At 45.7% G+C, this 57118-nt stretch carries 59 protein-coding genes and 2 pseudogenes (2 of these 61 running past the window's edge); 26 read left to right on the top strand and 35 right to left on the bottom strand.

Translation table 11 applies throughout. The features are described 5' to 3' along the window. The 16 genes from PEB0122_RS06505 to PEB0122_RS06580 form a co-directional block, all read right to left on the bottom strand. A protein-coding gene (locus PEB0122_RS06505) for a flagellin N-terminal helical domain-containing protein (protein WP_075916171.1) crosses the window boundary here: on the bottom strand, positions 1–183 show its start. Its footprint begins 909 nt before the window's first position; the window shows 183 of its 1092 coding nt (coding positions 1–183); its start codon is at positions 181–183; its stop codon lies beyond the left edge, outside the window. A gap of 205 nt (positions 184–388) precedes the next feature. Beyond that, complete coding sequence (gene fliP / locus PEB0122_RS06510; protein ID WP_083650247.1) at positions 389–1156, bottom strand: flagellar type III secretion system pore protein FliP; 768 nt, start codon at positions 1154–1156, stop codon at positions 389–391. After that, positions 1153–1647, bottom strand: a complete 495-nt coding sequence (locus PEB0122_RS06515; protein WP_075870286.1) for a flagellar basal body-associated FliL family protein — start codon at positions 1645–1647, stop codon at positions 1153–1155. Before PEB0122_RS06515 ends, fliP begins: the two co-directional genes overlap by 4 nt. 177 nt (positions 1648–1824) lie before the next feature. Beyond that, complete coding sequence (gene flgH, locus PEB0122_RS06520; RefSeq protein WP_075870455.1) at positions 1825–2547, bottom strand: flagellar basal body L-ring protein FlgH; 723 nt, start codon at positions 2545–2547, stop codon at positions 1825–1827. 14 nt (positions 2548–2561) lie between these two features. After that, positions 2562–3167, bottom strand: a complete 606-nt coding sequence (locus PEB0122_RS11965; RefSeq protein WP_075870287.1) for a MotE family protein — start codon at positions 3165–3167, stop codon at positions 2562–2564. Beyond that, entirely contained in the window at positions 3164–4408 is a 1245-nt protein-coding gene (locus PEB0122_RS06530; RefSeq protein WP_083639818.1) for a flagellar basal body P-ring protein FlgI, read from the bottom strand. Before PEB0122_RS06530 ends, PEB0122_RS11965 begins: the two co-directional genes overlap by 4 nt. Continuing rightward, positions 4405–4866, bottom strand: coding sequence for a flagellar basal body P-ring formation chaperone FlgA (gene flgA, locus PEB0122_RS06535; protein WP_075870288.1), 462 nt, complete (start codon positions 4864–4866; stop codon positions 4405–4407). Before flgA ends, PEB0122_RS06530 begins: the two co-directional genes overlap by 4 nt. A 6-nt stretch (positions 4867–4872) precedes the next feature. Beyond that, positions 4873–5670: a flagellar basal-body rod protein FlgG gene (flgG, locus tag PEB0122_RS06540; RefSeq protein WP_075870457.1), complete on the bottom strand. Its 798-nt coding sequence runs from the start codon at positions 5668–5670 to the stop codon at positions 4873–4875. Between the two features lie 60 nt (positions 5671–5730). Continuing rightward, a complete protein-coding gene (gene fliE, locus PEB0122_RS06545; RefSeq protein WP_075916173.1) occupies positions 5731–6081 on the bottom strand; it encodes a flagellar hook-basal body complex protein FliE in 351 nt (116 codons plus the stop codon). 2 nt (positions 6082–6083) lie between these two features. Further along, the gene (locus PEB0122_RS06550; protein WP_075870290.1) at positions 6084–6272 is read right to left on the bottom strand and encodes a hypothetical protein; all 189 of its coding nucleotides are present in this window, start codon (positions 6270–6272) and stop codon (positions 6084–6086) included. 4 nt (positions 6273–6276) lie between these two features. Further along, positions 6277–6696, bottom strand: coding sequence for a flagellar basal body rod protein FlgC (gene flgC / locus PEB0122_RS06555; RefSeq protein ID WP_178391797.1), 420 nt, complete (start codon positions 6694–6696; stop codon positions 6277–6279). Further along, positions 6696–7082, bottom strand: coding sequence for a flagellar basal body rod protein FlgB (gene flgB, locus PEB0122_RS06560; protein ID WP_075870291.1), 387 nt, complete (start codon positions 7080–7082; stop codon positions 6696–6698). The genes flgC and flgB overlap by 1 nt, the downstream gene beginning before the upstream one ends. A gap of 392 nt (positions 7083–7474) precedes the next feature. Next, positions 7475–8389 carry a hypothetical protein gene (locus tag PEB0122_RS11580; RefSeq protein WP_143238803.1) on the bottom strand — a complete coding sequence of 305 codons (915 nt, stop codon included), beginning with the start codon at positions 8387–8389 and terminating at the stop codon, positions 7475–7477. Positions 8390–8413: 24 nt separating this feature from the next. Continuing rightward, positions 8414–9793 carry a FliI/YscN family ATPase gene (locus tag PEB0122_RS06570; RefSeq protein WP_075913408.1) on the bottom strand — a complete coding sequence of 460 codons (1380 nt, stop codon included), beginning with the start codon at positions 9791–9793 and terminating at the stop codon, positions 8414–8416. 59 nt (positions 9794–9852) lie between these two features. Then, the gene (gene flgF, locus PEB0122_RS06575) at positions 9853–10593 is read right to left on the bottom strand and encodes a flagellar basal-body rod protein FlgF (protein ID WP_178391793.1); all 741 of its coding nucleotides are present in this window, start codon (positions 10591–10593) and stop codon (positions 9853–9855) included. An 83-nt stretch (positions 10594–10676) separates the two neighbouring features. Then, the gene (locus tag PEB0122_RS06580) at positions 10677–11477 is read right to left on the bottom strand and encodes a DUF1217 domain-containing protein (RefSeq protein ID WP_075916175.1); all 801 of its coding nucleotides are present in this window, start codon (positions 11475–11477) and stop codon (positions 10677–10679) included. Between the two features lie 286 nt (positions 11478–11763). On the opposite strand from PEB0122_RS06580, the gene motA reads away from it, so the two are divergent. From motA to PEB0122_RS06615, 7 genes and pseudogenes are all read left to right on the top strand, one after another. Then, on the top strand, positions 11764–12639 hold the full coding sequence (motA, locus tag PEB0122_RS06585; RefSeq protein WP_075870295.1) for a flagellar motor stator protein MotA: 876 nt from the start codon (positions 11764–11766) through the stop codon (positions 12637–12639). Positions 12640–12642: 3 nt separating this feature from the next. Next, entirely contained in the window at positions 12643–13665 is a 1023-nt protein-coding gene (locus tag PEB0122_RS06590) for a FliM/FliN family flagellar motor switch protein (RefSeq protein WP_083650250.1), read from the top strand. Then, positions 13643–14113 (top strand): BAB2_0123 family type IV secretion system effector, encoded by a 471-nt coding sequence (locus PEB0122_RS06595; protein WP_225867809.1) that lies wholly within the window; start codon positions 13643–13645, stop codon positions 14111–14113. The genes PEB0122_RS06590 and PEB0122_RS06595 overlap by 23 nt, the downstream gene beginning before the upstream one ends. Before the next feature lie 326 nt (positions 14114–14439). Next, positions 14440–14679: pseudogene (gene fliN, locus PEB0122_RS06600) on the top strand (flagellar motor switch protein FliN); the annotation flags it as partial. A gap of 28 nt (positions 14680–14707) precedes the next feature. Further along, positions 14708–15862, top strand: a complete 1155-nt coding sequence (locus tag PEB0122_RS06605; RefSeq protein WP_075916177.1) for a flagellar motor switch protein FliG — start codon at positions 14708–14710, stop codon at positions 15860–15862. Positions 15863–15868: 6 nt separating this feature from the next. Next, positions 15869–16939 (top strand): flagellar biosynthesis protein FlhB, encoded by a 1071-nt coding sequence (flhB, locus tag PEB0122_RS06610; RefSeq protein ID WP_075916179.1) that lies wholly within the window; start codon positions 15869–15871, stop codon positions 16937–16939. 64 nt (positions 16940–17003) lie between these two features. After that, complete coding sequence (locus tag PEB0122_RS06615) at positions 17004–17426, top strand: hypothetical protein (RefSeq protein WP_075913416.1); 423 nt, start codon at positions 17004–17006, stop codon at positions 17424–17426. A 729-nt stretch (positions 17427–18155) separates the two neighbouring features. On the opposite strand, the gene PEB0122_RS06620 is transcribed toward PEB0122_RS06615, so the two are convergent. The 7 genes from PEB0122_RS06620 to fdhD all read right to left on the bottom strand — a co-directional run bounded on the left by PEB0122_RS06620 (position 18156) and on the right by fdhD (position 24518). After that, positions 18156–18620, bottom strand: a complete 465-nt coding sequence (locus PEB0122_RS06620; protein WP_075870300.1) for a hypothetical protein — start codon at positions 18618–18620, stop codon at positions 18156–18158. Further along, on the bottom strand, positions 18617–19066 hold the full coding sequence (locus PEB0122_RS06625) for a flagellar protein FlgN (RefSeq protein WP_075870301.1): 450 nt from the start codon (positions 19064–19066) through the stop codon (positions 18617–18619). The genes PEB0122_RS06620 and PEB0122_RS06625 overlap by 4 nt, the downstream gene beginning before the upstream one ends. A 48-nt stretch (positions 19067–19114) precedes the next feature. Then, entirely contained in the window at positions 19115–19717 is a 603-nt protein-coding gene (locus tag PEB0122_RS06630) for a rod-binding protein (RefSeq protein ID WP_075916181.1), read from the bottom strand. A gap of 122 nt (positions 19718–19839) precedes the next feature. Continuing rightward, the gene (locus tag PEB0122_RS06635) at positions 19840–20238 is read right to left on the bottom strand and encodes a hypothetical protein (protein ID WP_075870303.1); all 399 of its coding nucleotides are present in this window, start codon (positions 20236–20238) and stop codon (positions 19840–19842) included. After that, entirely contained in the window at positions 20235–21002 is a 768-nt protein-coding gene (gene fliR / locus PEB0122_RS06640; protein WP_075870304.1) for a flagellar biosynthetic protein FliR, read from the bottom strand. Before fliR ends, PEB0122_RS06635 begins: the two co-directional genes overlap by 4 nt. A 12-nt stretch (positions 21003–21014) precedes the next feature. Further along, positions 21015–23108: a flagellar biosynthesis protein FlhA gene (flhA, locus tag PEB0122_RS06645; RefSeq protein ID WP_075870305.1), complete on the bottom strand. Its 2094-nt coding sequence runs from the start codon at positions 23106–23108 to the stop codon at positions 21015–21017. A 558-nt stretch (positions 23109–23666) separates the two neighbouring features. Next, complete coding sequence (gene fdhD / locus PEB0122_RS06650) at positions 23667–24518, bottom strand: formate dehydrogenase accessory sulfurtransferase FdhD (RefSeq protein ID WP_075870306.1); 852 nt, start codon at positions 24516–24518, stop codon at positions 23667–23669. 209 nt (positions 24519–24727) lie between these two features. Between fdhD and PEB0122_RS06655 the strand changes: the two genes are divergently transcribed. Beyond that, positions 24728–25057, top strand: coding sequence for a protein tyrosine phosphatase family protein (locus PEB0122_RS06655; RefSeq protein WP_075916183.1), 330 nt, complete (start codon positions 24728–24730; stop codon positions 25055–25057). A 120-nt stretch (positions 25058–25177) separates the two neighbouring features. Here the strand turns inward: PEB0122_RS06655 and PEB0122_RS06660 are convergent, their stop codons facing one another. Then, positions 25178–25516 carry a hypothetical protein gene (locus PEB0122_RS06660; protein ID WP_075870308.1) on the bottom strand — a complete coding sequence of 113 codons (339 nt, stop codon included), beginning with the start codon at positions 25514–25516 and terminating at the stop codon, positions 25178–25180. A 194-nt stretch (positions 25517–25710) separates the two neighbouring features. Next, positions 25711–26271: an NADPH-dependent FMN reductase gene (locus tag PEB0122_RS06665; protein ID WP_075916336.1), complete on the bottom strand. Its 561-nt coding sequence runs from the start codon at positions 26269–26271 to the stop codon at positions 25711–25713. A 229-nt stretch (positions 26272–26500) separates the two neighbouring features. On the opposite strand from PEB0122_RS06665, the gene PEB0122_RS11640 reads away from it, so the two are divergent. Beyond that, positions 26501–26710 carry a hypothetical protein gene (locus tag PEB0122_RS11640; RefSeq protein WP_075916185.1) on the top strand — a complete coding sequence of 70 codons (210 nt, stop codon included), beginning with the start codon at positions 26501–26503 and terminating at the stop codon, positions 26708–26710. A gap of 124 nt (positions 26711–26834) precedes the next feature. Here the strand turns inward: PEB0122_RS11640 and PEB0122_RS06675 are convergent, their stop codons facing one another. The 3 genes from PEB0122_RS06675 to PEB0122_RS06685 form a co-directional block, all read right to left on the bottom strand. Further along, positions 26835–27743: a MipA/OmpV family protein gene (locus tag PEB0122_RS06675; protein ID WP_075870310.1), complete on the bottom strand. Its 909-nt coding sequence runs from the start codon at positions 27741–27743 to the stop codon at positions 26835–26837. Positions 27744–27891: 148 nt separating this feature from the next. Continuing rightward, the gene (locus PEB0122_RS06680) at positions 27892–28884 is read right to left on the bottom strand and encodes a bifunctional riboflavin kinase/FAD synthetase (protein ID WP_075916187.1); all 993 of its coding nucleotides are present in this window, start codon (positions 28882–28884) and stop codon (positions 27892–27894) included. Next, the gene (locus tag PEB0122_RS06685; RefSeq protein WP_075916189.1) at positions 28881–29726 is read right to left on the bottom strand and encodes a TIGR01459 family HAD-type hydrolase; all 846 of its coding nucleotides are present in this window, start codon (positions 29724–29726) and stop codon (positions 28881–28883) included. Before PEB0122_RS06685 ends, PEB0122_RS06680 begins: the two co-directional genes overlap by 4 nt. A gap of 204 nt (positions 29727–29930) precedes the next feature. On the opposite strand from PEB0122_RS06685, the gene PEB0122_RS06690 reads away from it, so the two are divergent. From PEB0122_RS06690 to fumC, 9 genes are all read left to right on the top strand, one after another. Continuing rightward, positions 29931–32714, top strand: coding sequence for a [protein-PII] uridylyltransferase (locus tag PEB0122_RS06690; protein WP_075916191.1), 2784 nt, complete (start codon positions 29931–29933; stop codon positions 32712–32714). Then, positions 32711–34273: a murein biosynthesis integral membrane protein MurJ gene (gene murJ / locus PEB0122_RS06695; protein WP_075916193.1), complete on the top strand. Its 1563-nt coding sequence runs from the start codon at positions 32711–32713 to the stop codon at positions 34271–34273. Before PEB0122_RS06690 ends, murJ begins: the two co-directional genes overlap by 4 nt. A gap of 74 nt (positions 34274–34347) precedes the next feature. Further along, on the top strand, positions 34348–35415 hold the full coding sequence (trpS, locus tag PEB0122_RS06700) for a tryptophan--tRNA ligase (RefSeq protein ID WP_075870315.1): 1068 nt from the start codon (positions 34348–34350) through the stop codon (positions 35413–35415). A 136-nt stretch (positions 35416–35551) separates the two neighbouring features. After that, positions 35552–36628: a sensor histidine kinase gene (locus tag PEB0122_RS06705; protein ID WP_225867810.1), complete on the top strand. Its 1077-nt coding sequence runs from the start codon at positions 35552–35554 to the stop codon at positions 36626–36628. A gap of 6 nt (positions 36629–36634) precedes the next feature. Continuing rightward, positions 36635–37126 carry a universal stress protein gene (locus PEB0122_RS06710; RefSeq protein ID WP_075870316.1) on the top strand — a complete coding sequence of 164 codons (492 nt, stop codon included), beginning with the start codon at positions 36635–36637 and terminating at the stop codon, positions 37124–37126. Between the two features lie 171 nt (positions 37127–37297). Next, positions 37298–37873: a NifU family protein gene (locus PEB0122_RS06715; RefSeq protein WP_075870317.1), complete on the top strand. Its 576-nt coding sequence runs from the start codon at positions 37298–37300 to the stop codon at positions 37871–37873. Between the two features lie 563 nt (positions 37874–38436). Next, entirely contained in the window at positions 38437–38733 is a 297-nt protein-coding gene (groES, locus tag PEB0122_RS06720) for a co-chaperone GroES (protein ID WP_075870318.1), read from the top strand. A gap of 59 nt (positions 38734–38792) precedes the next feature. After that, entirely contained in the window at positions 38793–40427 is a 1635-nt protein-coding gene (gene groL, locus PEB0122_RS06725) for a chaperonin GroEL (RefSeq protein WP_075916195.1), read from the top strand. A 466-nt stretch (positions 40428–40893) separates the two neighbouring features. Next, the gene (gene fumC / locus PEB0122_RS06730) at positions 40894–42282 is read left to right on the top strand and encodes a class II fumarate hydratase (protein WP_075870320.1); all 1389 of its coding nucleotides are present in this window, start codon (positions 40894–40896) and stop codon (positions 42280–42282) included. Between the two features lie 207 nt (positions 42283–42489). Here the strand turns inward: fumC and PEB0122_RS06735 are convergent, their stop codons facing one another. Continuing rightward, entirely contained in the window at positions 42490–44121 is a 1632-nt protein-coding gene (locus PEB0122_RS06735) for an alpha-D-glucose phosphate-specific phosphoglucomutase (protein ID WP_075870464.1), read from the bottom strand. Between the two features lie 194 nt (positions 44122–44315). On the opposite strand from PEB0122_RS06735, the gene PEB0122_RS06740 reads away from it, so the two are divergent. The 3 genes from PEB0122_RS06740 to PEB0122_RS11725 are packed head-to-tail and all read left to right on the top strand — an operon-like array spanning position 44316 to position 45269. Beyond that, a complete protein-coding gene (locus PEB0122_RS06740) occupies positions 44316–44846 on the top strand; it encodes a peroxiredoxin (RefSeq protein ID WP_075870321.1) in 531 nt (176 codons plus the stop codon). Positions 44847–44904: 58 nt separating this feature from the next. Continuing rightward, positions 44905–45102, top strand: coding sequence for a hypothetical protein (locus tag PEB0122_RS06745; protein WP_075870322.1), 198 nt, complete (start codon positions 44905–44907; stop codon positions 45100–45102). 5 nt (positions 45103–45107) lie between these two features. Continuing rightward, positions 45108–45269 carry a hypothetical protein gene (locus PEB0122_RS11725; RefSeq protein ID WP_158025421.1) on the top strand — a complete coding sequence of 54 codons (162 nt, stop codon included), beginning with the start codon at positions 45108–45110 and terminating at the stop codon, positions 45267–45269. A gap of 81 nt (positions 45270–45350) precedes the next feature. Here the strand turns inward: PEB0122_RS11725 and hisG are convergent, their stop codons facing one another. The 3 genes from hisG to hisS are packed head-to-tail and all read right to left on the bottom strand — an operon-like array spanning position 45351 to position 48696. Then, positions 45351–46046, bottom strand: a complete 696-nt coding sequence (gene hisG / locus PEB0122_RS06750; protein WP_075916197.1) for an ATP phosphoribosyltransferase — start codon at positions 46044–46046, stop codon at positions 45351–45353. Between the two features lie 2 nt (positions 46047–46048). Continuing rightward, positions 46049–47185: an ATP phosphoribosyltransferase regulatory subunit gene (locus PEB0122_RS06755; protein WP_075916338.1), complete on the bottom strand. Its 1137-nt coding sequence runs from the start codon at positions 47183–47185 to the stop codon at positions 46049–46051. 17 nt (positions 47186–47202) lie between these two features. Further along, positions 47203–48696, bottom strand: a complete 1494-nt coding sequence (hisS, locus tag PEB0122_RS06760) for a histidine--tRNA ligase (protein WP_075916199.1) — start codon at positions 48694–48696, stop codon at positions 47203–47205. Positions 48697–49068: 372 nt separating this feature from the next. Here hisS and PEB0122_RS06765 point away from each other — a divergent pair, with 372 nt between their 5' ends. Further along, positions 49069–49812, top strand: a complete 744-nt coding sequence (locus PEB0122_RS06765; RefSeq protein ID WP_143238804.1) for a hypothetical protein — start codon at positions 49069–49071, stop codon at positions 49810–49812. 53 nt (positions 49813–49865) lie between these two features. Here the strand turns inward: PEB0122_RS06765 and PEB0122_RS06770 are convergent, their stop codons facing one another. Both PEB0122_RS06770 and xseA read right to left on the bottom strand, forming a co-directional pair. Further along, positions 49866–50438: a DNA-3-methyladenine glycosylase I gene (locus tag PEB0122_RS06770; RefSeq protein ID WP_075916203.1), complete on the bottom strand. Its 573-nt coding sequence runs from the start codon at positions 50436–50438 to the stop codon at positions 49866–49868. 86 nt (positions 50439–50524) lie between these two features. Beyond that, positions 50525–52030 (bottom strand): annotated as a pseudogene (gene xseA, locus PEB0122_RS06775) (exodeoxyribonuclease VII large subunit); the annotation flags it as partial. Between the two features lie 154 nt (positions 52031–52184). On the opposite strand from xseA, the gene PEB0122_RS11945 reads away from it, so the two are divergent. From PEB0122_RS11945 to PEB0122_RS06785, 3 genes are all read left to right on the top strand, one after another. Beyond that, positions 52185–52307, top strand: a complete 123-nt coding sequence (locus PEB0122_RS11945) for a hypothetical protein (RefSeq protein ID WP_263969914.1) — start codon at positions 52185–52187, stop codon at positions 52305–52307. Between the two features lie 381 nt (positions 52308–52688). Further along, a complete protein-coding gene (locus PEB0122_RS06780) occupies positions 52689–52955 on the top strand; it encodes a DUF6460 domain-containing protein (RefSeq protein WP_075870328.1) in 267 nt (88 codons plus the stop codon). 307 nt (positions 52956–53262) lie between these two features. Then, on the top strand, positions 53263–53718 hold the full coding sequence (locus tag PEB0122_RS06785) for a CAP domain-containing protein (protein ID WP_158025422.1): 456 nt from the start codon (positions 53263–53265) through the stop codon (positions 53716–53718). Between the two features lie 224 nt (positions 53719–53942). On the opposite strand, the gene PEB0122_RS06790 is transcribed toward PEB0122_RS06785, so the two are convergent. Next, entirely contained in the window at positions 53943–54728 is a 786-nt protein-coding gene (locus PEB0122_RS06790; RefSeq protein ID WP_075870329.1) for a glycosyltransferase family 25 protein, read from the bottom strand. 55 nt (positions 54729–54783) lie between these two features. Here PEB0122_RS06790 and PEB0122_RS06795 point away from each other — a divergent pair, with 55 nt between their 5' ends. Then, positions 54784–57118 carry the 5' portion of a ligase-associated DNA damage response DEXH box helicase gene (locus PEB0122_RS06795; protein ID WP_075870330.1) on the top strand. 170 nt of this gene lie beyond the right edge of the window, so only the first 2335 of its 2505 coding nucleotides appear in the window; it begins with the start codon at positions 54784–54786; its stop codon lies beyond the right edge, outside the window.

A 57118-nucleotide genomic window follows, 5' to 3' on the forward strand; every position in this document is an offset into this window, starting at 1 on the left:
CAATGTGTTGCGATCCGAACGCATGGCCGAAGAAATTGACCAATAAGCGGTGTTGTCGGAAGCTTCGTTAATGCGCAAGCCCGTTGAAACACGGCGCTGCGTTGTGTCCATACTATCACCAATTGAACGCAGTGTTTGCAAAGCATTCATCGCGGATTGGTTGGTAAGTAGACTTGTACCCATAATAATTGTCCCTTCGGATTAAAGTTTAACAGGGACATGCTGGCCAACCAGCGGGTGACAGAGCGGCTTCATGCCTATCAGTTTTGTCGGTGTTCTTTTAAAACACCTCACTAACCTGTCACGCCTTATATTTAGTCGGCTTAACAATAAAAATAAAGGCCTTTTTGAATTTTTTTTTGAAAATCTTCCAAACAAGCAATTTCGTTCAGCTAAACGAGCGGATAAGGCTGCCCACAAGCAAATTCCATCCGTCAATCAAAACGAAAAACAGAATTTTAAAGGGAAGTGATATAACAGTCGGCGGCAACATCATCATGCCCATAGACATTGTCAAAGTTGCAACGACAAGGTCGATAACCAGAAATGGCAAAACAATGAGAAAACCGATTTCAAAACCGCGCCGCAATTCGGAAATCATAAAAGCCGGTACAAGAACACGGTAATCAACCTGTTCTCCCGACCCCACATGAAACGAAGGGTCTGCAAGGTCGACAAAAAGATCAAGATCCTTTTCCCGCACCTGACTGAGCATGAATTCACGAAACGGCTGCCCGATGCGCGCTGCCGCCTGTTGCTCGGTAATTTCATTATTCATAAGCGGTTGAACGCCACCGGTCCAAGCCTGATTGAAGGTTGGAGCCATAACATAAAAAGTCATGAACAAAGCAAGCGATATCATGACAAGATTGGAGGGAGCCGTTTGCAAACCGAGGCCGGAACGCAAGAGCGAAAACGCTATGGCAAAGCGGGTAAAGCTTGTTACCATTATGAGCAATCCCGGTGCAACGGAAAGAACTGTCAACAAACCGAAGAGTTGAACAATGCGCCCGCTTATCGACCCGCCCGCCTGAGGCAACAGGTTTGACAACGAATTTCCGGAAGTTGCCTGTGCAGCGGCATTGGTTTCCTGCGCAAAGGCACTGCCAACGCCAAAAAGTAAAATAACCAGACAAAACAGGAAGAGCCGTTTCATTGCTCGATCACCAGGCTGGAAATCAACACATTGGTTACTTTACCCTTTGAACGGGTACGGGCCCTATCAACCAAATCCTCGCGAAGATTCATGAGTCCGGATGCACCCTTGATCTGGGCAATCGTACTGTTTCGCAAAAACGCCAGAAAATCGTTGGATATTTCAGCTGCAACAGAAGGTGCAAGCACCTCTCCCGGTTGGGATACAAGCGAACATTCCACACGAATCCATGCATTGTTGGGCGCTGCCATATTGGTGAGAATTGGCGTCAAAACCGTAACGCTGCTATTGGAAGCAATTGTATCGGCTGTCTTTTGGGCCTGATTTTTTGGTTCAACCGGAGGGGGTGCAATTTCCTTGCCAATCTGCGTTCCCAAAAACCAGCCGCCACCAGCGGCAACCAAGGTCAAAATAACACCGGCAAGAAGCAGTGCCTTGATGCCACTGTCTTTTTTTGCTTTTCCATCACCTTTTTCAGGCTCGCCAGCCATAAAAACCTCTTAGGTTAACATTAAAGGCATTTGCGCCCAATCATAGTTTATTATTCTATCGAAAAATAGATGAATAAACCTTAAAGTGCCAAGCTTTCAAGCCTTTATCCAAGACTTAAAAATAAAGGGAGCCGGTTGAAGGCGAAGCTCCCTTTATCATCACATTGTCCAATTCCATCAGAACGGTGATATCTGGTTCATAATCTGCTGGCCGTAAGGTGGCTGCTGAATTTCGCTCATGCGACCACGGCCGCCGTAAGAAATACGGGCTTCAGCGATTTTATCGTATTCGATGGTATTGTTACCGGTAATATCACGTGGACGAACAACGCCTGCGACATTGAGAACACGCAATTCATAGTTGACGCGAACTTCCTGCGAGCCGTTAATGACCAGATTGCCGTTTGGCAAAACATCGGTAACGACTGCGGCAACCGACAATTTGATATCTTCTTTACGTTCAACCTTCGCATCGCCCTTCGAGTGTGCTGTTGAATCGCCATTCACACTACCACCATTTTTGCCGATCAATGGATAGGTTGCACCCAAGGTATATTTGCCATTGGCATCACGTTTCAAATCGCTCTTGTTATTCAAATTGGCACGGTCATTAATCAAAATCTGGACAGTGAGCACATCCCCCGGTTTCATTGCGCGAGGATCGCGGTAAAAGCTGTTTGATGAAGACCGATAGAGCGAATATTTGCTTTCTTTCGGTTTTGTCGGATAAATATCGGGGTTCATCGACGGTGCATAACCAAGATCTGCCCGAACCGGCGAAAAGTCAGGCACCGAGTTGAAGTCCTTTGTATTGTAAGAACAGCCAGAAAGCGCAACCGTTGCCAGAACGACACTGATAAGCGCGACTCTTGATTTACGGATGTCTAAAACGTTTTTCATTTGTTCAACTTTCTTCATTGGCCTGCTTTTACAGCCTTTGGTGCCGGCTTGTTTTCCGGCGGAAGTTTTTGTGCGCTGACCAGAACTTTGGTCAGATTTGCCGACTTTTCCGGTGGCAATTCATTCATAATGGCACTCGAGACACGCGGCGTCAGTTTCAACATAATGGCGGCAGCTGCAAAATCATCCACCAGTGCCAATTGGGCAGCTGCAGCATCCGGACGCATTTTGGAAATGATATTGACCAATGAATCCTGAGCTTTTGCCAGAAATTCGTTTCTCTTGTTCAGCCAATTCTCATATTCCTCGCGTTTCTCTTCCAGAACCTTGATGCGATCATCAATCTGCATGCGCAATTGTTGTAATTGCTGGCTCTGCAATTCAAAACGGGCATCGGCTGCCTGACTGTCGATATTGCCGCAGAACTTTTCGATTTCATCCTGTGAAGCATTGGCAGAAGGAAGTCCGCGTTGTGCAGAAGGTGCAGCAGGAGCTGGCGGAATTGTTGATGCTTTATTGGTGCCCGATGCCCCGCCCTTTTGAGCCAAAGCATTGTTCATTAGCCCTAAAAAAGGAACCAGCCCCAGAACTGCAAGAACTTTACGCCGCGATCCGATCATTGAACTACAAGCTCCGCATGAAGTGCACCGGAAGTTTTAATCGCCTGTAAGATGGCGATGATGCCGGTGGGCTTGACACCGATCTGGTTCAAACCTTTAACCAGATTATCGAGATTGGTACCGCCCAGAATGCCGATATTGGAGGTCTGTTCATTTGCATCGACGGCTGTTTGTGGCAAAACGACTGTGTCGCCTGTTTCACTGAACGGCTCGGGCTGTGAAGCGTAAGGCGTTTCAGTAACACGAACTGTCAAGCTGCCGTGAGAAATGGCAACGCGCGATACACGAACCTTCTCACCGATGACAACGGTGCCTGTACGTTCATCAACAACAACACGGGCAACTTCGTCTGTCGGGATAGGCAGTCCCTCGATTTCTGCAATAAAACGGGCGGCAGTAATACTTGCCGGTTTTTTCAAAACAACCGTTTTGGCATCGCGTTCTTTTGCAACACTTTGATGATAGCGTTTGTTGGCAAAAACATTGACCAGATCGGCAACGCGGATAGCTGTTGAAAAATCGGGATTATGCAATTCCAGAACTATATCGGCATCGCGGTTGAAATTGCCTTCAACCTTGCGTTCGACCAACGCACCATTCGGAATACGACCTGACGTCGGAACCCCTTGCGTTACAGTTTCTGCATTACCTTTTGCCGCAAAACCCGAAATGATCATGTTGCCTTGCGCAACAGCGTAAGTCTCGCCATCAGCACCAAGAAGCGGTGTCATAACCAGTGTACCACCTTGTAGCGACTTTGCGTCACCCAGTGACGAAACACTGACATCAATCCTTGAACCGGGAGTCGCAAAAGGCGGAATGTCGGCGGTAACAATAACCGCAGCAATATTGTTTGCACGCGAAGCACCAGCCGGCGGACTAATTCCCAGATTGTCGAGCATGGCGCGCAAGGACTGTTCGGTAAAAGGCGAATTACGCAAAGAGTCGCCGGTTCCATTAAGACCGATAACCAAGCCGTAACCGACAAGCTGGTTTTCACGAACACCCTGAATTTCCGCAATATCTTTCAATCTTGCAACAACGCCGGGGCGAGAAAGGTCCGAATAGCGCATCTTTGCCGGATCACCACCCGAACCGAGCCATGAAGCATCCGACGCCGCTTCAGAATTGAAATGGCGAACATTGCGGCCACCTTCATCGGCAAATGCGGGCATAATGCCCATCAGCAAAGCCGCAACAATTCCTAACGAACGACCAATCTTTAACGAACAACTAATCATTGTCCACCTACCCTGACACTGCCGTCAGACAAGATTGTACCGCTCACAATGCGCCCCGAATCGACATTGCGAACCTTGATATAATCGCCTGCACTGCCGGGCTCCATCGAAACACCTGAAGCGGTGATAACAAGATCACCGGCACTGAAGACAAGTTTTGTAGTTTGACCACGCTCAACCAGAACAGGATCCCCCAAAGATGATAACGAGATCGGGCGGCCTGCCGGCAATGTCCTTTTTGCAACTTTGTTCAAGGCCTGCTTGACATCGGTTACATATAAAGGAGCTGCATCAACCTTGATGTAAAACATCCTTTCGCTGAGACCGACATTGCTGACAGGCTGGCCTGCATAGACTGTCGTGGTCGGAACGAGAAAGCCTATCCTATCCGCATAGGCTTGCGTTATCGACGCAGTCGACAACAATAAACCGGCAAGAAGGAGAGAAAGCTTTTTCATTTTAGATTACCTTAAATTCTTCGAAACAACGGCCGACATTTCATCAGCGGCCTGTATAACTTTCGAATTCATTTCGTAAGCACGTTGAGCCGCTATCAATTCGGTAATTTCTTTGACCGGATCAACGTTGGAAGCTTCAAGATAGCCCTGCATGATCGACCCGTAGTTTTCTTCACCAGGATTACCTGCGATCGGTGCGCCCGAAGCCTGTGTTTCACGAAACAGGTTATCACCAACCGGCTCGAGACCTGCTTCATTGGTAAAATTGATCATGTTGAGACGACCAGCTTCAACCGGTGCAGCATCCGCATCCGGCTGATAGGTCACGCGACCATCGGCACTCACTGTAATAACGCCGTTTTTACCGATTTCATTCGGAACCGTAATAACCGGCTGGACGAGGTTACCATCAAGGGTAACAACCTGTCCGTTCTCATTCAGGTTGAACGCGCCGGAACGGGTGTAAAAGGTATTCCCGTTCGGATCCTGAATTTCAAAATAACCACGCCCTCTGATAGCCAGATCCAGTGAATTGTTTGTCTGGACGAACGAACCTTGCATGTTGTTTTTACGAACTGCAGCGGTACGAACACCAAGACCGACAATGGCACCTTCCGGAATGGTTGCTTCATTCATCATATTGGGAACGCCAACGGCACGATCTGTCGTGTACATAAGATCGCTGAATTCGGCGCGGGAACGTTTGTAACCAGTGGTGTTGATGTTTGCGATGTTGTTTGCAATCACATCAAGATTGGTCTGCTGGGCGTTCATACCGGTGGCCGCAATTGATAAAGATCTCATAACCATTGGACTTTTCCCTTTATTTTATTTTCCTGTTCACCTGTTACCCGAGCCATTCCGTCAGATTTGCATACGGCTGACTTCGAGATAAGCCTGAACAATCTTGTCTCTGATGGCGATTGCCGTATTCAATGAACGTTCGGCATCCATAACCGAATTGACAACTTCACGAACCGACACGTCTCCACCTTCCATTTTTTGCATTGAAAGGCTTTCGGCCTTTTCAAGATTATTTCCGACCGCTCCGCTAACTTCAGCGAGTACCTGATCGAAACTAGGACTTTTTACACCCTGAGCCTGACCTGAAGCTTGCGTGTCTGAAGAAGTTATCTGGCTGGTATTTGCGCCATATGATTGCCCCAACCTTTCAAGAGCGGCACGTGTTGTTGCTGATGTTAACGACTGTATCATTATCAAATCCCCGTCATTTTCAGTGCATTTGCAAGCAGATGTGCAGACCGGCAGATAACTTCGAGATTGGCTTTATAGTTACTCTTATCGCTAATCTTTATAATCTGGCCTTTGATATTGATTTCATTATTACTCAATTGTTCTTCGAGCTTGGAAAGATTTTTATCTTTATTTATCGATATGGTATTCAACTTATTAACCTCTCAGCAGGTCAATTGTCTGGGATACAAGATCCCGGGCCTGACGAATAACTTGTAGATTTGCTTCATAAGACCGGTTGGCTTCACGCATATCTGCCATTTCAACAATTGCATTCACATTCGGATATTTTACATAACCGTTTGCATCGGCCGCCGGATGTCCCGGCTCATATTTGACAATGTAAGGTGATTTATCGGTAGAAATCCGTGCAATTTCGACGCCTTGCGCATCTTCATAAGGATTGAGAGCTGCTTCAAAGCTGACAGTCTTGCGCTGATAAGGGTTTGCGGCGGCAGTATCGCCTGTCGAATTGGCATTGGCCATATTTTCCGCAATAATACGAAGGCGTGTAGATTGGGCTGCAAGGCCCGTTGTTGCGACACGTCCAGCGGCAACAAGTGGATCAGACATGATCACGATCCTCCTTTAACTGTAGCCATCATCATTCGATGAAAAGCTTTTACAATAACGGTATTGAGTGACATTTGCTGGCCGATTTCACCACCTTTACGCATCTCTTCTTCGAGATTGACGTTATTTCCCGAATGCGTGGTTTCAATCGTCTCTTCCGGCCGGATTGCATGAGATTCCATGCCATTATCCGTGACATCCATGTGTTTGCTGTTTGTCACGGCCATCGCCATGGTGTCATTGTTGAGAATGGCAGCAAAATCTTTAACTTCGCGCGCCTTGTATCCGGGCGTATTCACGTTCGCAACGTTACTTGCCACGGTTTTCTGGCGTGCTGCCAACCAGTCGGCTTGTTTATTTGCTAAATTGAAAAGATTTACCGGATCCATTGTCACATACTCTCTTGAACAGTTTGAACAATAGACGGTTAAACTTGCGCGAGACTTGCGTTCGCGATATTTTTATAGAAATAAAAAATATTACAATCAATTCAATATGTTATAGAACATCTAATAAAATTTTTAGAACTTCGAATCCTTGAAAATCAAACCCGACTTGTATCTTTTTTAACCGAATTGAGCTTTAAAGACATAGAGCTTACGTCAATTTCGCTAATCGTCATTCCAATAGACGTGCAATTTTCAGGCTGAATATAGTTTGTTTAAAAATTAATCTTTTCTGTTTATTCGAGATATCCTTTTCGAAAACAAAAGATGTTTATTATCTGTATTCATCAGTATTGATATTGTTACGACAGATTGAAGCGTCATGATTTCTTGGTTCAGTGATGAACAGGAACAATTCCTCTCGAGGTCTTCAATGCAACTTTCCCGTTCTCGCTATCTTTCGTAACCCTTATATAATAGCTTCCGTCGGGAAGTTTGCTGCCCGGCCTTGCAAACCAGTAGCCCTGATCATATTCGATCATTGCCATCCCGTCGATAACATCCTTTACCACATAATCTTTGGATTTTGGCGCCGTCGGTTTCAAACTTCCATCTGTCGCGTCCGGATTTGCAGCCTTGGGAAGCCCCTTCCCGTTCGACATAATTGCTTTTTGTGAATCGTAATCGCGTGGTGCATAAGGATCAACACGGTCAATGCCTTCGAACCGCTCGCGTTTATACCAACCTTCATGTGGCCTGAACGTGTTGACAGCAGCCGTTTGGCTGTCAGGTGTTGCAGCTCCACCTTGACCGCCAATCTGGAAAGCATAAACGACAAATGGCAAGCTTCCGCACCCAATGGCTACGGCAACGCCAAAAGCCCGCAACATTGAATCGACCGAATTGAAAATGCCGAAGAGTGTACCTGTCGACGAACTGGCAGCAGAATTTGCAATCGTCAATGACTGGAGCCCGGCAAGCCCCGCAGAAATGACCCCGATTACTCTTTTGAAAATACCGGAATGTTTTTTGGCATATGGGTCAACACGATCAATCGTTTCTGGCGTATCAATTTCATCAGGATTGCGCCAGAACAACCAATGCTGGTTCCGATTTTTACGGAGTTCATCAGAATTTATTCTATCGGTTTCGATATGTTCGAGATCCTGTAGAAGCTTTGATAATTCCCGTTCTGTGTCGTCACTGCGTTTTCTATTTGCACGACTTTTCATCCTGAAACCGCCAAAACTTTGATGATCGGCATTACCAAAGTTCGGAAAAGATGAACCAAAATTTGTGATATCAGTCATAAGTGGCATTCTCCTGCGCGTCGTTTAAGCCGCCTGATTTTTCAGGGCTTTGGCAAGATCATCATAAGGATCACGGGAAACCGGCGTATCCGGAGACTGGTTCATTGCCTCGTAAATTCGTGGCACCAGAACAACGGCCTGATCAAGCACCGGATCAGACCCCGGATGATAGGCGCCCATGGCACGTAAATCGCGTGTTTCTTCATAACGCGAAATCATTTCTTTCAAACTTCTTACGAGCTTTTTCTGTTCGGCAGTCCAGCTATGGGGGGCAAGACGCGAAATCGAACCGGGGATATCGATTGCCGGATAACGGCCTTGAGCGGCAATGACCCTGTCAAGCACAATGTGACCATCCAAAATACCACGAATGGCATCGGCAATCGGATCATTATGGTCATCTCCATCAACCAGAACTGCGTAAACGCCGGTAATTGACCCTTTTCCTTCGGGCCCTGGACCAGCGCGTTCCAACAAACGAGGCAAATCACTGAACACACTTGGCGGAAAACCGCGCGAAACCGGTGGCTCACCTGCTGCAATTGCCACCTCGCGGGCAGCCAGTGCATAACGGGTGATGGAATCGACCATCAATAAGACGTTATCGCCCAGAGAACAAAAATATTCGGCTATGGTTGTCGCCATTGCAGGCGCAAGGCGGCGCATCATCGGGCTTTCATCACCCGTTGCAACGACTGTGACAACTTTGGAAAGTTTTCCTTTCATCGTGTCATCAAGCATGTCGCGAACTTCACGGCCACGTTCACCCGTCAATGCCAGAACGACCGTATCAAAATCATCAGTCGCGGTCATCATGGCCAATAATGTCGATTTTCCGACGCCGGAACCGGCAAAAATACCGATACGTTGACCAAAACAAAGAGGCGTGAAAATATCGATAACCTTGACGCCTGTGCGTAATCCTTTGCCGACACGTGCTCTTTTCAAAGCCGGCACGGCATGGGTTTCAACCGGCATTTTGTTTTCACCTGTAACAATCGGGCCAAGATCGTCAATTGCTTCCCCCAAAGCATTGACGACCCGTCCTTTCCATGATTTGTCGGGCGAAGCCAACAGAGGACCATTCGGAAATACCGAGGCATTGAGTGCCGGAACAACAGTTTCATCAAACGGCTTGATCAACACATGATCTTCGTTGACACGAATAATTTCACCACGAGCCATATTATGCCCGCAATCGATCAAAACATTATCACCAAGAGCTACAGAATCGGAAAGACCACGGGCAGCAACAGCAACACGCGAGACATCACTGACCATTCCGCCTTTACTGACCAAAGGTGACTGTTGGCGTTTTTCCTGCTCGGCAAATGCAACAAGTAAAGAGAGTGCATTTTTACGGGAAATGCTCAAATCTTCGCTTTTTTGTCCGATATTTTCCATGACAGTGCTTTCTGTGAATCTGATAGCCCAAACTTATAAATTTGCCGACGAGCTAGCCGTTATTGACTTTTACCGCCCAGTGTCTGGATTGCCTGGGTGCTTCTTTCTTCTTGCTGGCGCATCATCGCTTCAACGCGCTCGAAAGCTCTTGAGACTTCGATCAGACGTGTCATTTCAACAACGCCATTCACATTGGAATTTTCGAGAAAACCTTGTACGACGCCGTTTGCAGCGTCCCCCTGCATGGGTATCGGGGCTTTGTCAGGCACAACCGAAGCATTCGGACCGTAGCTTAACTTGCTATCAGGCTGGAATTGATAGAGCCCGATGGCAGCGACCTGCAAGTTGTTCTGATAAATTGCACCGTCAGCGGCAATTCTTGGCGTTCCGTTTGCAGGATCTATCTGTATCGGTGCGCCGCCATTATCCAGAAATGGATAACCTTGCACCGAAACAAGGCCACCTTCGGGTGTCATAATCATGCGCCCGTCACGGGTATAAACCTGACCTGTAGGCGTTTGTAATGAAAAATAGGAATCGCCGTTCACCGCTACATCCAGCGGATTACCGGTTTGTGTTACCGGACCGCGATTGGTTGAAATATAGGTTTGGCCGGCACTGCTAAAATTTACATTCTGGTTATTGTCACGGGCGACAGGCGAAACGAGAGAAGCAAATTTCATCTCTTCCGAGCGATAACCTGTTGTGTTTACATTGGCCATATTGCGCGCAATGGTCTCCATGCGCTTTTCTAAACTGATTTGCCCCGAAACACCGACATAGATCGGATTTTGCATCAATCTTTGTCCTTTCCTGCCCGGACAGTTTTAAGCCGTCCGGCTTGTGAATGGGTGAACAAAAGATCAACGCAAAGGCGCTATGATCAATTGCCACCCGGTTTAAGCGACTGCATCGCAATCATCGAGGCATTCGAAAAGCCGAATGTGCTCCCCGTATTTGTGCTTTGCAGAAGAGTTAATGCAGGACTTACCTGCGGTTGGTTTTTGGCGTCATACATTGCCGAAAACCGTGCGATAAATTTTTCCAATTTGGTTGAATCGGCCAAATCATCAAAATCCATACGCTGTTCGAGAAGGCGTTTTTGCGCATCGACATCGGAACCGCGCACGCTGTCTGGAATACCGAGAGCTGTAAAGACAACCGATGAAAGCGCCTTATCGGCAATGATCTGATAAGCCCAATCATCCTTTGACAGGGTACCGCTTTGAGCCATGCCACCAACGGTACGCGTAAAATAAAGCGCAAGACGTGTACCTTCATTCTGGTCACCGACCTCTGTTTCCAAAGTTTGCTGCATGTATTTATTGACAGTAGCCGTTGTTGCACTGTCTTGCGAGGTAGCCTTATCGCCATATTTATCGAAGTTGAAAGCAGCCGCAAATTGTTGGTAGCGCTTGTCTGTAAGCGCGGTAGCATAATCGGCATCGGTCAAAACCTTGCGCATCATGCCCTTGGCATAGCTCATATCCTCAAGGCCATAAGCCTTCATCGCATAATTGAAAAGGCGCGTATTACCAAGAAAATCGTCAACTGTTTTTACGCTCAAAATATTCTGAGTATAATAATCTGTCTCGCGCTTGACACTGGGTTCAGTCATAACCCGGTTCAATGTCTTCGACATATTATCGATTGTATTTCTATAGCTGACATAAGTGCCAATCATAGGATTACCTTTCCTCAGTAAATCTTGTGTAACGGATGAAGCTTGCCCGAAGCTGAACTCACTGTTACAACAAAGCTGATCTGTTTTTATCGCAACTTTCAGACGTGAATGAATATATCATAATAGTCTTTATTATTATATATAATATCAAGAATGCCTGTTTTTTAGCGTTCTGGCAAGAATCATGCGTTAATGTCACTTACGAATGATAGATTTTCATATGGCAAGCTTCACACAAGGCCGCTATTCTATACATTCGTTGAATTAAGAGATAGGAGCGTTTGCGTTGGGTGTTATTCTAGGACTAGCAATTGCACTTGGCTGTATCCTCGGAAGCTTCATGGCAATGGGGGGGCATGTATCAGTTCTTATGCAGCCTTGGGAGTTTGTCATTATCTTGGGCGCTGCATTCGGAACATTCATCATTGCCAATCCGTTTTCCGTCATTAAAGATACGATAAGGGCAACATTGGAAGCAATGAAGGAAGCCGTTCCCAAGCAAAAGGACTATCTTTCGTTGCTCGGACTTTTATATGCTTTGATGCGGGAAATGCGTTCCAAATCACGTTCGGAAGTTGAAGGTCACTTCGACAATCCGAAAGAGTCTTCCATTTTCCAGCAATATCCGACGATATTGAAAGACGACTCCATCACCAATTTTATTTGCGATTATTGTCGGCTTATTCTTGTCGGCAATGCCCGTCCATTTGAAATCGAAGCTTTGATGGATGAAGAAATCCACACGATTTCACAAGACGCATTAAAGTCGGCTTCGGCTTTGCAAACCGTGGCTGATGCATTGCCTGCTTTAGGTATTGTTGCCGCTGTTCTTGGTGTCGTCAAGGCGATGGGGCACCTTAATGAATCGCCTGAAGTTTTAGGCCACTACATTGGTGCAGCTCTGGTTGGTACCTTTGGTGGTATTTTCTTTGCTTATGCAGTTTTCGCTCCGATTGCCTCGAAGATCAAACTTGTACGTGGCAAGAAAACCCGTATTTATACTGTGATCAAACAAACATTGCTGGCCTATATGAATGGCGCAATGCCACAAATTGCCCTTGAATACGGGCGCAAAACAATTTCTGCAAAAGATCGTCCGACAATTGATGTCGTTGAACAAGAAGCAATCTCCGGTCAACCGGCAACGAAAGAGGCTGCATAAAATATGTCGGAAGCAACCCCAGATAAAGCCAAGGCAACAACCGGAGCGGCAGGACAAACTTCTTCCGACGCAGCCAAACCGGAGGCAGCACCTGAATCGGCAGAAGAGAAGAAAAAAGATGTTCTTGCCGAGCATATTTTACGTGCGGCCGGCATATCGAGTGACGATCTTCAATCGTTCCAACATGTCTTCGGCGATGCCGCAACAAATTTATGCGCAAGGTTGGCGCAATATACGTCTGCTACTTTCACCATAGAAGTTAAATCGCTTGACACACTGAAAGCGGATGCACTCCCGAAAATTATTACAGGGGATACACTCGTTGTAAGGTTCGAAGCAGACCATTGGGGTGGTGACGTATTGTTTGTTCTGGACGCAAATCTCGTGAGCATTGCAACAGATGCCTTTTTCGGGGCAGCCGAACCGGCAATCCTCAACCGTAATGGACGGCCTTTCAGTCCGGTCGAAACAAAAACCGGCGAAACATTGGCCGAAGTGTTGTCTGCTTCAATGGACGATGTATTCGGAAACGGTGATGGCACGCTGTTTAATTTCAAAGAAACAACGAATGCTCAAGATTTCGATATTGAAGAATTCGAACAGTTACGGATGTTTTCGTGTGTATTGTCGGTAAAATCGGGCGAGGTTGAAACAACGCTCAATCTGCTTCTTCCGCGGAGTTGTCATCGTCCGATACAGGAAGCTGTTACACGCGTTTTGCGCGCTCCTTCAACACGCACAGATCCCCTATGGGCGAAACGGTTGCGTCAGGAAGTTAGCCGCGCGCATGTTGGTATCGAAGCCTATATCATTCAAGGTTCCATGACTTTGGAAAACTTGATGAATATTCAGATCGGGCAAGTGTTGCCACTGCCGGCCAATGCTGTAAAGCAGGTAAGGTTACGCAGCGGCGATAAGCCACTTTATAAATGCTCCTTGGGCAAGGTTGGGTCAAATTTTTCTGTACGGGTTACAGACCCGATTGACGAAGAAGAGGAAATGTATGATGAACTGGTTCATAGTTAATATTATAGGCGCTGCTTTGGCGATGACATCAGTTGGTGTATTTGTCGTTACCTCGCGCAAACTTGCCAGTACAATCCGCTTGGGGCGCCAACTTGCAGAGCAGGTTCACGCTGCAACATCAAGTCTTGATCGGGCCGTCAAAGCTCTCAGAGAAGAACATCAGGATTTTCGGGACGAGAACAGAAAACTCGATGCCCGCATCACTGAGTCATCACGAATCCGCCGTGAAGTCGACCGCTCTGTTGCGCATATGGAAACGATCCGCAACCAGTTGCAAGGAGATTTTAACCGACTACGCGGTATATTGACAGCCCAATCACATGGGCCAACAGCAAATTCCGCTCCGGCTCATTCTGCAAATCCGCAGACAATGCGTAACAACGGCTTGCCGGTTTTTGTTCAACGGGTAGTGCATAAAGCAGATCTCGGCAAGAGGGTACAATTTTAACTACGACCGGCGTCAAACTGCAATGAAACGGTGAGAATATGGCAGACGATACAAAACCGACAACGACTCCACCACCCATGGGCGCAAAGCCGACAATGCCGCCGCGTCCGGCAGGTGCGGCCGCACCGGGAGGTTTTAAACCGAACCCGTCAGCAGGTGGAGCAGCTCCGTTTGCAGGCGCTCGTCCCGGAGGGGCCGCAGGTGGCTTTGGTGCTTCAAGACCGAACCCCGCTGGTGCCGGTTTCGGTGCTGGTGGTGGTTTTGGTGCAAACGCGGCAGCAGGCGCTAAAAACAATACGCAACCCCAACAGAGTGAACCAGCAGGCAATGCCGATCTCATTATGAGCATTCCGGTCGAAGTACAGGTTGTTCTGGGCGGCACCACAATGCCGGTTGCAACTTTGATGAATCTCGGGCGTGGCGCTGTTATCACACTGGACAAGCAAATCGGTGATCCGGTTGACATTGTTGTAAACGGTCGTGTGATCGCTCGTGGCGAAGTCATTGTTATGGAAGACGACTCATCGCGTTTTGGCGTAAGTTTGACCGAAATTATCGGCAAATAAAATGTTTGAATATGTTTGAAAGACAGTTATGGCGTCATCAGAACAGGAAAAACCGTCAGAAAATGTAGAACCTGCTGCACCGGCAACGGCACAGAAAACTTCCTCTTCTGTGATTGACGGACTGACCGGACAACAGAAGGTTGCGGCGCTTCTTGTTGCAATGGGCAAACCTGCGGCGGCAAAAATCCTCAAACATTTTTCACCGGATGATCTCCGCCGCTTGAGTGGGCAAGCACACACTTTACCGAATATTAGCCTTGCCGATTTTGATGTTCTGGTGCACCAGTTCGAGGATGCCTTTGCCGAAGGTGTATCTTTTTCGCAAGCAGGCGAGCGTTTCGACAATCTTGTACACGAAACTCTGCCGGAAGATGAAGCCGCAGCAGTGCTTGACCCTAATGCCACGCCGGCTATTCCGGAGGAAAGCCTGTGGGAAATCATGGGCAAAATGTCGGCTGAAGAACTGCAAGACCATATCTCGCAAGAACATCCGCAAGTGATTGCCTATATCGTTTCAAAACTACCCTCCGACCTTTCGGCAAAACTGCTTCTTCTCCAAACTATGGCCGAACGCGGAGATATTATTTATCGGACATTACATTTGCGGGCCGTTTTGCCAGTTGTCGACGAACTGCTGGATAAGGCATTGCGACCGGTTTTGATGCAGAAAAACGAAACTGCCGAGCAATCCCATTACGGCGAAGTTGCAAACATTTTGAACCAGCTGGATAAGAGCGAGATTGACGAAATGCTTGCAAGCCTTGACGGGCTTGATCCGGAAGATCTTGCAAAAATCAAATCCAAACTGTTTGTTTTCGAAGATATTCCACGTTTGTCTGCAAGGGCACGCCTGTTGCTTTTCGACGATATACCTTCCGACGTTATTATCACTGCCTTGCGGAATGCTGACAAGGATACGACCGAGACTATTTTGAGCTCGTTGTCGCAACGCAGCCGGCGCATGGTGGAAGCGGAACTGAAATCTCCGAACGACATGATTACGCAAGCCGATATAACCAATGCGCGTCGTACAATCGCGCAGCAGGCAATCAAGCTTGCTGGTGAAGGAAAAATCAGTCTCGCAGCAGATGAAACTCAAAATGGAGCCGAAGGGAGCACACCTGATAGCGACAAAAAAGCACCTGAAGGCGACGCAAAAGAAGCTGAAAAACCTAAAGAATGACAATAAATGGCTGAAGACAAACCGGACAAGGAAAGCCAGACCGAAGAGCCGACCGAACACAAGATAAGCAAAGCTGAAGAGAAAGGTAACCTACCGTTCTCGCGGGAATTGCCAACCTTTGCCGGTCTTGTCGGCTACAGCATGATTGCCATTTTTATTGCCTTTCCCGCTATGTCGAAACTATCCAATTTTTTGATGCAGTGGATTGAACGACCTGAAAGTTGGCGATTGAATGGTGCGGAAGATGCCAAACATCTTCTTCTTCTCGTCGGTGGTCATGTGGGACTTGCATTGGTTCCCATTCTTGTCATCATCCCTGTTATCGGCATTGCAGCATCGATGGTTCAGAATGCACCGCGTATTATTGGTGAACGAATACGCCCGCAATTTTCTCGTATTTCTCCCGCTGCCGGTTTCAGCCGTATTTTCGGCAAAGCCGGATTTGTAGAATTCTTGAAATCGGTAGCGAAGCTTATCGGTGTCAGTTTTATTGTGTATCTATCGTTTTTCAAAGGAAACACTGTCTTCACCGATGCCTTGGGAACAGTCGCTTCGGCACTGCCCGAATATATACGTTCCGAGGTTGCCAAACTTCTCATTTCGTTTTCTGTCGCCGTTGTAGCCATAGCTGCTTTCGACTTTGCCTGGTCACGTTTCAGTTGGCGCCGGCAACTACGCATGAGTAAACAGGAGCTCAAAGACGAGCAAAAAGAAATCGAAGGTAACCCGATGGTTAAAGCGCGCATGCGTTCACTCGCCCGAGATCGCATTCGCCGCCAGATGATGAACAACGTGCCGAAAGCCACTGTTGTCGTTGCCAACCCTACCCACTTTTCCGTCGCATTACGCTATAAACCGCCGACGGATTATGCGCCTGTCGTCGTCGCCAAAGGGCAAGATATTCTCGCCTTGCGTATCAGAGAAATTGCGGTCGAGCATGATATTCCGGTTATCGAGAATATACCTCTTGCCCGGGCGCTCTATAAACAGGTAGAAGTCGATCAGGTTATACCTCAGGAATTCTATCAAGCTGTTGCGGAATTGATCAGATACATCAATAGCCAGAAGATACATTAATCAATGTTGTTTTGATGGATATACTTTCACCCTTAATCTTTTTACATAAGCGTTATGAAACAAAATGAAACAAGATGATATACATGAAATGCGCGAAATGATGATCGGAAAACAGATCGCGCGAATTGTACCGGAACTGAAACTCGTCGATCCAGCCGATTTCATCGTCTATCTCCACGATGAGCATTTTGCCAATATCAGCGATATCATTGATGCGGCCACCGAACTGCATTTCTATCCGCATACTGTACGGTTTGCCAATGGTGGCAGTTTCGAACTCGACTGGGATACGCCTCCAACAATCACACTGGATATGGAATTTTCGAACGATGGCGTTACTGCCAATTTCAAGCTTGTCATGTCGCCCGAAGGTTTTGGCGTAGAGCTTGAAAGTGTTGTGTTCGAAAACCCCGAGGATGATGAAGCTGATACGCGCCAATTGATAGACGCGTTGAATAATGCACGCCTCAAAAAAGCTGGACACTAATAGAGCTCAAACAGAATTCAGGTTCAAAACGTGTGGTTCATGAATTCGGGTTCAAGATAAAAACACGTCGTTTGTTGAACCCGGACGGCGCCGAATTATACTTTTCGGTGCTCTCGAAGTATATTACCTATCACGATCTGATAGATAGCTACACGGGCTGCAACCTCAGGCGAGACAAGCAAGGTTTGCGTTCACAATTTTATGGTACGGATTGATAACTTTGACCAGTTCGTGCTGTTTTTGATTATCGGTTGTCATTCCGGGCCTGATTTTTAAGTTCCATCCGGCCAAACGCAGGATATTGAAAGAGATTGGATGACTTTCGCAACAATTGCAACAATTCGTCTTACGGAATGTAATTCATCCCGGAAGGCCGGCTATATTCGAATTGGTAATGAAGAGTGAACCAACCAAAATATTCAATTAATATCCCGAGCAACTGTTCAGGTGCTTGCTGAAGTTGATTTTTATTCGACTTCAGCGATTAAAAACAGCCGCGAAACAAGCCCTTTGAGCTTAGAGTTTTACATGGAATATGTGAGTTGTTGATAGAAGAGCAGCTCGATTTTCCAAAGCTATCTCTGACACCTCGAAAAGACTGAAAAATATTTCGATAACAAATGTCGAACGTTAAAAAATTGGAATTGCTGTAAGAATAAATTGCAATCGGGATTAAAAAAATCGGGTGCAACACATGTTCACCCGATCGTATATTTTAAAAAGCAGATTTTATTTAACCTTGTTCATATCTCTGACCTGATCGGCCGGAATATAATTGAACTGCTCGACCATTATATCCTTGATCACAGGTTCCGGAAAACGCTGGTTGACACCGTCAATAATTTTCTGTTTCACATCATCGAATTTTATACGTTCAATTTGCTTGGTATCCGAATAAGAGCCGAACAACGCACTAAAAACCGCATCATTGACGAACAATCCCAACGGAACATTAACCTTTTGTTTGACGTTGGAATCGACGGTGTAGACAAGTTGCGAAATAATGTATCCGTCAACCTTGCCATCAGCCAGAATTGGAACACTCATAACATCAGTGCGGTCAAAATCGACAGTGGGTGCTGCCTGTTCCTCTGCTGCCGCAGGTTTGGGTGTCGAGCCTATTTTGATCGCCGCCATGAGCGACCCCAAAGCAATGATACAAACCCACAAACCTATGACGACAGTTTTAATCATTTATGCTGGCCGGTATTGACTGTGAATGGATCATATGTGCCATCAGTCTCTTGCTCGCGCGCTGCTTCCTGCATCATTTGCGACAGTTCGGTCACAGCTTCAAGATGCATCTTCAACAATTCACTATTGCGTTCGAGCTTCTTTTGCAAACCGCCGAGCAAGGCTTCAACCTTGCTTTCGACAACATCGTCAAAATAACGGCCAACGTCGGCCATTGACAGGTTCAGATCGCGCAAGCCACGGGCTTTGCGGGCGTTGATATCGTTAAAATCGGGATTCTCGTGCTTTTCAAGAGCACCGGTTTCATAGTCAACAACCTCTTCAAGTGAATTGACGACAGCCGCAAAACGCGCCAAAGCAACATCTCTTGCTGCCGGATCATTGATATGAGCCTTTGCCGAAGCCAAAGCTGTATTTTGTTCGCCTGATTGCTCAGCTAAAGACATTTGAATCTCCTTTGATTGAGCATATTACCACAATTTATAATAAAACGATCAAGTATTTTCGGTCATTTGTTTGCGCACGAAGTTGATATCGTGGCTATGGACAATATTGTCGACGGTTGCCTGAGTATTCTGATCGGACCGCGCAAGATTGCCAAATGCTGTACCTACTCCTTCTATGCCACCGTCGGGAACTTGCCCCTGTTTCATCTGTTCATCGCGTTCAAGCATTTTTGCAACGCCGATGCCCCCGCGATCAGCCACTTCTTTGGCCATGGATTCGGCCATCATGGATTTCCAATATTCCCCCGCTTGGCCTTTACCGAAGACCGAAGGAGTATCGGTGGTGAACATATTCTGGATGAAGGATTGCAACATAAAAGCTTCAAACTTTTTATAAGCTTCCGTGTGATCAGCGTTCGCGGATTTTTCTTTTATTTTTACCTGATTGGCATATTGTCCCGAAAGCGATGATGTTGATGCACTATCCCCGGTTTTCGCCATATCCGAAAAACCGTTGCCTGACATTTCCAGATTTGCTGCCCGCACAGCACTTTGTGCGTTGCGCAATTTCTCGACAGAAGCTCTATATTCTAGAGGATCAGCCGCTCTTGACACATCAAGTACCAAGTCTGAAGGTGGTTGAATGGCCATTATTCGTCCTCTTGTAAGCCTGTTCCGGTAAAAATCCGGACATTGGAATTCTCGAGGAAAGTCTTTTCACGCTAAAACGTTCAAGACAGTTTTACCTCGATTTTCACCATAAATGACAAAGCTTATCCCAAACTGGTGTCTTTGACGATTTTTGCTGCAACATATTCTTCAAGCATTTGTGCCATTTCTTTACGCTCTTCCGCATCCTCTGCAGCTTTACGTTTTTCGTCGATAACGTCACACCGACGGGTCGATTGCAGCAACGTTTTTCTCTGTTGGGCAATGATATTGTCAAGGATTGCCTCTTTACGAGCGTTTTTGTCGAGCCGCTTAGAAACCATCATCGGATCGAACAAACTGGAAGCCGAACCATGTTCCATTATTGAAAACAGGAATTGGTCTTCATCAGTTAATGCCGAGCGTTGAGTCTGCGTGCCTTCAAGTTCCGCTTCATCACGTGCTTTTACCAGTTTTTGCGCTTTTAAAAGCCTGGCATATCGCTGGCTTGATGTCGGCATCATGGCCCCCTATTCAACCACGAGGCATATTCAGCCCCGAAAAATGTCAAAATTTCCGGCAATAGATAATAGATAAGCAAAAGCCCGCCGAACATCACAAACGGCATGGAAATGAAATAGACCGGAATTGTCGGCGTCAGTTTATTGATAAGACCGACAGCAATATTCACCAATATTGAATAAATAATAAATGGAGAAGCAATGCGTAAAGTTGTCAAAAACGTTTGTGACAGGGCGTCCTGAAAATCGATCAAAGCCGATTGGGGCGCCGGAGTGAGAGAAACCGGTACAACTTGATAGGATGTCATAAGTCCGCGGATAACAATCATATGAAGATCGCCAGCAAAAAATAGCATCAAAGCACCAATGGTTATCATATTGGCAACTTGTGTTTCCGGCATGGATTCGATGACACTGGTTCCCGGTTGACCGGAATAACCAATCGACATGCCAATAATATTGGCCATGAATTGGAGCGCCCACATATAAGCTTGCGCAATAACACCAAATGTTGCGCCGACAAGTGATTCACTCACGATTCCGGACACCAGTGTTGCCAAAGTCGGGTTTTGAGCAATGGTGGTAAAATTGGACCCCGAAAGTGGCACCATAATCAACGAAAATGCTATTGCCAGAAAAAGTCTGAAATTCATAGGGATACGCGCGCTTGATATCCCCGGCATCAACATAAGACAGGCCCCTACACGCGCAAAGATCAGCATGGCGATGATCACCAGCTGATCTATAGGCAAAAGTGCAAAGGACATGTCCTATTCCTTCTAATCGGCAATTGTCCCCAAAGTCTTGACCTCGACACCACGGGCAATTTCCGCGTGAGAGAGAACCGGAAGTGTTGCAAACAACCGCTCAATAATCATACGAACATAAGGCCGTGCTTCCGGAGAGGTAATGAGAACAAATCTCTCGCCTTTTTCCATATGTTTGCGAATAGCAGTTGTAGCCTGCGCACCGAATTTTTCAAGTTCTCTCGGATCAATATCGAATTCGACAATCTCGCCCTTGGCGTCACGTTTCAATGCCTGATGGAAGACCAGATCCCAATGACTACCAAGCCGCAAGACATTCAATACACCATTATCGGACAAATCACCACATATCTGTTGAGACATACGCATACGAACATGTTCGACAATCAATTCTGCGCGGCGGACATGCGGTGCAATTTCGGCAATTGCTTCAAGAATCTGGTCGAGATTGCTGATTGAAACACGTTCTGCCAACAACAATTTCAAAACCGATTGCAAACCTGAATAGGAAAGATGTGCCGGGCAGATTTCTTCAAGAAGTTTACGATATTCAGGGCCTAAACGCTCAAGCAGTATACGCATATCCTTGTAAGATAACAATTGGGCCAGATTATTGCGCAGAACCTCGCTCAAATGGGTAAGTAGAACCGAAAGATTATCAACGGCCATATATCCTTCACGTGCAAGTTCGGAACGGAATGTTTCGGAAGTCGCAAAAGCACGCATTCCAAATGCCGGTTCACGCACTTCCTCACCGGGGAGTTTGGGAGCCGGTTTATCGCCGAGCATAACCAGAACATCACCAATACGCATTTCATAAGAGGCAACAACCGTACCATGCAATTTGATCTGATAGGATTTTGGCGGTGTTTTGTAATCGTCTGTGACTTCGATTTCCGGAATAACAAAGCCAAAATCGGTTGCGAATTTGCGGCGCATTTTGGCAACGCGGTTTGCTAGCTCTGCCTGATGGGGCAACAAACGCGTGGCCAATTGTTTACCCAATACAAGCTCGATAGCGGGTTTTTCAAGCGAAGCTTTGACAGATTGGCTCTGTTCTTTTTGGGCTATGGCATCTTCCTGAGCCTTCAAAGCCTGTTCTTCGGCTGCCTGACGCTGTAGGCGCCGGGGAATTGAAAAACCGATACCGGCAAGAAGAGCGGCAATTGTCAAAAACGGAAATGCAGGCAATCCCGGCATAAGCCCCAAGACAGCAAGCAAGATCGAAGCAACAAACAAAGCTTTCGGGTAACCACCCAACTGGCCGAACACCGCTTTTTCAGTTGAGCCGCGTGTACCGCCTTTTGAAACCAGAAGACCGGCAGCAAGAGAAACAATCAAAGCCGGTATCTGGGTTACCAGACCATCACCAACCGAAAGTTTTGTGAAAACATCGGCTGCCTGCGAGACATCCATGCCATGGCGGGTAACACCGATAACAATACCGCCAAAAATATTGACGGCTGTAATAATAAGACCGGCGACCGCGTCACCACGAACGAATTTGGAAGCACCATCCATAGAACCGAAAAAGGAACTTTCCTCTTCAAGCTCGCGCCGACGAACTTGGGCCTGTTTTTCATCAATCAAACCGGATGAAAGGTCGGCGTCAATCGCCATCTGTTTGCCGGGAATAGCATCCAAGGTAAAACGTGCGCCAACTTCCGCGATACGCGTTGCACCTTTGGTAATAACCAGAAAATTTACAATAACGAGAATGGCAAAGACAACAAGACCGATAACAAAGTCACCGCCCATCACGAATTGTGAAAAACCGTGAATGACATGACCGGCAGCGGTATAGCCTTCATCACCATGGGTGAGAATAACACGTGTCGTTGCAATATTGAGCGACAGACGCAGCATCGTTGCGATAAGCAGCACCGTCGGAAAGGCGGAAAAGTCGAGCGGACGTTGGATCCACAACGCCACCATCAAAATCAGAACCGAGAATGCTATCGAAAAAGATAGCCCCATATCCAGAACGAATGATGGAACAGGCAAAAACAAAACCGTCAGAATAATGACAATACCGGCAGCGAAACCGATATCACTTCCGGAAAATTTACTGCTTTTGCCAATCGAGTTTACGGCACTTTGCTGCACGTTATTCTCCTTAACGCGAAAAAGGCACGACAATGCGTTTACATTTGTCCTTACCTTCAAGTTCTTTACAAAAATAGAAAACGAAGCTTGCGCGAAGGTGATGAAAAAATCGTACCACCCCGTAAAGTTTTAAAAACATGCTCACGAAATTTTACAAAAAAGTAACCAACGTGGCCTAAAAGTGATAGAAAACAGGCAATCACCCTAGTCAAGCATTAAGAGCTTGCCCTGAAATTACGAAAAAAACCGTGAAATTACGGGATTTTCAAAAAATTTATGGAACTTTCTGCGATTGCCCGATTTATAACACATTGTTATATTACGTGTTGTAACATATTGTGATACGAGAGATATAGAGGTGAGATCATGGCTGATATGATGAAAATTGCAGTGTTCTATTCAATGATGATTGTTAGCACAAATGTTGCAATCGCCTTTGCTGTAATGGGATTGAACTGAGGTTTAAGGATTTCGGCGTGCATGAAGAATATGCGCGCTTATGTTTTTCGCATGCGGCCAGTTTGTGCCCATGCGCGATGAATTGCGACTTGAGATGGATCAGATAATCCATTCTTTGCCGCAATAAATTTCGAAGTCCTTCTCTCTGGTGCGACCAATTAATGTCATGTTGCACTTTTGACCTATTCGAATGGCTTCAGCAGTTGCTGCAGACACTGCTACCAGCGTAGAAACGCCTGAAACCGCAGCTTTTTGTACCATTTCAACAGACAAACGGCTGGTTACTACAATAAAACCGGAACTGACATCCTTGCGATTGTAAAATAGATAACCGCAAAGTTTGTCGAGCGCATTGTGCCTGCCGACGTCCTCTCGAATTGCAATTATCCCTTTATTTTTTTCATAAAAAGCGGCGGCATGAACTGCTCTTGTTGCATTGTTCAGAATCTGTTTGCCGCAAATTTCACGTGCTGCAGCAAAAATTTCATCCTGATCAAAATGAACGTCTGTCCGTTTTACTTCGCTGATATCGCGCATTGCCGCGTCAATTGATTCTATGCCGCAAAGACCACAACCGACAGGGCCCGCCATAGAACGACGACGCTTACGAAACGCCTCGCGCCGATCAACCCGCAAAGCAATCTGCACATCTATTCCCCGTGACAAAGGAACAATATCGATATTTTCAATCTCGTCAGGGTCGCTGATAAATTCTTCTGTTAGACTGAACCCGTAAGCAAAATCTATAAGATCATCAGGAGAAGCCATCAAAACAGCTTGCGTCGTACCATCGTAAGAAAGAGCAATTGGCACTTCTTCGGCAACAGTTTTCCGGATTTGTTGTCTCTTCCGGTCACCTTTTGAAACAACATCCGCATCAACAAGCACCGTATCACTGAATGTTGACTCCGCTTTTTTTTCGACAGGGCACGCCTTTTTTAAAATAGTCATTTAACGTCATTCATTCCGAATAAAATTGCTTACCGGCTATATAACACGATTTTCGTCAGTTTTATGGGCCATATTCACCTATTGCCAAAACCGGAGGCCCGCTACCAATTTTGATGTTTTATAAGTTAGGGACACGCTTGCCAAGGTTCCTGCATCAGAATATTTTTGTGAACAAATAATAACCGATATATTTTAGAGAGTGAATTCTGATGAACTTGACCGAGATTGATGATGACGTTTTCGTTTGCGGGCAGATCACGGAAGACTTTGTCGACGAACTTGCCAAAGCCGGTTTCAAGACAATCATTTGCAACCGCCCCGACAACGAACAGCAAAATCAGCCGACTTACACTTCTATCGAAAAAGTTGCCAAAGCTCACGGTCTGAAATGCTACTATATTCCTGTCACACCGCCGAATATTGAAGAAGAAAGCATTGCCTCTATGAGAGAGGCTTTAAAGGCATCTGAATATCCGCTTCTTGCTTATTGCAAATCCGGACACAGGGCTGAAACGCTTTATCACCTTGCAAAAAGTTGAGCCAACATTGTTTTTGCAACTCGTTTCGGGAATCTCCGTCAGCTTACAAAAATACCAATGAAACCATAATGGGCGGTAAAATGCCTTTGATGCCCATTTTGTCCTTGGGCATGCAAAGCATTATGCTTCTTTATTGTGATGCATGTCGCGATAAAGGCTAAGCCTATGGGCAACATCACAAATAGCACCAAAAACGGTCATCAGAATGCCTGCTGCCAGTAATAAAGTGGAAATGTTGACAAGATAATCGACGACCTCCACACGGGTTGCTGTTATTGCGAGCGAAACAGCCCCCACAGCCGTCAATATGGACGAGATGTCAAAGAATCTTGCCCAACCACTATCCGATAAAGACTTCCACAAAGAGAAGCCTAAAGAAAGATTGATTATAACAACCAATAGCGCTGCATTCATCAACTGGTAAGGCTGCCATTCAATTAAAGTATTTATATTATCCATTTTTCACTCCCCAATGTCTAAATAATATATGGGGATTCAAATAAGCAATATAAAGGCATTTCAAAATTTATCGTTCACATTTTATGAAACCGTGTATTATAATTTAATTACGATAAAATTATATTATAATAATTTTAAATATAAAAAATCCTGAAACAATTTATAATTTAAAAACTGTTTCAGGAATATTATTTTTATTTCAAAAGCTGTTCAATCCATTTACCAAATGAATTAATTATAGTTGATAAAAACTTTGAAGCATTCTCATTTGCAGGTTTTCCATCGTCCGTCACGACTTCCTGAATCTTGCCAATATATGCTTCAGGTTGCTGCATCGTCGGAACGTCGTTAAACACCAATGCCTGCCGAACCTGTTGATTGCCACCAAAGCCACCCAATGCACCTTGGGAAATGGAAACAACCGCGCCCGGCTTTCCGTTCCACAAGCCCTTGCCATATGGGCGCGAGCCGACATCAATCGCGTTTTTTAATACAGCCGGTATCGAACGATTATATTCGGGTGTGATAAAGAGAACAGCATCAACCTTTTTCAATGCATTTCTGAAATTCTGCCAGGCGAGAGGCGGCGTATCGGTTTCCAGATCTTCGTTATAAAGTGGCAAATCGCCAATTTCGATAAATTCGAGTGACAGATTCTTTGGTGCGAGACCGATAAACGCCTTGCCGAGCTTGCGGCTATAGGATTGCTTGCGTAAGCTGCCAATGAATATTCCGACTTTGAATTGTTTGGTCATTTTTTCCTCTGTCATTATTTAATAGCTTCATCATTTAGATAATTCTTTTTTGTCAGGATTCAAAATAGAGATCGTTCGACAAGCTGTCTCCATTTCATTGACAATCAAATTCATTGTTTGTTTACCAAGTTTGTAAAATGCAACCGGAAAAACGATTTTTAATTTCGTTGCCACGGTTATTTGGGGCAAAATAGCTATCCGTCCTCCGCCCCTTGAAAGGTAAAAAACGGTGCTCAAACATAGTTCGGATGCGTTGCAACTATCGACTTATACGAGAAGGTCGCATTTTGTTTACGGCGTATTCGAATATTTGCTGGTTATCGTGGTGACACTTGCGGCAATTTTTTTGCTGTCGACCATCTTCGTTGACGAATTTTCAGACCTTATGGGAAAAAGCCACAGTCAACCGATTGTCAATTCGACCTTAAGCAACCTGTAAAATGAGCAGCCATTAAAAAGAGCGATCGGTTGATGTCTATTGCCCGATATCATCAGTAAATTGGCTGGATTAACCGGACAATCAACGACGCTTTTACAAGCCTAATTGGCAAACGTTTGTATATTTATCTTAATTTCAAATCGAAACGGTAAGATGCTGAAATACCCATGGTAAACTGGTTTTTATCACCGCGTTGAAAAACCAGAGATGAATCTCCTGCGTCCCCGGTCAGCCGCTTATACTCACTGAACACACTGGTTGTGATTTTGTTTGTTGCTTTCCAGGTAATTGCACCACCAGCGCCAAATGAGCCCCAACCACTATCAGGGTGGAACTCTTTCAAACCCGATCGTAGCGATTCTTCTTCATCAACTCCATAATAGGTTTTGAAGTAGTCTTTCGTTGCATAAAAAGCGCGCGGTCCACCCGAAACCTGAACGGACGGCGTCAAATTTTTGTAAGCATCAATTGCAATATCGGATGTGACACCGTTATGGCTGCGCAGTCCTTTACGGACTTCCGCTCTCGCCCGCAGCCAATCAAGCGGGTAGACCTCGGCAAAGCCACCGACTTCACCGCCCCATTTTACTCTCTTTAGACCTTTAAGATCGCCTGAAGTATCGCTGTCGCGGTCTTGCAGCAGCTTGCCGACAACGCCAAGACGGAAAAAACGTTTTTCCAGAAGGGCAAAAGACATATTGTCATTACGTGAAGAAAAGCGGTCATCCCCGCCGGTTTTACCAATGGAAAAAATCGGATCGACGGCAATGTCATAGGTATCATCACCTTCGAATTTTGGTGCCTCATAGACCGAAGCACCAACAGTTACCGACCAGTTCCCACTATAAAAATGACGTTTTTCAGGTTGGGTGGATTGGTAATTTCTATCGTCGGAATAACGCTGTTCAGCCGAAACATTGGTAACTTTACCTGTCTGGTAGTCGTAAAGCTCTTCTGCATTGACCTTGAAACATGAAATCGTCATCAAGCCGGTCATGCTTGCCAAAACTAATTTCAATAAATAATTCGACACCTATACACTCCAGACGCTTTGCCAAAGCAGCTGATTTATAAAATTGCTAGACACCAACTCTTAGCAAACTGGCCAACAATAAATATTCAATCAAGTTTTTAAGAATGTATTAAAACTCTGCCTTCTCCTAAACCTTGTCGGCCTATCCTTACTCATTGGTAAACGTAAAGTTTCTATCGAGCACAGATAATGGTCGAACAGATTTTAGTGCTGCTTGTGCCTCGTTTTTATCTTTGTTCATCTGGTCAATCAATGGTTGAAGCCCGTCAAACTTTTTTTCTCCACGTAAATACGAGTAGAAACTGACAGATGCCGTTTCATCGTACAACTCACCGTTGAACGAAAATAGAAAAGTTTCAAGCAATGGCACACCATCGCCCTCCACTGTCGGTCTTTTTCCGAAGCTTGCAACCCCGTCATAAAGTGTTCCGTCAAAGCGCCTGAAACGTACGGCATAAATTCCGAAAGAAAGGCCGGTCTCTCCGGCAAGCGCCATATTAGCCGTCGGAAAACCCAATGTCCGTCCGAGCTTTGCGCCATGAATGACTTTTGAACAAACAGTATAGTGATATCCGAGAAGGTTTGCCGCTTCTTCCACATGTCCGATTTTTAAAAGTTCACGGATGCGGCTTGACGAAATAATTTTACCATTTTCGTCACAAAATGGTGGAACTTTAATGACGGCAAAGCCAAATCTTTTTCCGCAATCTTCCAAATATTCGGGCGTACCGGACCGTTTGCTGCCAAAATGGAAATCACTTCCGGTAACAACTGCCGAAGCGTGAAAATTCTCGCACAAAATATGTTTGACAAATTCTTCGGCAGTAAGGTGCGCAAATTTTGCATCAAAGCGTTGTTCAACAACGCCATCAAAGCCTAACAATTCCAGTATTCTGGCTTTTTCTGCTGCTGGTGTGAGCCGATCAACCGGAGTTTCCGGCTTGAAAAAGCTTTTAGGGTGCGGCTCGAATGTATAAACAATTGCCGGTCGGGCAGTTCGACGGGCAATATCCAATGCTTTTTCTAAAACTGCCTGATGCCCCCTATGAACGCCATCAAAATTACCAATTGCTACAACCGCATTTTTATAACTTTCCGGTAATGCAGCGAGATTTTCCAACCGCAAAAATTTATTGGTCATTTAAGCGTCCACATGGTGGCAATAGGATGGCTGCCATATTTGTTTAAAAATTCGATGAGCAATGAGTGGTTGATATTGCCATCTTTGGCGTATTCATTCTGATGGATACCACCAGAAATATAAAGCGTATCAAGACCGAATTGTTGTCCACCTTTTATATCTGTCAATATGCCGTCTCCAATTGCAAGAATACGATCCTTGGTTATCCGGCCTTTTCGTTCGGCGAGTTTTTCTATAGCCAAATCATAAATCGGCCGATGCGGCTTACCGGCGATCAATGTGCGCCCGCCCATTTGTTCATAAAGGCGTGCAAGAGCCCCCGCGCACCATAATATCTTATCGCCGTGATGAACCGTAATGTCGGGATTTGCACATATAAACGGCAGATTCTTCGACCTTAATTTTAGCAGAAGCTCATGATAATCATCAGGTTCTTCATGCTCGTCATCAAAAAGTCCTGTACAGACTATCGATGTCGCCTCGAATTCTTCAACAAGCTCGACATCAAGCCCGTCAAACAAGGCAAGATCACGCTCTGGCCCGATGTGAAAAACTTTCCTCGGTGCTTCCTTGATGAGGTGACGTGTCGCGTCACCAGAAGTAACAATGTCATCATAAACATCAGGGCCGATTTTTAGTGAAGCCAGTTGTTCAGCCACTCCGTCGTGGGGACGGGGCGAATTGGTGAGCAATATAACCGTTTTTCCCGATTGCCTGACTTTGATTAAAGCCGCAACAGCTTCTTTGAAAGCATGGATACCATTATGAATAACCCCCCATACATCGCAAAAAACAGCGTCGTAGCGGTCGATAATTGTTTGTAGCCTTTCGGGTTCTTCCATCGCCTTATCACACCTTGTCAGAGAATTTATGGTCTATTGGCATTTCAATCCTGTCATAAGATATTGCCAAGACACCTAGCGCAAGAAAAACAAGATGTCATCCTCTTTCTCGCTTACTGCCTATATAGGCTATTCCAAGAAATTCAAATATAGTCTAGATTCGTTTCCAGTTACAAAAATGTGTCATCAACAGATTGGTCAATAATGGGCGCTTCACAAAAAAATCTTGTTCTGATTGAAGAAAAAGATCTTCGCCAGAAGATGGAAGAACTCATCAAAAATGAAGAAGGCGCAGACATAGGTTTGAAAATTAAACCGAAAATTGTTTCTCTTCTGAAAAATATTATTGCTGACGGACAAAGAGAAGCTGAAATTATTCTTCAACAGAATGGCAAAGGTCGCCAATGCGCCCGCCGGTTAAGCCTGCTCATTGATACAGTTATCACAACACTTTATAACTTTGTTACCGAAAGAATTTATCCCCTCCCCAACCCTTCAAGCGGTGAACGCATCGCTCTTGTGGCGGTTGGTGGTTATGGACGGGGAACCTTGGCACCGCATTCCGATATCGACCTTCATTTTTTGTTGCCATGGAAACAGACGCCATGGGGCGAACAGGTTATGGAATATATCCTCTACATGCTTTGGGATGTTGGCCTTAAAGTTGGACATGCAACAAGAAACATTGATGATTCAATCCGCATGGCGAAAGAGGATATGACGGCTAGAACCGCCCTCCTTGAAGCGCGCTTTCTGATTGGCAATCGCGGACTTTTCGATGAATTGATGCGGCGTTATGAAGATCAGGTTGTCAAAGGCACTTCTCCTGCTTTTATTCGGGCAAAATTACTCGAGCGCGACCTTCGCCACAAAAAAGCGGGTGAAACACGTTATCTCGTCGAGCCCAATGTCAAGGAAAGCAAAGGCGGCCAACGCGATTTGCAAACCCTGTTGTGGATTGCCAAATATCATTACCGCATCACTTCGACTGATAAACTTGTGACACTCGGCGTATTATCGAAATCGGAACTTCGCGTTTTCAAAAAAGCTGATGACTTTTTATGGGCCGTGCGTTGCCATATGCATTTTCTAACAGGCAAAGCACAGGAACGTTTGTCTTTTGATATCCAGCGCGATATCGCCCATCGTCTGGGCTATACCGCCCACCCCGGTATGGAAGATGTCGAGCGCTTTATGAAGCACTATTTTCTCGTTGCCAAACAGGTCGGTGATCTCACCCGAATTGTTTCGGCTGCATTGGAAGAAGAATATGCAAAACCGGTTCCGGGTTTAAATCGGGTATTTTTGACATTTTCCCGTCGCAAGAAAAAAATTGCCGACTATCCCGGCTTTGTCGTCGATACACAACGCATCAATATAGACGATGATGATGTTTTCGTCCGCGATCCGGTAAATCTCATCCGGCTTTTTTATCTATCCGATATTCACGGGCTGGAATGCCATCCCCATGCTGTGCAGGAAGCATCCCGTTCTCTCAAGCTTATTACCCAAAAGGTTCGTGAAGATAAGGAAGCAAACCGGCTTTTTATTGCTATTCTGACTTCGCCCCGTAATCCGTCACTTATTTTGCGGAGAATGAATGAATCAGGAGTCTTGGGAAAATTCATCCCCGATTTCGGCAAGATCGTCGCAATGATGCAGTTCAATATGTATCATCATTACACTGTTGATGAACATTTGTTACGCTGCATCGCCTGCCTTAGCGAGATTGATCATGGCGAAGTTTATCAGGATCATCCGCTTGCATCCGCAATTGTGCCGACTTTCAAAAAAGAGCGGACGATTCTTTTTGTAGCTTTATTTTTACACGATATTGCAAAAGGCAGACCGGAAGACCACTCGATTGCAGGTGCCAAAATTGCCCGCAAGCTTTGCCCGCGTTTCGGGCTGTCGCGGGGCGATACAGAACTTGTCGCCTGGCTCATCAAAGAACATCTCACCATGAGCATGGTTGCCCAGTCACGCGATCTTAATGACCGCAAGACAATTGAAGACTTTGCCAATATTGTTCAGACAACCGACAGGCTCAAATTGCTGCTCGTGCTTACCATATGTGATATCAAAGCTGTTGGCCCCGGCGTCTGGAATGGCTGGAAGGGGCAATTGCTGCGTACACTTTATCATGAGACTGAAATCGTCCTGACCGGTGGTTTTTCGCAAGTTCCAAGGACCGATCGCATCAACGCTTCGAAAGAACGCCTTCATGATGCGCTTGAAAATTGGAGCGAAGATGAAAAACAACATTATATCGGCCTACAATACCCGAACTACTGGTTAACGGTTTCACCGGAAGACCAGATCAGGCAGGCCAATTTTATCCGTGATGCCGATAAGCGCAAAGCCCCGCTTGCGACGATGTCGGATCCACACCGGTTCGATGGTGTCACAGAACTTACAATTCTTGCGCCTGATCATCCGCGGGTTCTCTCTATCGTCACTGGTGCCTGCGCTGCAGCTGGCGGCAATATTGTTGACGCCCAGATTTTTACCACCACAGATGGCCGTGCCCTCGATATCATTCTCATCAGCCGCGAGTTCAAGCTTGATGACGATGAAACACGGAGGGCAAACCGCGTCGGTAAAATGATAGAGGATGCTTTGACTGGAACAATCCGTTTGCCGGAAGTGATTGCACAACGTGCAAAACCACGGCGCGCTGCCAAAGCCTTTGACGTCACACCAAGTGTGGAAATCAACAATACATTGTCGGACAAATTCAGTGTGATTGAAATCGAAGGCCTCGACAGACCGGGATTGCTTTTCGAAATTACAAAAACACTGTCCGATCTTTCGCTTGACATTGCTTCTGCACATATTACGACCTTCGGAGAAAAGGTTATCGACAATTTTTACGTCAATGATCTTTTCCGTCACAAAATTATCAACCCGCAAAAACAGGCCACTATACGCCGCAAATTATTGGCTCTCATCGCAGCAGAACAAATGGAAAATATAAAAAGACCATGAGCCTCATCAAACAATTCGCGACCGTTGCATCCGGCACATTGATGAGTCGCCTGTTCGGTTTTGTTAGAGAAATGCTTATGGCTGCCGCTGTTGGTACAGGGCCGGTGGCCGACGCATTCAATGCCGCATTTCGTTTTCCCAATACATTCCGTCGCCTTTTTGCCGAAGGTGCGTTCAATTCAGCCTTTGTGCCCTTATTTGCCAAACAGATTGAAGAAGACGGCTTCGATAGTGCACGGCGTTTTTCCGAAGAAGTTTTCGGCGTGCTGTTTTCGATATTATTGATCCTCACTATCATCATGGAGCTATCCATGCCGTTTCTGGTGCGCTATGTCATTGCACCGGGCTTCACTGATGATGCAACAAAATTCAATGCAACCGTCCGTTTTGCAACTATCATGTTTCCCTATCTTGCCTGCATGTCACTCGCAGCAATGATGGGCGGAATGCTCAATTCGCTTCACCGCTATTTTGCTGCGGCGATTGCACCGGTTTTTCTCAACATTATTCTTATCGGCGTTCTTTTTTACGCATGGGTCTATAAGCTCGACCCCTGGCATGTTGGCGTTGATCTTTCATGGGGCGTTATGGCCTCCGGTATTGTGCAACTCGTTATTGTGTGGATTGCTGTTGCCAATGCCGGTATGAAAATCGGTTTTCGCCTTCCCAGATTCACCGAAAATGTCCGCCAGCTCCTTTGGCTTGCATTACCTGCCGCCATTACCGGCGGCATCACACAAATTAATCTGCTCATCAACACCAATATTGCTTCTGCAGAATCCGGCGCCGTCTCGTCACTTGTTTATGCCGACCGGCTTTATCAACTTCCATTGGGTGTTGTCGGAATCGCCGTTGCCACAGTCCTTTTACCCGAACTTTCCCGTGCACTCAGAAGTGGCAATCTGAAAGAAGCCGATAACTTGCAAAACAGGTCCGTTGAGTTCACTCTTCTTCTGACGTTACCTGCGGCTGCCGCATTTCTTGTTATGGCAGAACCGATTGTGCGCCTCTTATTCGAGCGCGGGCATTTTTCTGCCCAGTCGACAACAATTGTCGCAGGAATTTTGGGCATCTACGGTTTGGGTCTTCCAGCTTTCGTGTTGATAAAAGCATTCATTCCGGGTTTCTTTGCCCGCGAAGACACAAAAACGCCGATGATTTTCGCCGGAATTTCGGTCGTCGTTAATATATCGCTTGCTTTGACGCTCTTTCCGGTCTTATCGGCACGTGGAATAGCCATAGCCGAAATATCGGCCGGCTGGGTCAATGCCATTTTACTGTTCATCACTCTTGTCAAAAGACGTCAATGGGGACGTGATAAAATTCTTCTAAAGCGTATTCCAAGAATATTGCTCGCAACATTGGTCATGACGGTCGCCCTTCATTATGCTGTCGGCTATCTCGAATACCCGCTATCGGCAAGAGCTCCATTGACTTATCGTGCAAGCAGCGTACTTGCTCTGGTATTCGGCGCGATCATCGTTTATTTCGGTTCTGCATTTCTTTTCGGTGCAACAAATATATCGTTGATTAAAAGAGGGTTGCTGCGCAAGCGGTAAAGGTTTTCAATTGCTTTCAACAGAAAGCTTTGACAAAAACAGTTATAATTTTTTTAAAGATCGGATTGTCTATTATGAGCACATTCAAACAACGTGTTTTTTCTGGAGTTCAAGCGACCGGAAATCTTCATCTGGGAAATTATCTCGGTGCGATCAAGCGTTGGGTTGAATTGCAAAAAGACTATGAATGTATCTATTGCGTGGTTGATATGCATGCACTCACTGTCAACCCCGCCCCACATGATCTGATGAGGTCGACACGCGAAGTGACAGCAGCATTTCTGGCAGCCGGAATTGACCCGAAACGTCACATTGTGTTCAACCAGTCACGCGTTCATCAACATGCCGAACTCGCTTGGATTTTCAATTGCGTTGCCCGTATCGGCTGGATGAACCGCATGACCCAGTTTAAAGACAAAGCGGGGAAAGATCGCGAAAATGCGTCTCTCGGCCTCTTTGCCTATCCAAGTTTGATGGCTGCCGACATTCTTGTCTACCGTGCAACAAAAGTTCCTGTTGGCGAAGACCAGAAACAGCACATCGAATTGACACGCGACATTGCGCAGAAATTCAATAATGACTATTCCGAACGTATTGCCGAACTTGGCGTAGGTGTCGAAATGCAAGTCGGTGACGAAACAGTCAACGGCTTCTTCCCGCTCACAGAGGGGTTGATTGGCGGCTCTGCCACACGTGTCATGTCACTGCGTGACGGAACGAAAAAAATGTCGAAATCCGACCCGTCCGATTTGTCGCGCATCAATTTGATTGACACAGCTGATGATATTTCCAAAAAAATCAAAAAGGCAAAAACCGATTCAGAGCCATTGCCTGAAACTGTTGACGGTTTGAATGACCGTCCCGAGGCCGATAATCTCGTAGGCATTTATGCAGCTCTTTCTGGAACCGATAAAAAAGCCGTTATAGCAGAATTTGCAGGTAAACAGTTTTCCGAATTCAAGCCGGCACTTGCCGATTTGGCTGTCAGCAAATTGTCTCCGGTCACAGAAGAATTACGTCGTCTCAATAACGAGCCTTCCTATATCGATCAGGTTTTAAGAGAAGGCGCAGAACGCGCAAGCGTTCTTGCCGAAGACACAATGAAGCACGTGCGCGACATAGTGGGCTTCCTTCAGGGATGACTTTCAAAACAATGATGATAAAGGTGCTTTAAATAAAAGCACCTTCTTCTTGAAGACTGCCGCCAAAAATTATTTGCACAATAGCCGAATTGCACTAAATTTAAAATCAGGTGTGAATTTTCGATTGGAATGTTGTGTGGCGTATACTTCAGAAACAGAAGTCAAAAAGGAAGATAAGACAACCAATACGAAACGCGGATTGAACGACAATCCGGAGAGCGAACGGTCACGCTTTATTGCGGAAATCGATTTTTTACGCGATCTTGTCCAACAGGCACCCGGTTTCGTCATCGTACTGCTCAATCGCGATCACCGTTTTTATCTTGTCAATAATGCCTTTATGGAACTTGTAGGCACACGGGAATTGATCGGACACACTGTTGCCGAAGCCATGCCGGAAATTCCCCGACAAGGTTTCATTGCTCTGCTTGATCAGGTTTGGGAAACCAAAGAGCCGTTCCGTGGAGCAAGTGTCCCGCTTTTGATTGAACGGCCGGGCAGCGAAGAACCGGTTTTGCATTATGTCGATTTTATCCACCAACCCATTAAAAATGCAGAAGGTGACGTTATCGGTATCTATGTTCAGGGTATCGACATCACCGAACGCATCAATTTCGAAAACCAGCTCCATATTCTCGCCGGAGAATCGGCTCACCGTGTAAAAAATATTCTCGCCATGGTCAATGCGGTGGTTTCCCAAACGCTCAAAAGCAGCACCGATCTAACAAGCGCCACCGAGAAGGTCGGTGCAAGGCTCAGAGCAATTGCAGAAGCACAGAGTACTTTAAAAGATGAGAGCGGGAAAAAGAGCGACCTTAAGGTACTTATTGAAAATACCATGGCAATTGCTACCGAAACTTATGGCAATATCAAAATCAATGGCCCCAAGGTCAATGTATCGGAAAAGGCAGCGTTGGCGCTTGCCTTAACACTTCACGAGCTCATGACAAATGCGATTAAATATGGCGCGCTTTCGGTTACCTCCGGCCGTGTTTCTGTTACCTGGTCTCGCACAAAGGAGGGTGTTATCAATCTGAAATGGAGCGAAAGTAACGGGCCTGAAATTTCTTCCCATCATAAAAAGGGGTTTGGATCGACGCTGATCGAACGGAGTTTGAGCTATAATCCGCATAATGATGTGAAAATTGATTATGCGCCTAAGGGACTGACATGCCATATTCAGCTCGCGCCCGACGATGCTGCCAGTAGGTGAACAGAAATGTTATCAAAACGATTAAGCCGCCAATACGGACATAAGCGAAAGTTTCTGGCAATTATCGACGAGACACCGGAATGCCGCCGTGCTGTTGCCTATGCATCAAGGCGGGCAAAAAACACCGGTGGAAGATTGATCCTGCTTTATGTGATCGACAGTTCGGAATTCCAACATTTCCTTGGCGTGGGCGATATCATGCGCGCCGAGTCCCATGAGCAGGCTCGCCAGACTTTATCAGCAATTTCTGATGAAGTTCGGGAAAATCTGGGAATAGAAACGGAAACCAAAATTTGCGAAGGGCAAAAGGCTGCTGAAATAGTAAAGCTTATCGAAAGCGATCAGGATATTGCGGTTCTTGTGCTCGCGGCCGGCTCGGGGGCTGAAGGTCCGGGGCCGCTTGTGCAATCTATTGCTGCAAAGGGAAGCGCTTTTCCAATTCCTGTTACAATTATTCCTGATGGCCTAAGTGTGGAAGATATTGATTCAGTTGCTTGACCAACTTTTCCCACCCTATTTAAAACAAAAGCATTTCGAAAAAAGAAACTCTTCACTGCAATGTCATTCCTGCTGGATGACTTGCCTCTTGAATTTTTGTTCCGTAAAGCAGCATATAAAAGGCAATCGAATAACGCACCTTGCATGCCTTGACCATGAAAAGGAAATTATATGTTCATCCAGACAGAAACCACGCCTAATCCCGCAACACTAAAATTCCTGCCCGGCCGGGTTGTATTGGAAGAAGGTGTTGCTGAATTCCGCGATAAAGAAGACGCATCCGAACGTTCTCCTCTCGCTTCCAAACTTTTCACCATTCCCGGTGTTACCGGCGTTTTCTTCGGCTATGATTTCATCACTGTCACTAAAGACAACTCGGAATGGCAGCATCTGAAACCTGCAATATTGGGAACTATTATGGAACATTTCATGTCCAATAGCCCGATAATGGCAGCGCATGTCAATGATGTTCCTGATGTACCGGTTGGAGAAGAGTTTTTCTCGGAAGAAGATAAAGATATCGTTGACACAATCAAGGAGCTTATCGAAACACGGGTTCGTCCCGCTGTGGCCAATGATGGTGGTGATATCACGTTCCGCGGTTTCGAGCACGGTGTTGTCTATTTGAACATGCGTGGCTCTTGCTCGGGTTGTCCGGCTTCAACAGCAACCCTCAAACATGGAATCGAAAATCTTTTGCGTCATTTCGTTCCGGAAGTTGCAGGCGTTGAGGAATACCCCACGTGACGAATCCCGAATAGAGCGAATCCGGACTGTAGAAACTTTAAAGTTTAACAATCCGAGTAGCTATGCTTGTGAATAATTCATTCTTTTTTAACCTTTTGCACAAGGACAGGATGAATCTTGTTACGATCTTTATTCTCCTCATTTGGGTGGCTATTCCGGCTTTTGGCATTAAAGTAAGTTTCCTTTTTAACTTTGCGATAAGACATCCAAACCTTAGGAAAATATCTCTAGCCTTATGTGTTTAACCCATTGAAGCTTATATATTTGTTTGAATTTTTGCTCCTTTGGACAAACTCGATCGGGCTGCATTTTATAAACGCTGTCCGATCTCTTTTCATCAATGTTCCACAAAATACGGCTTTTTATGAGCGGCATTCTTTACCTAAAGAATAACGTTTTCCCAAGCCAGTTCACTAAAAAATTAAAACCAGCTTCTTGACATTATAAGGGGCAATTTTTATCTGTTCTCATGAGTTAGCACTCCCACATCGAGAGTGCTAATCGAGGAAAAACCTCAACGAAATCGAGTTTAATTAAAGTTAAACATTTTAAGGGTTCAAGACATGGCAAAAACCAAATTCCGCCCATTACACGATCGCGTAGTCGTTCGTCGGGTTGAATCAGAAGAAAAAACCGCAGGTGGGATCATCATCCCAGATACAGCCAAAGAAAAGCCGCAGGAAGGCGAAGTTCTCGCTGTTGGTCCGGGTGCACGTGATGAAAGCGGCAAGCTCGTTGCTCTTGACGTAAAAGCAGGCGACCGCGTTCTCTTTGGCAAATGGTCAGGAACCGAAGTCAAGCTGGATGGTGAAGACGTCCTGATTATGAAAGAATCCGATATTATGGGTATTCTTGGCTGATAGCCATTTTCCCATAAATTTTAAAAACAATTCCGGGATAATTCCCAAGGAGATATTAAATGGCTGCAAAAGAAGTCAAATTTGGCCGCGATGCGCGTGAACGTATGTTGCGTGGCGTCGATATCCTCGCCAATGCCGTGAAAGTAACACTGGGTCCTAAAGGCCGTAATGTTGTCATCGACAAGTCTTTCGGTGCTCCACGAATTACCAAAGATGGTGTTTCGGTTGCCAAGGAAATCGAACTTGAAGACAAGTTTGAAAATATGGGCGCACAGATGTTGCGCGAAGTTGCTTCCAAGACCAATGATATTGCCGGTGATGGCACCACAACAGCAACTGTTTTGGGTCAGGCAATTGTTCAGGAAGGTGCAAAAGCTGTTGCTGCCGGAATGAACCCGATGGATTTGAAGCGCGGCATTGATGCTGCTGTTAATGAAGTTGTCGACAATCTTCTGAAAAAAGCAAAGAAGATTAAAACTTCTGCGGAAGTTGCACAGGTTGGTACTATTTCAGCAAATGGCGAAACCGAAATCGGTAAAATGATTTCCGAAGCGATGCAGAAAGTCGGCAATGAAGGCGTTATCACAGTCGAAGAAGCAAAGACTGCCGATACAGAGCTTGAAGTTGTTGAAGGTATGCAGTTCGACCGCGGTTACCTTTCTCCTTACTTTGTAACCAACACAGAAAAAATGGTTGCCGATCTGGATGACCCTTACATCCTGATCCACGAAAAGAAACTTTCTAACTTGCAGGCTCTGCTTCCGGTTCTTGAAGCTGTTGTCCAGGCGAGCAAGCCTTTGCTTATCATTGCAGAAGATGTTGAAGGTGAAGCTTTGGCAACTCTCGTTGTCAACAAATTGCGTGGCGGCTTGAAGATTGCTGCGGTCAAGGCTCCGGGCTTCGGTGACCGTCGTAAAGCAATGTTGGAAGATATTGCCATTTTGACATCCGGTCAGGTTATCTCCGATGACCTCGGCATCAAGCTCGAAAACGTCACACTCGACATGCTCGGCCGCGCAAAGAAAGTTACCGTTTCAAAAGAAAACACAACGATTGTTGACGGTGCTGGCAAGAAGCCTGAAATCAATGCACGTGTTAACCAGATCAAGGCCCAGATCGAAGAAACAACATCCGATTATGACCGTGAGAAACTTCAGGAACGTCTTGCCAAATTGGCAGGCGGTGTTGCTGTTATCCGCGTTGGCGGTGCAACAGAAGTTGAAGTTAAAGAGAAAAAAGACCGCGTTGACGATGCTTTGAATGCAACACGCGCCGCTGTTGAAGAAGGTATCGTTGCTGGTGGTGGTACTGCCCTGTTGCGCGCAGCCGCTGACCTTAAAGTAAAAGGTGCCAATTCGGATCAGGAAGCCGGTATCAATATCGTTCGTCGCGCTTTGCAGGCTCCGGCCCGTCAAATTGCAACCAACGCTGGCGATGAAGCTTCTATCGTTGTTGGTAAAATTCTTGAAAACAAGAGCGAAACATTCGGTTACAACACAGCCAATGGCCAATATGGCGATTTGATTGCTCTGGGCATTGTTGACCCTGTAAAGGTTGTCCGCTCTGCTCTTCAAAACGCTGCTTCCGTTGCCGGATTGTTGATCACAACCGAAGCCATGATTGCCGAGCTGCCGAAGAAAGAGGCTCCAATGCCTGCAATGCCGGGCGGCGGCATGGGCGGTATGGACTTCTAATAAAGAAGTTCACGACAACGTTAATGAACGGGCCTTCGGGCCCGTTTTTTTATACCAGGTTCGTCATCACATCCTCGGTTTACGCGTGGCATAAATTCGCCAAGCCGTCGGTTTATCGTCAATACAAACAGCATGGAGCCAATATTTAAAAAATAGATTATTTCCGTCACTAAAAAATGCGGTCGAGTTGGTGTTTTTGTTGTCTTTTAAAATTTTTAAGCCACTTTTAATTGGTAGCGTATTATTTCTTCAGCCAGTTTTGGGCTGTTTCATCAGAAATATGTAATAATATGCCGCTCATTTTTTCGCTTCAGTCTTATTGTTTTATTATCCGGTTTTGCGGGCGACTTTTTCTCACCAAAATATGTATAAAAACAGGTTCAAGATATAGTTTCGATCCCGTTTAAGGCCTTTTCTCATTGCTTTTCTTGGTCTATCGTCTCCTCAACCACAGAGGAGTTTTATCATGGTACAAACCCGTACAGAAACGGATACATTCGGTCCGATCGAGGTTCCCGCAGACCACTATTGGGGGGCACAAACAGAACGCTCTTTGCACAATTTCAAAATTGGCGGCGAAAAGCAGCCATTGCCGCTTATTCATGCCTTGGGACTTATCAAAAAAGCCGCAGCCATGGCCAATATGAAAGCCAAAAAGCTTTCGCCGGAGTTGGGAAAAGCAATTATTGCTGCTGCCGATGAAGTCATTGGCGGAAAACTTGACGACAATTTTCCACTCGTCGTCTGGCAGACCGGTTCGGGCACGCAAACCAATATGAATGTCAACGAAGTTATTGCAAACCGTGCTATCGAGATGCTCGGGGGAGAAATGGGATCAAAAAAGCCTGTTCACCCCAATGACCACGTTAATATGAGCCAATCATCCAACGACTCATTTCCGACAGCCATTCATATCTCGGCGGCTTTAGAGACCATCAACAAACTTTTCCCGGCAATCGACCATCTCACGATTGCGTTGAAGGACAAAGAAAAAGAATTTTCCAAAATTATCAAAATCGGTCGCACCCACACACAGGATGCCACGCCGATCACGCTGGGACAGGAATTCTCAGGTTACCGTGCAGCACTCGAACATAACAGAAAACGCATCGAGGCGGCACTGCAAGATGTTCTCAAACTTGCCCAAGGTGGTACGGCAGTCGGTACCGGTTTGAACGCACCAATCGGTTTTGACAAGGATTTTGTCGAAGCAGTGACCGACATTACAGGCGTTGCATTTGAAACTGCCGATAACAAATTCGAAGCTTTGGCAAGCCACGGCGCAATTACCAATTTCCATGGCAGCCTCAACGCTTTGGCAACCGATCTTTTCAAAATTGCCAATGATATTCGCCTTTTGGGTTCCGGTCCCCGCTGCGGTCTTGGTGAATTAAGCTTACCGGAAAACGAACCGGGTTCTTCGATTATGCCGGGCAAAGTCAACCCGACCCAGTGCGAAGCAATGACGATGGTTGCCTGTCAGGTTTTTGGCAATGAAACCACGATCACTGTTGCCGCAAGTCAGGGGCATTTTGAACTCAATGTCTATAAACCGGTTATTGCATTCAATGTTTTGCAATCGATCAAAATTTTGTCGGAATGCATGGTGTCTTTTGCAGATAATTGCGTCAAAGGCATCAAGGCCAATGAAACACGCATCCATGATCTTCTCGAAAAATCCTTGATGCTGGTTACAGCACTTGCCCCGGCAATCGGTTATGACAAAGCTGCAAAAATTGCCAAAACTGCCCATAAGAATGGCACAACACTGCGTGAAGAAGCACTGAAAGCGGGCGTATCAGAGGAAGATTATAATCGTCTGGTCAAACCGGAAAATATGATCCATCCGAAATGAGTTAAACCAAACGAACGTTTGTCGTTCCGGTTTGTTTATCTCTTATTCAATTCAAAAAGCCCTGTAAAAATTTACAGGGCTTTTTGTTATATTTGATTTTCCGTTTTAAAAAACGTTTTGCAGTGCGAGATGGACGGTGTTTGAAAAGGCAATGGCCTATCCTTTATCTCAAAGGCACATTCCTGCCTCACCACACGTCTTTTATTCTCAAGTAATAACGCTCGGTGCATCACGTCCGAGTTTTTTCTTCAAATCCACAAGCTCATCAGCTGCGACAATCAAGGCTGCAAGAGCTTCTTGCGGGTCGTCATCCTGCTTTAGCGGATCGGCAACATAATGTTCCATATAAACGCGAACCGTTGCGCCCGATGTTCCGGTACCGGACAAACGATAGACGATGCGTCCGCCACCTTCAAAGAAAATCCGGATGCCCTGATGCTCGCTGACCGAGCCATCAATCGGATCGTGGTATGAAAAATCGTCTGCCTTGGCAATCGTCAACCCTGCAACATCGGTTCCGGCAAGTTTTCCAAGACGTGAGCGCAAATCCTCCATAAGAGCTTTTGCCGCAGTCTGATCAACTTCCTCGTAATCATGACGTGTATAATAGGAACGGCCGAATTGTTGCCAATGTTGCTCGACAATTTCACTCACGCTTTTACCGGTTGCCGCAAGCAAATTGAGCCAGAACAATATTGCCCACAAACCGTCTTTTTCACGCACGTGATTGGAACCGGTGCCGAAGCTTTCTTCACCGCAAAATGTTACCTTTCCGGCATCAAGCAAATTACCGAAAAATTTCCACCCTGTCGGTGTTTCATAAATATTGAGACCAAGTTTTTTAGCGACATAATCGGCCGCGGCACTCGTCGGCATAGAGCGTGCAATGCCGGCAATACCATTGCGATAGCCTTTAACGAGCTTTGCATTGGCAGCCAGAATAGCAAGGGAATCGGACGGCGTGACAAAACGTTTCCACCCCACAATCATATTACGGTCGCCATCGCCATCGGATGCAGCACCAAGATCAGGCCCGTCTTCAGACATCATCAATTCATAAAGATCGTGGGCATGAACGAGATTGGGGTCAGGATGTCGTCCACCGAAATCGGGAAGTGGCGTACCATTCACAACTGTTCCCTTTTTCATGCCCAGACGTTTCTCGAAAATTTCATGGGCATATGGACCGGTCACAGCATTCAATGCATCAAAGCGGAATGTCAAACCACCGGCAATTGCTTTGCGGATGAGATCGAAATCGAACAATTCTTCCATCAGATCTGCATAATCGACAACCGGATCAATGACTTCGACAACCATTGAACCGACTTGCGTTTTCCCCAATTTCGCGATGTCGATATCGCCACAATCCTCTATTTTATAAGAAGTGATATTTTTTGAAGATTCGAAAATAGCCTTTGTTACTTTTTCCGGTGCAGGACCGCCATTCGAAATATTGTATTTGATACCGAAGTCACCCGACGGGCCACCGGGATTGTGACTTGCCGACAGAATGATGCCGCCAAATGCCTTGTATTTGCGGATAAGATGGGAAGCCGCCGGCGTTGACAAAATACCGTTCAGGCCAACTTTGATATGGCCGACTTTATTGGCAGCAGCCATTTTTAAAATTTTCTGGATAACTTCTTTATTAAAAAAACGCCCGTCGCCTCCGAGAATAAACAATTTCCCGGAAACATCACCAACGCTATTGAAAATAGATTGGATGAAATTTTCGACGTAATTCGGCTTTTGGAAAACTTTTACCTTCTTTCGCAATCCGGACGTTCCGGGATTTTGGTCATCGAAGGCAGTCGTAGAAATTGTCAAAATCGCCATATTCATCACCATATGTTCTTCACTGTGATCAATTTAAAGCGATTAACCAAAAATATCGAGTGTAAAATTATCAATCTTTCGGGGGCGAGCTTGCAAGTTAACGGCCGATCTCTTACCTTTCTTATGTGAATTCCGGCTCACACTGCCTGCCTTATCGGACAGGCCGAAAGATATAAAAATACAGGAGCAAATTAATGATCGGACAAAAAGTTCCAAATGTAACATTTCATACGCGTGTACGTGATGAATCTATTGGGGGTTCAAACCCGTTCCGTTGGCAAGATGTCAACACTGATGAATATTTCAAGGGCAAGCGCGTAGTATTGTTCTCATTGCCGGGCGCATTTACCCCAACATGCTCGACCTATCAGCTGCCGGATTTTGAAAAACTTTATCCGGAATTCAAGAAGCTTGGCATTGATGAAGTTTACTGCCTTGCTGTTAATGACGCTTTTGTTATGAATGCCTGGGGCAGACACAACAAATTGCAACACATCAAACTTATTCCTGATGGCAATGGCGAATTCACCCGTAAAATGGGTATGCTTGTCAACAAATCCAATTTGGGTTTCGGCATGCGTTCATGGCGTTATGCTGCTGTTGTTAATGATGGTGTTGTTGAAAAATGGTTCGAGGAAAAAGGTTTCTCGGATAACTGCGAGACTGATCCTTATGGTGAATCTTCACCTCAGAACATTTTGAAAGTCCTCAAGGGCGAGAAATAATATCAATCAAGGCTCCTGCCTATGTTTCGCAGGGGCCTTTTATATTCAAGAGGTCAATATGGGTATTTCATTCAATCTTGACGCGCAAACATTGACTGCATTGCAAAACTTTCTGCACGACAATCATAAGATCAAAAGCGAGGCTGAAGCTGTCGAGCTTTTTTTAAAGAAATCACTTCAGGAACTGGGATATTTGGGAAGAGAACCGGGAGCGGCTACAAGCCCTGATCGTTTAAATTCCAGCAATGATGATTGAGTTCGATGTCTGATCGATCCGATCCCGCTTCAGTTGAAAAACGACGCATAAAATCGCGCTTCTTTGTTCTGTTGATTGTAGCAATCATCCTTGTGATGCTGCTTGTCGCCGTGACATTTGTATTTTTTGATATAACAGGAATTGAGGCGCTTAACAGCTTGGCCTAAATGCGACATGGCCTAAGTATAACGGAAACATCCCGTTTCAAATATATCAAAGCCATTCAGTTTCAATTTGCATCTCGGCTTTTATTTTTTTGCTACTTTACCCAATTTTTCAATAATTTCTTGAACTCCGCTTTTTTCGCGGCTTCTCAACGCTGAAACAAGTGACGCTTGTGATTTTAAAATAACGCCATCATCCAATATTTTTAGCTTGTTTGCCCTTAACGTTTCACCGGTAGAGGTGATATCGACAATCATATCGGCCGAACCGGCCGCAGGAGCTCCTTCGGTTGCACCTAGACTTTCAACAATACGATAGACTTGTATTCCATGCTTTTGTGAAAAGAATTGCTGCGTCAGACGCCAGAATTTTGTTGCAATACGAATTCTACGTCCATGACGCTGACGGAATTCGGCTGCAACGTCGTCAAGATCGGCCATTGTCACGACATCATGCCAAACAGCCGGAACAGCAACCACCACATCGGCAAAACCGAAACCGAGCGGAACTTCAACTTTCACTTTTGTCTCGGAATGGGCAAGCGTTTCGTGGATCAAATCCTGCCCTGTTACACCGAGATCAACATTGCCATAACCCAGTTCACGGGCAATTTCGGAAGCAGATAGAAAAAGAATATCGATATTCTTGTCATTGGCAACGGCCGCCCGATAGTTACGGTCATTGTCGGCAAGAACGATCTCGTAACCGGCAGCTTTCAAGGTGTCCAATGTCTTATCTTTAAGACGGCCTTTCGAGGGAAGTGCGAGTGTAACTGTCATGATTATTTCCCTTGCCCCTTTTGAATCCCGACTGTGCTTTCGTCGTCATTCGAAAGTCTGTCAAGCCAAACCGAAAAACCGACAGCCGGTATCGGTCTATCAGCCCCGAGCATTGTCATCAGACGGTTATAACGTCCGCCACCGATAATAACATTATCATCTTTGCGAATTTCAAAAACAAAACCGGTATAGTAATCGAGCGGGCGACCGAAAGCTGCATCATATTCAACATCTTCAAGCTTGATCCCTTGAGTCGCAAAAGCCCGATTTCGCGCCTTGAACGGCATTAGAAACCGGTCGCTCACCAATTCATATTTTTTCCCGAAATCAAAAAGTGCATCTTCGGCGTCATCAAGGGGCAAGCGAATTGCCAAAAACTCTTCCAAAGCTTCGAGGACCGGTTTGGTAAGCCTTACAGAAGATAAAAGCTGTTTTTCCAAAAGCCGCCTTGCAATTTCTGTCGGACTGCGGCCGGCAGATGGTGAAATGCCCGCATCAAGCATCTCTTCCTCAATATAACTCGTCAATGCTGCTTCATCTTGCGCCTTAACCAGTTTCATCAGATTGTCGGGCAAACTCTGTTCGCTTTTCGGTTCAGCAAGAATATGTAAAAGATCACGCAATTGCTTGGCGTTACCAAAACTGCGCAGCAGCCTTTTTTGCCATGTCGGGACAATACCGAGTTCTTGAAGAACCGAAGCAAACACACTTTGGTCGCCCAAATGAACCCCGTAACCGGAACTCTTCGAAACACGTTCCAACAAGGCCAAGGCTTCTCCTAGTGAACGTGCATCAGCCGCGGCTTCGTCAACATCCCCTAAATCTTCAATGCCTGCCTGATAAAAACCGTTTTCTCCCGAGCGGCTTTGCCTGAAAACTTCACCAATATAGGCGTAGCGGCGTGGTGTTGTTGCACCTGTTTTTATGTGCTTGATACAAACGGGAATTGTAAATTCCGGCCGCAAGCACAAACTGTCGCCATTTTCATTTTCGGTCATAAAAATACGGCGGCGCAAATCCTCTCCCGCCATGTCGAGAAAAGGCTCGGCCGGTTGTAAAATCGGAATTGAAACGGTTTGCAAATGGTTATCGCCAAAAAAATCTTTGATGGCGTTGGCTTTTAACTCGGATCCGGTCATTTTCTTCCCGCTCGACACTACCTATTTTTATCTTGCGCCGCGAGAATTTCTTTAACCGCGTCGACCATTTTGTTTTCGTCTACAGTAATTTGTGCCGGACGGCTTTCACGCCACGTTTTATTATCTTCAATCTCGGCCGACAGGCGTGCCCCCTCAACAAGGTCCTTGATCTGAACCTGGTTTTCGGAGCGTTCTTGAGATCCCTGAATAATAACGCAAGGGGCATGACGGCGATCGGCATATTTCATCTGTGCTTTCATGCCCGAACCGCCAACATAAAGTTCGGAACGAATACCGGCGTTACGAAGTTCTGCAACCATATTCTGATAACGTTCAAGCGAAGTTCGGTCTTTATCCAACACCAAAACGACAACCGGTCCCGATTTTTCATCAAGATCAAGTTTGCCAAGGTTTTTCAACGCCGTCATCAATCTCGAGACACCGATTGAAAAACCGGTAGCCGGAACCGGTTCGCTGCGAAAACGCGAGACCAGTCCGTCATATCGTCCACCACCGCCGACCGAACCGAAAACAACTTTTTGTCCGTCTTCATTGACAACGTCAAACAGCAATTCAACTTCGAAAACCGGCCCTGTATAATATTCAAGCCCACGAACAACAGACGGGTCAATTTTGATCCGTTTTTCATATCCTGCAGCTGTGAAAAGGGCCAACATATCCTGAAGCTCGTTAACGCCTTCTTTGCCACGGTTGCTCCCAGCTACCACTTTTGAAAGATTATCAAGGGTGGCACGGCCATTTTCACCACCGGCATTAATAAAGGATAGAACTTTGGCAATTGCCTCGTCAGAAAGCTCGGCGCCTTTGGTGAAATCACCACTATCATCCAGCCGACCTTTGCCGAGAAGAAGTTTCACACCTTCAGGACCGAACTTGTCAAGTTTGTCGATAGCACGAAGAACAGTGAGCCTTTTTCCTGCATTATCGTCACCTTGAAGGCCTACAAGCTCCAGCACACCGTCAAGAATTTTACGATTGTTCACCCGAACGACATAATCACCACGATCAATGCCAAGCCGTTCCATCGTATCAGCCGCCATCATGCAAATTTCGGCATCGGCAGCAACAGTCGGTGTTCCCACTGTATCAGCATCAAACTGCATAAATTGCCGGAAACGCCCCGGCCCCGGTTTTTCGTTACGGAATACCCAGCCGACACGATAACTGCGATAGGGCTTTGGCAAACTTTCGAAATTTTCAGCAAAATAACGTGCAAGCGGCGCTGTCAGATCATATCGCAATGACATCCATTGCTCGTCATCATCCTGAATTGAAAACACACCGGCATTCGGACGATCCTGATCCGGCAGGAATTTTCCCAGCGCATCCGTATATTCAAAAATCGGCGTTTCAACGGCCTCGAACCCGTAAAGCTCGTAGACATTGCGAATGACCGACATCATTTTTTCGGCGGCATGGAGTTCCGCACTCGTGCGATCAACAAAACCACGAGGAACACGCGCTATCGTTCTTGCCTGTCTATCTGCCATTTTATTCCTGCCGCTAAAACTACAATTGGATTGAAGGATTGCTGGTTTGTAACTCATCCAACACAAAGCAGCAAGCCATGCGTTCTATGCTCGGGAAAGTTTATTTTGATGCATGAATTCGAAAATCTCTTTCTAGAAATCTTCAATACCGTTGCAATAATTGACATCAGCCGGCCGGATTTTACCATGGCAACAATGCGAAACAACTTGTCCACATATTGTTTTGGCAATTGCCCTCTTTAATAGAAGTTGATTATTTCTTTTATCCAAGTCGGTTGCTATCAATTGACTTTGATTAAAGGGTTGCTTCATGGCTGAACAAAAATGTTGAATTACCGTATTTTATTGCTTGTTTTTGTGTGCATTTTTTCCGTGAGCTGCACGAACTCCAAGAAAAATGACATTAATAGCGATGAAGCTGTTAATTTCTTCCAGAATACGATTTCCCAAAAAGGTGCGGCCATTGCTGTCAGAGTCGTTTATGAAGGCCGGTTTTGCCAAAGCACAACAATACGCTTGCGACAAATCGTTGGAGACAGGCTTGACCAGAAAAATTATACAAATGTTTATTCCGGTAGAGATAATTATACAATTGCCGGTTTACCCGATAAAGCGATTTCGCAAACCAAATGGATTCTTGGCAAATCGGATAAATGGTTCCTCGGTAAAGTAACCTTTGAGACGATTTCGGAAAAGCTCACCAATAAAACAATTGCGACAGCATTTTCTCCAATTGCTCCGGGCGATTATATATTGACGGGCCTTGAATGTAATATTGACGCAAATGCTCGTGTCTCGATGGGCGAAAACGGGCACGATACCTTTTTCAGCGATTTATTTTCCCGTGAGAAGTTACCTGTGGCCGGTGCAAATTTTATCCATATCGACAAAAACGAACTTGTTGATGCCGGTATTCTCGACATAAGACATCAATCCAGTCACAGTTTTCTGTTCGGCTCCAACACTGGAACAGCAGAAGGAAGCGTGACATCTGCCCGTTTTCAGGATTATTTGAATAGCCATTTTGCAGATCTTGCGAAAAAAATTAAATTTACCAGTTTTGAAGTTGAAAAAAGTCTGGCTTCAGCACCACAGGAAAATTCGGGGAAAAAATAAGTCCGCTTCAACAAGAAAATCTGTTATTTCCAACAAGCCGAGACACGCGGCCTTTAGCGACAAAAACAACCTTCGATATGGTCGTTGACAATGCCGATGGATTGCATGAACGCGTAGCATGTCGTCGGGCCGACAAAAGTCCATCCACGTTTTTTCAAATCTTTTGAAAGGCGGATTGATGCCGGCGTTATCGGATTTAATTTAAGCGTTGCATAGTCGACATGTTCGAACCGTTCGGATTCGGGCGGCTGAAAAGACCAGAAATAATCGGCAAGGCTACCCTTTTCTTCAACAAGTTTACGAGCGCACTTGGCATTGTTGACAACCGAGCGGATTTTTCCGATATGGCGGATAATACCGGGATTTTTCAATAGTTCATCTATTTTCTCTTCGTCATAAAAAGCAATTTTGTTAAAATCGAACCCGTCGAATGAATTGCGAAAATTTTCCCGTTTTCTCAATATTGTCAGCCATGACAAACCGGCCTGAAATCCTTCCAGACAAATTTTCTCGAATAAATGGTTGTCGTCATAAACGGGTTTGCCCCATTCATGATCGTGATAGGCTAAATAGAGAGCATCCTCGCCTGCCCATGCACAACGGATTTTCCCGTCAGCACCAAGCATTAGCCCTTCTGCCAAAGGTTTCAAAACAGATCCCCCTGATTATCATCGTCAGTCGGATGGCGTTTTTGTTTTTTTGCCGGTTGATGAGCTTTTCCGATTGCCGTTGCGTCAATCGTGTCATCAGAAAATCTGATCTTCAAAAACCCGTTTTCAGGAACTTCACGCGCATTTTTGACAAGCTTTCCTTCTGTATCAAGGACCAGTGCAAAACCGCGCTCGAGTGTCTTTTCGTAAGAAACTGAGTTTAACAGCCGCGCCGCCATATCAACTTTCTGGCGTTGTTTTTCAACGATGAGCACAAAAGCATTCTGAAGCCGCATAAAATAAAACAAACCGGCTTCTTTGGCCTTATCCATAATGGTTTCGGCAAGTCGCGGATTGAAACTCCTTGTCACCGACAAGAGTTTTTGTCTTTTGCTTATCGTTAATGCAATAAATGCCTGTTCCAGTCGCAAGGCCAAATGGTTTGTCTTTTGGCGATTCTGATTGACAAGATTGATAACCAGATGCGGCGAAAGCCCGCGCGCCAACAGATTGAAAACCTGTCTTTTCTTTTCTGTATTGACTGTAAGAGACCGTTCCAACCTGCTTGCGGCTTCGTCAAAACGCCGACGTGGTAATGCGAGTAATTGGTCTACAGAGGGAAGTGCCCGCACTGCGCTATAAAGTTTTTGCTTGCGAAAATCGAATTGGCGAGAAATTCCACCCAACAATCTGGCATAAAGAGAAGCAACACTTGCCTCCAATTCTGCCTTGACGGGAACCGCCATTTCGGCAGCACCGGTTGGCGTCGGTGCACGCACATCGGCTGCATAATCCACCAATGTCCAGTCGGTCTCGTGGCCGACAGCCGAGATAACCGGAATAAGTGAAGAGGCAACAGCCCGTACAACGATTTCATCATTAAAGCCCCATAAGTCCTCAAGACTGCCACCACCGCGCGCAACAATGATAAGATCGGGCTTCGGGATTGGACCGCCGGCTTTCAAAGTATTAAAGCCTGAAACTGCGGCTGCAACTTCGGCCCCGCAAGTTTCACCCTGAACACGCACCGGCCAAACGATGATATGAAGGGGGAACCGGTCAGAAATGCGATGGATAATATCGCGGATGACGGCTCCTGTCGGCGATGTTACAACGCCAATAACCTTGGGCATAAAGGGCAATAATTGTTTGGTGGCAGCATCAAACAACCCTTCTGCGGCAAGTTTCTTTTTTCTTGCTTCCAGAAGTGCCATCAAGGCCCCCACGCCCGCCGGCTCCAGATTATCAATCACAATCTGGTATTTCGATGAACCGGGATAGGTTGTGAGTTTACCTGTCGCAATGACTTCCATTCCTTCTTCGGGAAGGAATTTGAGTTTACCCATAACGCCGCGCCAGATAACCGCTTCAAGGCGCGCTTTATCGTCTTTTAGCGCAAAATAGGCGTGACCCGATGCATGCGGTCCTCTATATCCGGAAATTTCACCGCGCACACGAACATGGCCGAAACGGTCCTCGACCGTGCGTTTCAAGGCACCGGATATTTCGGAAACCGTATATTCGACAGCATTGGTTGCAGCACTATTTTCAGCAAAAAAATCACTCATATTTTCACATTATATCAATTGTTCCTGCTAATCCACACCATAGAACAGTGCGATTATTGTAATCTCAGAAAATCATTGTCACTCGCACAGAAAAACGGGAACTTTTGGACCCCGTTCTGCGTTAAAACCCGAGCTAATTTGCGGAGTAAAGACAATGGGAAAATTACCTGTAGATCATGAACGGGCAAGCGACGTTGCAAAGGAAGTGACACCACCTTTGAAAGGCGGAACACTTGAAAAGCAAGTAAAAAAAGAAAAACAAACCCAAAAAAGCTAGGCATTATCAAAAGCTGTGATAACAAATTTACCTTGCCTATCACACAAATAGATAGGCTTGCCTGTTGGACAAATAGGTAAATTGGCAAAAGGGTGAAAAATCACTATCGCCCGCGGCTTTTCGCGTTTTGCTGCTCTTTTATGCCGGTTCCACTTCCTTGAGGTGTCCAAGGCTGTTTTACTATGGTTTTATAACGACCATAGATCGTTAGCTTTGGGTAATCGGACTTTGTATACATAGCCGCACTTATGTAAAATGCATTAGACAAGTTGCGAATGTCGGGGGGGCTGCTATAGTCTTGAAGCCAAAATGACGAGGATTGAACTTTAAACCATTGAAACCTATCTAGGGTTTCATTTTATCATTTTTGAAGGATAGCCAATGTCGAAGCCGGTCAATTCATTTCTTGGGGATACACCAGGACGTGTTGTCATAAAGCTACTTGTTTTTTCGATTCTGGTCGGCATTGTCATGACACTTTTGGGCTGGACACCGATGGATGTCGTGTGGAAGATCAGCCATTTCTTCACCTCGTTATGGTCAATGGGTTTTGAAGCGTTCGAAAAACTCTTCAATGTGGTGGTCGTGGGCGCTGCAATTGTGATCCCGATATTTATCATTATGCGTATCCTGAGCTTGATACGTTAATGGCTTCGGCTCTCAATACATTTAACAACCGGCTTACGGTTGTGTGATAGTATATCATTGATTTAATTATAAAATTATGTCTTTCAACAAGGCGTGAAATCGCATTTCGGCGATACTAAAGATATAAAAGCCTGAAAAATTGATAGATTGCCCAAGAAATTCCATAAAAGCCTGATAGGAATTCCAGCCAGTTTATAATTTTCGGTGCATTAATGCGAGTGGTGTGGTGGCTGGCTATTGTTTTTGATAGTCACGAATTTTAAAAGACCCGTTGTTTTTTGAGCCTGTTGAATTGTTGGGTGATATCGTGCTGACACGTAGAAATTTTTTTGTCCTTTCCGGTGCTTTTATTGTTGGTACAGGCGGCATAATTCCAGCTTTTGCCGATAATGAAGACCCGACAAGCCTCATCAATGCATTGCGGGCTCAAAACAATCGTGGCCCTCTCGCACCTGACAGCCAGCTTGAAAAAATGGCTCAGGATCAGGCAAATCTTATGGCTGATGCCCAGAGAGTCGCCCACACAATCAGTTCCGGTAATGATTTTGTCACACGTTTGCGCAAATTCGGCATTCATGGTGCTGCTGGTGAAAACCTGTGTGCAGGGCGTTCCACCGTTTCTGCTGCCTATAATGTATGGATGAATTCACCCGGTCACAGAAGCAATATGCTTTACCCGAGCTTCCATTATTATGGACTGGCCAAGGCGACTTCACCTAAACGCCCCAACTATGTTTATTGGGCAATGGAATTCAAACGTTAAAGGCCGGATTTTTACGGAAAATTCTTCATTTAAAATAGTTTGATCGGGATAAAACGCTGTCGTTTTCAGTGGATGTTTTTGTTTGAAAAATTTCCTGATCGGGGGAGTAAAAACTTGTTGTATATGCGTTAAAGTCTGCCCTGTTTTCAAACGCTTAACTTTTAAAATGCGTGCTTTTTTAAATTCGACTGTCCTTATCATTACGCGCAAATTCGGGAAAAATCTCAAGGCCTATATTTTACACGTTTCCATTTTTCACGCGTAAACAAATTGATGTAGATGCCCCAAAGGCCGGTTTTCGCGCGTGAAAAAAACCGCTTCAGCTCACGCCTTAAAGTTTTTGATGCGCGTCGGCCTTGTTTATTGACTTTGTCTATTTGTGTACGGTCAACGGAAAGAGTGCTTTCCAAGCCTGCCTGCCGGACAATTGCCGGATCAAGTTGCCACATTTCAAAGTGTTCGAATACGTGACATTTCGGATTGAATAAAAAATGGTCAAAAGGAAATGTTATAATTTTCATCATTGCGCAAAGTTTTTTTGCTGCGGGTTTTGAAACGATATAACCGGCAGCCATAATATGACGGCTTTTGAGCCGCGCAACGCTAAAGCCGTTTTTCAAGTCCTTTTTCTCGCCGAGCCAAGCCTTTTTGCCATGGGTTTCAATCTTCACAATATCTGCACTTGCAGGAATCCAATCGTCATTATTCAAAAAGTCGGCGGCTTCTTGCGACAAAGTAACATCATCTTCAAAAATCGCAGCAAAATCATCATCTCCCGCCGCCACTTTTTCGAGCGCCGCTCTATGACTTAGGAAACAGGCGATTTCCCCGCGTGTAAGCGGGTCGGGCCAAAGCTGGTGCTTTCTGACATCGGCAATGAACTTTTCATCAAGATGAAGTCCGTCTATTGCAGCAACGCGCGTTAAACCAAGGTTCAACTTCCTGAATATTTTCTCAAGGCGGTCTAATCGGTCTGGTGAACGATCAAGATTGATCACATATAGCTTCATAATGATTCTTAACCGGTAACTTGGCGAATATAGTCGCACATATTAAATAGATTTTATGAACAACGATCAATGCAATTCGGTTCAGCAAGATGAACTTTCTCTTTTACCTGACCAGTTCAATAACTGGTTTCAGAAAAAGGGGTGGAATTTGCGCCCTCATCAAGCCGAACTTTTAAAACGCTCGAAAAGTGGACAATCAACTTTGCTTATTGCCCCGACGGGTGCTGGTAAAACTCTTGCCGGTTTTTTACCTTCTATGGTCGCTCTCTCAAGTACCAAACATCACCACCAGCTTCATACACTTTATATTTCGCCGCTTAAAGCCTTGGCTCAGGATATCGAACGCAATTTGAAAACGCCCGTTCAGGAAATGGGACTTGATATTGCAATTGAAACCAGAACCGGCGATACGCCCCAACACAAAAGACAAAGACAGAAATATATTCCACCTGATATATTGTTGACAACGCCCGAGCAAGTGTCACTGCTTCTATCCTCGCATGAAGCAGAAAAATTCTTTGGTTCTCTTGATACCGTCATTTTTGATGAACTTCATTCGCTTGTGACATCAAAACGGGGACAATTGCTTTCTCTTGCACTTGCCCGTTTAAGAACATTACGCCCTGAATTAAAAACAATCGGCCTTTCGGCCACTGTTTCCGATCCCGATTCCTTGCGGCGTTGGCTGGTAAGCCAGAAACAAAAATCGGCAATGGCAGGTCTTGTTACCGTCGAAGGCGGTGCAAAACCTGAAATCAGAATTTTACAAACCGAGGAACATATTCCCTGGGCGGGACACTCTGCCCGTTATGCGGTCAAAGACATTCTTGATCTCATCAAAGCGGCGCATACGACATTGATTTTTGTTAATACGCGTTCGCAAGCCGAAATGCTGTTCCAGGAATTATGGCGCATGAATGAAGACAGTTTACCTATTGCGCTTCACCATGGTTCACTTGATGTCGGTCAACGCCGCAAGGTGGAAGAAGCAATGGCCCTGAACAAGCTTCGCGCCGTTGTTGCCACTTCGACACTTGATCTTGGCATAGATTGGGGAGACATTGATCTGGTCATCCATGTCGGTGCACCCAAAGGTGCAAGCAGACTTGCCCAGCGCATCGGCCGCGCCAACCACCGCATGGATGAACCGAGTAAAGCAGTGCTTGTGCCTGCAAACTGCTTTGAAGTTCTCGAATGTCAGGCTGCACTTGACGCAAATTATATCGGCGCACAGGATAGCCCGCCATTAAGTGAAGGCGCTATCGACGTTCTTGCCCAACATATTCTCGGTATGGCGTGTGCAGGACCTTTCAATGTCGACGAGCTTTATCAGGAAGTCAAAACTGCAGAACCTTATTCGACACTCAAAAGAAAAATATTTGATGAAACATTGAACTTCGTTGCAACAGGTGGATATGCCCTTAAAGCTTACGAACAATATGCAAAAATAAGGCTCACGAAAGACGGCCGCTGGCGCGTTTCCAATCCTAGAATTGCCCAGCAATACCGGCTTAATATGGGAACCATTATCGAAGCTGCCGAACTCAATGTAAGGCTTGTCAAAGCCGGCAATGGCAGTGCAATGCGCGGTGGCCGAATGTTGGGACGCATCGAGGAGAGTTTTCTCGAAAGCTTGACAAAAGGTGATACATTCATTTTTGCGGGTCATGTTCTTTGTTTTGAAGGTATTCGTGAAAACGAATGTTATGTGAGCTTGTCGAAAAAACTCGAAGCCCGTGTTCCAAGCTATATGGGGGGGCGTTTTCCGCTTTCGACATATCTTGCCGACAGGTTGCGCAAAATGCTCGCAAATCCGAAAGAATGGCATGTTTTGCCCGAGCAGGTGCAAAAGTGGCTGAGCCAACAAAAAATCTCGTCCATTCTGCCTGATACCAATCAATTATTGATCGAAACATTCAATGAAAAAAATCGGTCTTTTCTGGTTGCCTATCCATTCGAGGGGCGCCTTGCCCATCAAACACTTGGAATGTTGTTGACACGAAGGCTCGAAAGGGCCGGTTTGAAGCCTGTCGGTTTTGTCGCCACCGATTATTCCATCGGTCTTTGGACACTTGACGACATTGGCGAGGCAATAAAAGCCGGAAGTTTATCGTTGAAAGACCTCTTTTCCGAAGACATGTTGGGCGATGATCTGGAGGCATGGCTTGATGAAAGCTTTCTGCTCAAACGGTCTTTCCGTAATTGCGCAATGATTGCCGGTTTGATTAACCGGCGTCATCCGGGGCAAGAAAAAACCGGAAGGCAAGTGACTGTCTCCACCGACCTTATTTTTGACGTTTTGAGAACGCATGAACCACATCATATTCTGCTTCAGGCAACAAGGCAGGAAGCGGCTCGAGGGCTTTTAGACATCAAGAGGCTGGGTGATA

It is taken from the genome of Ditibartonella apis, assembly GCF_001952075.1.
GTDB lineage: Bacteria > Pseudomonadota > Alphaproteobacteria > Rhizobiales > Rhizobiaceae > Bartonella > Bartonella apis.

What these genes read in the sequence shown, in the direction of transcription:
- fdhD (WP_075870306.1), bottom strand. Translation starts at nt 24,518, where the DNA reads ATGACTATTTTAAAAAAGGCGTGCCCTGTCGAAAAAAAAGCGGAGTCA.
- fliP (WP_083650247.1), bottom strand. Translation starts at nt 1,156, where the DNA reads ATGAAACGGCTCTTCCTGTTTTGTCTGGTTATTTTACTTTTTGGCGTT.
- PEB0122_RS06625 (WP_075870301.1), bottom strand. Translation starts at nt 19,066, where the DNA reads ATGTCTTTAGCTGAGCAATCAGGCGAACAAAATACAGCTTTGGCTTCG.
- PEB0122_RS11580 (WP_143238803.1), bottom strand. Translation starts at nt 8,389, where the DNA reads ATGACTGATATCACAAATTTTGGTTCATCTTTTCCGAACTTTGGTAAT.
- PEB0122_RS11945 (WP_263969914.1), top strand. Translation starts at nt 52,185, where the DNA reads ATGGGAAAATTACCTGTAGATCATGAACGGGCAAGCGACGTTGCAAAG.
- PEB0122_RS06630 (WP_075916181.1), bottom strand. Translation starts at nt 19,717, where the DNA reads ATGGCCATTCAACCACCTTCAGACTTGGTACTTGATGTGTCAAGAGCG.
- PEB0122_RS06620 (WP_075870300.1), bottom strand. Translation starts at nt 18,620, where the DNA reads ATGATTAAAACTGTCGTCATAGGTTTGTGGGTTTGTATCATTGCTTTG.
- groES (WP_075870318.1), top strand. Translation starts at nt 38,437, where the DNA reads ATGGCAAAAACCAAATTCCGCCCATTACACGATCGCGTAGTCGTTCGT.
- PEB0122_RS06635 (WP_075870303.1), bottom strand. Translation starts at nt 20,238, where the DNA reads ATGATGCCGACATCAAGCCAGCGATATGCCAGGCTTTTAAAAGCGCAA.
- flgG (WP_075870457.1), bottom strand. Translation starts at nt 5,670, where the DNA reads ATGAGATCTTTATCAATTGCGGCCACCGGTATGAACGCCCAGCAGACC.
- PEB0122_RS06580 (WP_075916175.1), bottom strand. Translation starts at nt 11,477, where the DNA reads ATGATTGGCACTTATGTCAGCTATAGAAATACAATCGATAATATGTCG.
- flgH (WP_075870455.1), bottom strand. Translation starts at nt 2,547, where the DNA reads ATGAAAAACGTTTTAGACATCCGTAAATCAAGAGTCGCGCTTATCAGT.
- PEB0122_RS06530 (WP_083639818.1), bottom strand. Translation starts at nt 4,408, where the DNA reads ATGATTAGTTGTTCGTTAAAGATTGGTCGTTCGTTAGGAATTGTTGCG.
- PEB0122_RS06740 (WP_075870321.1), top strand. Translation starts at nt 44,316, where the DNA reads ATGATCGGACAAAAAGTTCCAAATGTAACATTTCATACGCGTGTACGT.
- PEB0122_RS06665 (WP_075916336.1), bottom strand. Translation starts at nt 26,271, where the DNA reads ATGACCAAACAATTCAAAGTCGGAATATTCATTGGCAGCTTACGCAAG.
- PEB0122_RS06570 (WP_075913408.1), bottom strand. Translation starts at nt 9,793, where the DNA reads ATGGAAAATATCGGACAAAAAAGCGAAGATTTGAGCATTTCCCGTAAA.
- PEB0122_RS06745 (WP_075870322.1), top strand. Translation starts at nt 44,905, where the DNA reads ATGGGTATTTCATTCAATCTTGACGCGCAAACATTGACTGCATTGCAA.
- flhB (WP_075916179.1), top strand. Translation starts at nt 15,869, where the DNA reads ATGGCTGAAGACAAACCGGACAAGGAAAGCCAGACCGAAGAGCCGACC.
- hisS (WP_075916199.1), bottom strand. Translation starts at nt 48,696, where the DNA reads ATGGCAGATAGACAGGCAAGAACGATAGCGCGTGTTCCTCGTGGTTTT.
- PEB0122_RS06690 (WP_075916191.1), top strand. Translation starts at nt 29,931, where the DNA reads ATGGGCGCTTCACAAAAAAATCTTGTTCTGATTGAAGAAAAAGATCTT.
- flgA (WP_075870288.1), bottom strand. Translation starts at nt 4,866, where the DNA reads ATGAAAAAGCTTTCTCTCCTTCTTGCCGGTTTATTGTTGTCGACTGCG.
- PEB0122_RS06780 (WP_075870328.1), top strand. Translation starts at nt 52,689, where the DNA reads ATGTCGAAGCCGGTCAATTCATTTCTTGGGGATACACCAGGACGTGTT.
- fliR (WP_075870304.1), bottom strand. Translation starts at nt 21,002, where the DNA reads ATGTCCTTTGCACTTTTGCCTATAGATCAGCTGGTGATCATCGCCATG.
- PEB0122_RS06755 (WP_075916338.1), bottom strand. Translation starts at nt 47,185, where the DNA reads ATGACCGGATCCGAGTTAAAAGCCAACGCCATCAAAGATTTTTTTGGC.
- fliE (WP_075916173.1), bottom strand. Translation starts at nt 6,081, where the DNA reads ATGATACAGTCGTTAACATCAGCAACAACACGTGCCGCTCTTGAAAGG.
- PEB0122_RS06770 (WP_075916203.1), bottom strand. Translation starts at nt 50,438, where the DNA reads ATGCTTGGTGCTGACGGGAAAATCCGTTGTGCATGGGCAGGCGAGGAT.
- flgB (WP_075870291.1), bottom strand. Translation starts at nt 7,082, where the DNA reads ATGGATCCGGTAAATCTTTTCAATTTAGCAAATAAACAAGCCGACTGG.
- PEB0122_RS06515 (WP_075870286.1), bottom strand. Translation starts at nt 1,647, where the DNA reads ATGGCTGGCGAGCCTGAAAAAGGTGATGGAAAAGCAAAAAAAGACAGT.
- PEB0122_RS06595 (WP_225867809.1), top strand. Translation starts at nt 13,643, where the DNA reads ATGATGAACTGGTTCATAGTTAATATTATAGGCGCTGCTTTGGCGATG.
- PEB0122_RS11725 (WP_158025421.1), top strand. Translation starts at nt 45,108, where the DNA reads ATGTCTGATCGATCCGATCCCGCTTCAGTTGAAAAACGACGCATAAAA.
- PEB0122_RS06590 (WP_083650250.1), top strand. Translation starts at nt 12,643, where the DNA reads ATGTCGGAAGCAACCCCAGATAAAGCCAAGGCAACAACCGGAGCGGCA.
- trpS (WP_075870315.1), top strand. Translation starts at nt 34,348, where the DNA reads ATGAGCACATTCAAACAACGTGTTTTTTCTGGAGTTCAAGCGACCGGA.
- fumC (WP_075870320.1), top strand. Translation starts at nt 40,894, where the DNA reads ATGGTACAAACCCGTACAGAAACGGATACATTCGGTCCGATCGAGGTT.
- PEB0122_RS06715 (WP_075870317.1), top strand. Translation starts at nt 37,298, where the DNA reads ATGTTCATCCAGACAGAAACCACGCCTAATCCCGCAACACTAAAATTC.
- PEB0122_RS06735 (WP_075870464.1), bottom strand. Translation starts at nt 44,121, where the DNA reads ATGGCGATTTTGACAATTTCTACGACTGCCTTCGATGACCAAAATCCC.
- PEB0122_RS06680 (WP_075916187.1), bottom strand. Translation starts at nt 28,884, where the DNA reads ATGACCAATAAATTTTTGCGGTTGGAAAATCTCGCTGCATTACCGGAA.
- PEB0122_RS06615 (WP_075913416.1), top strand. Translation starts at nt 17,004, where the DNA reads ATGAAACAAGATGATATACATGAAATGCGCGAAATGATGATCGGAAAA.
- PEB0122_RS06605 (WP_075916177.1), top strand. Translation starts at nt 14,708, where the DNA reads ATGGCGTCATCAGAACAGGAAAAACCGTCAGAAAATGTAGAACCTGCT.
- PEB0122_RS06685 (WP_075916189.1), bottom strand. Translation starts at nt 29,726, where the DNA reads ATGGAAGAACCCGAAAGGCTACAAACAATTATCGACCGCTACGACGCT.
- PEB0122_RS06790 (WP_075870329.1), bottom strand. Translation starts at nt 54,728, where the DNA reads ATGAAGCTATATGTGATCAATCTTGATCGTTCACCAGACCGATTAGAC.
- groL (WP_075916195.1), top strand. Translation starts at nt 38,793, where the DNA reads ATGGCTGCAAAAGAAGTCAAATTTGGCCGCGATGCGCGTGAACGTATG.
- murJ (WP_075916193.1), top strand. Translation starts at nt 32,711, where the DNA reads ATGAGCCTCATCAAACAATTCGCGACCGTTGCATCCGGCACATTGATG.
- PEB0122_RS06710 (WP_075870316.1), top strand. Translation starts at nt 36,635, where the DNA reads ATGTTATCAAAACGATTAAGCCGCCAATACGGACATAAGCGAAAGTTT.
- PEB0122_RS06660 (WP_075870308.1), bottom strand. Translation starts at nt 25,516, where the DNA reads ATGGATAATATAAATACTTTAATTGAATGGCAGCCTTACCAGTTGATG.
- hisG (WP_075916197.1), bottom strand. Translation starts at nt 46,046, where the DNA reads ATGACAGTTACACTCGCACTTCCCTCGAAAGGCCGTCTTAAAGATAAG.
- PEB0122_RS06655 (WP_075916183.1), top strand. Translation starts at nt 24,728, where the DNA reads ATGAACTTGACCGAGATTGATGATGACGTTTTCGTTTGCGGGCAGATC.
- PEB0122_RS11965 (WP_075870287.1), bottom strand. Translation starts at nt 3,167, where the DNA reads ATGATCGGATCGCGGCGTAAAGTTCTTGCAGTTCTGGGGCTGGTTCCT.